The sequence below is a fragment of the Halopenitus sp. H-Gu1 genome, from assembly GCF_041821145.1.
Lineage (GTDB): Archaea > Halobacteriota > Halobacteria > Halobacteriales > Haloferacaceae > Halopenitus.
Window position 1 is genome coordinate 1 of sequence record NZ_JBGUBC010000020.1, and the last position, 50,069, is coordinate 50,069.

At 58.3% G+C, this 50,069-nt stretch carries 35 protein-coding genes and 1 pseudogene; 24 read left to right on the forward strand and 12 right to left on the reverse strand.

What is annotated here, in order from left to right; genetic code table 11:
• Nucleotides 1-1,926: helicase-related protein (locus tag ACERIT_RS12960; RefSeq protein ID WP_373675286.1), on the forward strand; the 1,926-nt coding region annotated here is incomplete at its 5' end.
• 178 nt (nucleotides 1,927-2,104) lie between these two features.
• Nucleotides 2,105-4,336, forward strand: coding sequence for a Piwi domain-containing protein (locus ACERIT_RS12965; RefSeq protein WP_373675287.1), 2,232 nt, complete (start codon nucleotides 2,105-2,107; stop codon nucleotides 4,334-4,336).
• A gap of 42 nt (nucleotides 4,337-4,378) precedes the next feature.
• Here the strand turns inward: ACERIT_RS12965 and ACERIT_RS12970 are convergent, their stop codons facing one another.
• The 7 genes from ACERIT_RS12970 to ACERIT_RS13000 all read right to left on the reverse strand — a co-directional run bounded on the left by ACERIT_RS12970 (nucleotide 4,379) and on the right by ACERIT_RS13000 (nucleotide 19,283).
• The gene (locus ACERIT_RS12970) at nucleotides 4,379-8,233 is read right to left on the reverse strand and encodes a UvrD-helicase domain-containing protein (RefSeq protein WP_373675288.1); all 3,855 of its coding nucleotides are present in this window, start codon (nucleotides 8,231-8,233) and stop codon (nucleotides 4,379-4,381) included.
• The gene (locus ACERIT_RS12975; RefSeq protein ID WP_373675289.1) at nucleotides 8,230-11,463 is read right to left on the reverse strand and encodes a PD-(D/E)XK nuclease family protein; all 3,234 of its coding nucleotides are present in this window, start codon (nucleotides 11,461-11,463) and stop codon (nucleotides 8,230-8,232) included. Before ACERIT_RS12975 ends, ACERIT_RS12970 begins: the two co-directional genes overlap by 4 nt.
• Before the next feature lie 127 nt (nucleotides 11,464-11,590).
• Nucleotides 11,591-13,252 carry a helicase HerA domain-containing protein gene (locus tag ACERIT_RS12980; RefSeq protein WP_373675290.1) on the reverse strand — a complete coding sequence of 554 codons (1,662 nt, stop codon included), beginning with the start codon at nucleotides 13,250-13,252 and terminating at the stop codon, nucleotides 11,591-11,593.
• A complete protein-coding gene (locus ACERIT_RS12985; protein ID WP_373675291.1) occupies nucleotides 13,249-13,920 on the reverse strand; it encodes a hypothetical protein in 672 nt (223 codons plus the stop codon). Before ACERIT_RS12985 ends, ACERIT_RS12980 begins: the two co-directional genes overlap by 4 nt.
• A 34-nt stretch (nucleotides 13,921-13,954) precedes the next feature.
• Nucleotides 13,955-15,187 (reverse strand): DNA double-strand break repair nuclease NurA, encoded by a 1,233-nt coding sequence (locus ACERIT_RS12990; RefSeq protein ID WP_373675292.1) that lies wholly within the window; start codon nucleotides 15,185-15,187, stop codon nucleotides 13,955-13,957.
• On the reverse strand, nucleotides 15,187-17,910 hold the full coding sequence (locus tag ACERIT_RS12995) for an AAA family ATPase (RefSeq protein WP_373675293.1): 2,724 nt from the start codon (nucleotides 17,908-17,910) through the stop codon (nucleotides 15,187-15,189). The genes ACERIT_RS12990 and ACERIT_RS12995 overlap by 1 nt, the downstream gene beginning before the upstream one ends.
• Nucleotides 17,907-19,283: an exonuclease SbcCD subunit D gene (locus ACERIT_RS13000; protein WP_373675294.1), complete on the reverse strand. Its 1,377-nt coding sequence runs from the start codon at nucleotides 19,281-19,283 to the stop codon at nucleotides 17,907-17,909. Before ACERIT_RS13000 ends, ACERIT_RS12995 begins: the two co-directional genes overlap by 4 nt.
• 441 nt (nucleotides 19,284-19,724) lie before the next feature.
• Here ACERIT_RS13000 and ACERIT_RS13005 point away from each other — a divergent pair, with 441 nt between their 5' ends.
• From ACERIT_RS13005 to ACERIT_RS13065, 13 genes are all read left to right on the forward strand, one after another.
• Nucleotides 19,725-21,089: a restriction endonuclease gene (locus ACERIT_RS13005; protein WP_373675295.1), complete on the forward strand. Its 1,365-nt coding sequence runs from the start codon at nucleotides 19,725-19,727 to the stop codon at nucleotides 21,087-21,089.
• A 528-nt stretch (nucleotides 21,090-21,617) separates the two neighbouring features.
• The gene (locus ACERIT_RS13010; protein WP_373675296.1) at nucleotides 21,618-22,151 is read left to right on the forward strand and encodes a hypothetical protein; all 534 of its coding nucleotides are present in this window, start codon (nucleotides 21,618-21,620) and stop codon (nucleotides 22,149-22,151) included.
• Complete coding sequence (locus ACERIT_RS13015) at nucleotides 22,151-24,433, forward strand: Eco57I restriction-modification methylase domain-containing protein (protein WP_373675297.1); 2,283 nt, start codon at nucleotides 22,151-22,153, stop codon at nucleotides 24,431-24,433. The genes ACERIT_RS13010 and ACERIT_RS13015 overlap by 1 nt, the downstream gene beginning before the upstream one ends.
• A gap of 75 nt (nucleotides 24,434-24,508) precedes the next feature.
• Complete coding sequence (locus tag ACERIT_RS13020; protein WP_373675298.1) at nucleotides 24,509-25,054, forward strand: winged helix-turn-helix domain-containing protein; 546 nt, start codon at nucleotides 24,509-24,511, stop codon at nucleotides 25,052-25,054.
• Between the two features lie 472 nt (nucleotides 25,055-25,526).
• Nucleotides 25,527-25,760 (forward strand): hypothetical protein, encoded by a 234-nt coding sequence (locus ACERIT_RS13025; RefSeq protein ID WP_373675299.1) that lies wholly within the window; start codon nucleotides 25,527-25,529, stop codon nucleotides 25,758-25,760.
• A 68-nt stretch (nucleotides 25,761-25,828) separates the two neighbouring features.
• A complete protein-coding gene (locus ACERIT_RS13030) occupies nucleotides 25,829-26,278 on the forward strand; it encodes a hypothetical protein (protein ID WP_373675300.1) in 450 nt (149 codons plus the stop codon).
• Complete coding sequence (locus tag ACERIT_RS13035) at nucleotides 26,262-26,717, forward strand: hypothetical protein (RefSeq protein ID WP_373675301.1); 456 nt, start codon at nucleotides 26,262-26,264, stop codon at nucleotides 26,715-26,717. Before ACERIT_RS13030 ends, ACERIT_RS13035 begins: the two co-directional genes overlap by 17 nt.
• Entirely contained in the window at nucleotides 26,714-27,832 is a 1,119-nt protein-coding gene (locus tag ACERIT_RS13040) for a tyrosine-type recombinase/integrase (protein ID WP_373675302.1), read from the forward strand. Before ACERIT_RS13035 ends, ACERIT_RS13040 begins: the two co-directional genes overlap by 4 nt.
• A gap of 240 nt (nucleotides 27,833-28,072) precedes the next feature.
• Nucleotides 28,073-28,624 (forward strand): hypothetical protein, encoded by a 552-nt coding sequence (locus ACERIT_RS13045; protein ID WP_373675303.1) that lies wholly within the window; start codon nucleotides 28,073-28,075, stop codon nucleotides 28,622-28,624.
• Nucleotides 28,625-28,831: 207 nt separating this feature from the next.
• Nucleotides 28,832-31,237 (forward strand): ATP-dependent DNA helicase, encoded by a 2,406-nt coding sequence (locus tag ACERIT_RS13050; protein WP_373675304.1) that lies wholly within the window; start codon nucleotides 28,832-28,834, stop codon nucleotides 31,235-31,237.
• Between the two features lie 248 nt (nucleotides 31,238-31,485).
• On the forward strand, nucleotides 31,486-31,989 hold the full coding sequence (locus tag ACERIT_RS13055; RefSeq protein WP_373675305.1) for a DUF4065 domain-containing protein: 504 nt from the start codon (nucleotides 31,486-31,488) through the stop codon (nucleotides 31,987-31,989).
• Nucleotides 31,989-32,468 carry a hypothetical protein gene (locus ACERIT_RS13060; protein ID WP_373675306.1) on the forward strand — a complete coding sequence of 160 codons (480 nt, stop codon included), beginning with the start codon at nucleotides 31,989-31,991 and terminating at the stop codon, nucleotides 32,466-32,468. Before ACERIT_RS13055 ends, ACERIT_RS13060 begins: the two co-directional genes overlap by 1 nt.
• Nucleotides 32,434-33,738 (forward strand): hypothetical protein, encoded by a 1,305-nt coding sequence (locus ACERIT_RS13065; protein WP_373675307.1) that lies wholly within the window; start codon nucleotides 32,434-32,436, stop codon nucleotides 33,736-33,738. The genes ACERIT_RS13060 and ACERIT_RS13065 overlap by 35 nt, the downstream gene beginning before the upstream one ends.
• Nucleotides 33,739-33,924: 186 nt before the next feature.
• Here the strand turns inward: ACERIT_RS13065 and ACERIT_RS13070 are convergent, their stop codons facing one another.
• Complete coding sequence (locus tag ACERIT_RS13070) at nucleotides 33,925-34,431, reverse strand: hypothetical protein (RefSeq protein WP_373675308.1); 507 nt, start codon at nucleotides 34,429-34,431, stop codon at nucleotides 33,925-33,927.
• 124 nt (nucleotides 34,432-34,555) lie between these two features.
• Here ACERIT_RS13070 and ACERIT_RS13075 point away from each other — a divergent pair.
• Nucleotides 34,556-36,103: pseudogene (locus tag ACERIT_RS13075) on the forward strand (ATP-dependent DNA helicase); the annotation flags it as partial.
• Here the strand turns inward: ACERIT_RS13075 and ACERIT_RS13080 are convergent.
• On the reverse strand, nucleotides 36,088-36,804 hold the full coding sequence (locus ACERIT_RS13080) for a 2,5-diamino-6-(ribosylamino)-4(3H)-pyrimidinone 5'-phosphate reductase (protein ID WP_373675309.1): 717 nt from the start codon (nucleotides 36,802-36,804) through the stop codon (nucleotides 36,088-36,090). The pseudogene ACERIT_RS13075 and the gene ACERIT_RS13080 sit on opposite strands and share 16 nt — an antisense overlap.
• Before the next feature lie 109 nt (nucleotides 36,805-36,913).
• Here ACERIT_RS13080 and ACERIT_RS13085 point away from each other — a divergent pair, with 109 nt between their 5' ends.
• The 6 genes from ACERIT_RS13085 (at nucleotide 36,914) to ACERIT_RS13110 (ending at nucleotide 45,730) form a co-directional block, all read left to right on the forward strand.
• The gene (locus ACERIT_RS13085; RefSeq protein WP_373675310.1) at nucleotides 36,914-38,284 is read left to right on the forward strand and encodes a Single-stranded DNA binding protein; all 1,371 of its coding nucleotides are present in this window, start codon (nucleotides 36,914-36,916) and stop codon (nucleotides 38,282-38,284) included.
• Nucleotides 38,281-40,077, forward strand: a complete 1,797-nt coding sequence (locus tag ACERIT_RS13090) for a hypothetical protein (protein WP_373675311.1) — start codon at nucleotides 38,281-38,283, stop codon at nucleotides 40,075-40,077. The genes ACERIT_RS13085 and ACERIT_RS13090 overlap by 4 nt, the downstream gene beginning before the upstream one ends.
• Before the next feature lie 11 nt (nucleotides 40,078-40,088).
• Nucleotides 40,089-40,850 carry a metallophosphoesterase gene (locus ACERIT_RS13095; protein WP_373675312.1) on the forward strand — a complete coding sequence of 254 codons (762 nt, stop codon included), beginning with the start codon at nucleotides 40,089-40,091 and terminating at the stop codon, nucleotides 40,848-40,850.
• Nucleotides 40,851-41,008: 158 nt separating this feature from the next.
• Nucleotides 41,009-43,924 (forward strand): DEAD/DEAH box helicase, encoded by a 2,916-nt coding sequence (locus tag ACERIT_RS13100; protein WP_373675320.1) that lies wholly within the window; start codon nucleotides 41,009-41,011, stop codon nucleotides 43,922-43,924.
• A 145-nt stretch (nucleotides 43,925-44,069) separates the two neighbouring features.
• Nucleotides 44,070-44,879, forward strand: coding sequence for a diadenylate cyclase (dacZ, locus tag ACERIT_RS13105; RefSeq protein WP_373675313.1), 810 nt, complete (start codon nucleotides 44,070-44,072; stop codon nucleotides 44,877-44,879).
• The gene (locus ACERIT_RS13110) at nucleotides 44,879-45,730 is read left to right on the forward strand and encodes a mechanosensitive ion channel family protein (RefSeq protein WP_373675314.1); all 852 of its coding nucleotides are present in this window, start codon (nucleotides 44,879-44,881) and stop codon (nucleotides 45,728-45,730) included. Before dacZ ends, ACERIT_RS13110 begins: the two co-directional genes overlap by 1 nt.
• Before the next feature lie 25 nt (nucleotides 45,731-45,755).
• Here the strand turns inward: ACERIT_RS13110 and ACERIT_RS13115 are convergent, their stop codons facing one another.
• Nucleotides 45,756-46,454, reverse strand: a complete 699-nt coding sequence (locus ACERIT_RS13115) for a DapH/DapD/GlmU-related protein (protein ID WP_373675315.1) — start codon at nucleotides 46,452-46,454, stop codon at nucleotides 45,756-45,758.
• 105 nt (nucleotides 46,455-46,559) lie between these two features.
• Between ACERIT_RS13115 and ACERIT_RS13120 the strand changes: the two genes are divergently transcribed.
• A complete protein-coding gene (locus ACERIT_RS13120) occupies nucleotides 46,560-47,567 on the forward strand; it encodes a hypothetical protein (protein WP_373675316.1) in 1,008 nt (335 codons plus the stop codon).
• A 109-nt stretch (nucleotides 47,568-47,676) separates the two neighbouring features.
• On the opposite strand, the gene ACERIT_RS13125 is transcribed toward ACERIT_RS13120, so the two are convergent.
• Complete coding sequence (locus tag ACERIT_RS13125; RefSeq protein ID WP_373675317.1) at nucleotides 47,677-48,849, reverse strand: anion permease; 1,173 nt, start codon at nucleotides 48,847-48,849, stop codon at nucleotides 47,677-47,679.
• Nucleotides 48,850-48,977: 128 nt separating this feature from the next.
• Here ACERIT_RS13125 and ACERIT_RS13130 point away from each other — a divergent pair, with 128 nt between their 5' ends.
• Nucleotides 48,978-49,397, forward strand: coding sequence for a universal stress protein (locus tag ACERIT_RS13130; protein WP_373675318.1), 420 nt, complete (start codon nucleotides 48,978-48,980; stop codon nucleotides 49,395-49,397).
• Between the two features lie 11 nt (nucleotides 49,398-49,408).
• On the opposite strand, the gene ACERIT_RS13135 is transcribed toward ACERIT_RS13130, so the two are convergent.
• Entirely contained in the window at nucleotides 49,409-50,014 is a 606-nt protein-coding gene (locus tag ACERIT_RS13135; protein WP_373675319.1) for a hypothetical protein, read from the reverse strand.
• Nucleotides 50,015-50,069: the final 55 nt, after the last annotated feature.

Consider the following 50,069-nt stretch of genomic DNA (forward strand, 5'->3'; position numbering starts at 1 on the left):
GATCAGTATGAGCGTCTCGAAGAGCTTTGTGATGCCTGTGATCTACCTGTTCACCGGTGGCATGGTGATGTCTCTTCGAATAAAAAGAGCAAAGCTCTCGACGAGCCAGGTGGGGTTCTTCTAATCACACCGGAGTCGGTGGAAGCGCTGTTTCTTCGTCGACCATCGGTGTTCCGTCAAGCGTTACAGAACGTCTCTTACGTCGTAGTTGATGAAGTACACGCGTTCATCGGAACACCTAGAGGGAAACAGGTACAGTCGCTTCTCCACCGTGTTGAGAGAGCCAAAGGGGAGTGGATCCCGCGCGTTGCGCTGTCTGCTACGATTGGAGATCATAAGATCACTGCAGAGTTCCTGCGTCCGAACGCAGGAGCTGAGGTTGAGATTATCGACCCAGATGGTGATCGACAGGAGATCCGGCTTCTGGTAAAAGGGTATGAGAACAAGAACACCGGAAGTAACGAAGAAGACGAGGAGGAGCCCTCAGGGACAGTTGTTGATATCGCTGAGCAGATATTCACAACCCTTCGTGGGCAGGACAATCTTGTCTTCGCAAATCGCCGAATGGATGTCGAACTCTACACTGATCTGCTAAAGCGAGTCTCAGAGGACAGGGGAGTTCCGAACGAGTTCTACGCACACCACGGGAGTCTGTCAAAAGAAATTCGGGAAGAAAGTGAACGACTGCTGAAAAAATCGGGGACTCCTGCAACGGTTATCTGTACCAGTACGCTCGAATTAGGGATCGATATTGGATGGATGGACAGTATCGGCCAAATCGGGTCGCCGCCGTCAGTTTCCAGTATGCGGCAACGATTAGGTCGATCTGGACGGGAAGATGACCCTGCAGTGTTGCGAGTTTATATCCAAGAGCCAGAGATTACTGATTCGACGCCACTTGAGGACACATTACGCCCTGAACTTGTTCAGACGATTGCGATGGTTGACTTGTTACTTGAGAAGTGGTACGAACCGCCGAATCTTGATGCGCTGGAACTCTCGACGTTTATTCAACAGCTTCTCTCGCTCGTCGCTGAGCATGGTGGAATCAAAACGGAGGCTGCCTACCGTATTTTGTGTCAAACGGGGCCGTTTGATACGATTACGATCCCGCAATTCAAATTGTTGCTACGGGGGCTCGCAGACGAGGAGTTACTCAGTCAAGCGGGGGATGGAGATCTTATAATGGGGCTGACTGGTGAGAAGGTTACTCGGCACTATGATTTCTATGCCGCGTTCTGGAGTCCGGATGAGTACCGTCTCGTCGCTAATGAGAAAACGATCGGGACTCTCCCTGTTACGAGTCCGTTGGTGGATGGTAAGTTGCTGATATTTGGGGGGCAGCGTTGGGAAGTCGAGTCGGTGGATCAAGAGAAGCAAATTGCATTCTTGAAATCAGCTCCTGGTGGAAAAGTCCCGAAATTTGGCGGTGAAGGAGCTCTCGTTCATACTCGCGTTCGTGAAGAGATGTTCAGTACATACACTAGTACAGTGGTGCCGAGGTATTTGGATACGGAGGCAGTGGATTTGCTTGAAGAAGGTCGGGTACACTTTGAACGGCTTGATTTAGAGAATCAAAATCTAATTCGGCAGGGGGCGCACACGATTTTGTTCGTTTGGGCTGGTGATCGCGTCATGAATACGATACATCTGCTTCTCGCAGAAAGAGGTTATAAAGCCTCAAAGGCGGGAATGACGTTACAGGTTCAAAACTGCCAGCCTGCGGAGGTGTTAGAGGAGCTTTGTGAAATAGCATCATTACAGCCTGCTGAACCAGCCGCGTTAGCGGAGAGCGTCGAGAATAAGATCGTCGATAAGCACGACCGGTACTTGCCAGAAGAACTTCTAAATTTGAATTATGCATCCAATCGGTTGGATATTGAAGGTGCGTTGAATCAGATCAACGCGATCGTGAGTAATAACTAATTTTTCTTGGTGTCACCGGCTTCGCACTGGTCGCATTGTAGAGTGAGGTGAACTCTTGATGCTTGATGAGTGGCTGAATATCGTGGTTACTCTGAGTTGATTCGCGCCTTGGATCTGTGTTTGTTATGGGGTGGTTTGACAGCAAAACGCTTTTTGTGAGCCGAGAGTGACCCCAACTATGTCTCCTGGGTCTGCTTCGGTGGGGGTTGACCGGCAAGCCGATATTGAATCTGGTACTTATCTTCTGCACGGGTATGGTACTAATCGGCTAGAAGAGATCCAAGTGACGCAGTATGATTTGAGGGTTGCTGGTGGTGTGGAGAATCATTGGGACAGGGATTCGTTCACATCCTCTGCTGCGTATTATTTTGATCGTCAACATGGGTCTCCGGTTGCGAGTTCAGGGGAGCTGAGCGTTATTTCGAAGACTGAACTGTCGAGACCAGTCTATGTTTGGGGTCGGAAAGTAAAGCCGGTGAACCCGACGAAAGTGACTCTTAACGCGGAGGATCCGGAGGATCGGGAGAAGCTCAAAGGATTCGTACAATCCTGTTTCAAGCGAGCGATTCCGAATGAGCGGTACACGTTTCAGTTTTTGAATGAAATTGTTCGTGATGAGCCGGCGTTTGCGGGTGATGAGTTTGCTGCTCACCCGAAGCACGACATCAAGATTCAGGTTACGGCTGGGGGGAGAGTTCTCGTTCACGTTGAGTCGGGGTTCTCGATTCGCAGTACATCGACTCTGGATGAATTGTATTCGAGTGGCGATAATCCGTACGGAAAGCGTGTGGCCCATGATCCGGAGCGGTATTATAATCAGGGACAGGGGTACCTTCGCGGGTGGAGTGAGTATCACTACACAGACCACATCTCTGGTGCGGGGTCCTCGATCGCAGAAATGCACGAAGGAAGTGTAGACGAAGAATGGCGACAGCGATTGATAGAGGAAGATCCGAAGCTGTTAGATGTGAAATATGGTGACAATGTTCGTCGGCAAGCACCGCATTTCCTTCGTCTTTCTCCGCGGACTGAGCAGGTCAAGGATCTAGAAATTGGTTTTTATAAGCGGTTTGATCGGAGGAGTGCGATGATGCCTGGAGAGCGGTATGAGCTCTCAACAGAGTTTTTGGGTGAGTTGAGTCGTTTGCCAGTTTTGGAGATGGATTTTGAACCCGGGCCGCGTAATGCTCCCTATCAGTTTCTACAGATGCGGGACGTGGATCGGTTGGTTTTCGGAAGTGAGCGACCGGCGCGTTCTCCCGGGAAGGGGCTTCGAAACCACGGCGTGTATGGGAGTCCATCTCGCTACCGGGTCGGTGTACTCATTCCAGAACAGTGGGAAGAATCGTTTGGAGAATTAACCGGGCTTGTTGCAAGAGGTCTCAAAGAGATCGGTGCGCCCGCTGGTGTGACCGGGTATAATTACGTGTTAGGTGACGTGTCGAACTATACGCCGGTCGTGCACGATGTCCACGATGAAACTGATGCGGTGATTGCGATTGTTCCGGATAAGGGTGCCTCAGAAGAGTTCGGAATAGATGATCCGCACAAGGAATTGAAGCGGACGTTATTACGGAAAGGGGTGCCGACGCAGATGATGCAGAGGTCTACTGTTGATGAACTGGTAGGCCAGCGGGCAAGCATCGGGAATGACAAAATGTTGAATGTTTTAAGTGCTGTCGTTGCGAAGGCGGGTGGGACCCCGTGGCAAATTGATTCGCTGCCAGGTGAGACGGATGCGTTTATGGGGCTCGACGTAACGTACGATTCGTCGTCAGGACAGCACTCAGGTGCGAGCGCCAGTGTCGTGTTTTCCGATGGGACAACGTTCGCGGCAGAATCGACGACGCAACAGGGAGGTGAGAAATTCGCTCCACGGCACGTTGAGCAGTTCGTCCGCGATTTAGTCTTCGACTTTGCGGCCGAACAAGGATACGAGATTGACCGTCTCTGTATTATGCGAGACGGGAAGATCTCGGAAGATATCGACGCAGTACGGGACGGATTAACCGAAGTGGATGCAGAAGTCGATATCGTTGGTGTTCGGAAAACAGGACAGCCGCGAATCGCATATTTCGATGGGACTCGGTTCCGTATCGCCGAGAAGGGCGTTGGATTCGTGGACGATGCGCGATCCCAAGCGATTGTGCATGCGTTCGGAAAACCAGAAATCCGGGATGACAACCCGGTAGGAACGCCTCGAACGTTCCGGTTGACCAAGGACTCTGGCCCGACGGACATCGTGACGCTGACTCGACAGGCGTACTGGTTATCAGAGATTCATTACGGGAGCCCGGTACGCAGTCCAAGACTCCCGGTTCCGATTAAGTACGCTGATATGGCTGCGGAGTACGTTCGGAAAGAGTTCGTCTCACCGGGAACCGTAATCAAAGGTCCCGCGTATCTCTAGTTTGAGAAGACGGTTGCAAATCGCTGATTCTCACTCGGCTGGTTACTCGATGGTGACTGGAGTTTCGTCAAGGAGCGTTTGGAGGCAATGGATGGTGTCGGTTACTGCGCTTGTGAGTTCGGGTGAGCGCCACGTATACGGCTCGTCGACGTCGGTGAAGTAGAGCGTCGCAGTAACGTCTCGTGTCGGGTCTTGTCGTGTAAGTGCGGCCGCGTAGGCGAAAAGCTGCGGGCGGTGATGTTCGGCTTGTGCCTGTAAGAACTCGTCAAGCGGCTGGGTCAAGGGTTTGTGGTCGGTTTTGTAATCGATGACGTGGAATGCGTCATCGGTGACGACGAGGTGGTCGATGAATCCACTGACGGTTCCAGTGTCGAGAGAGAATTCGATGTAGTACTCGTCGTGCGTGTGCTGGACGGTGGGGTCGGTGTGAAGGTCGTTGAGGTATTGGATCGCTGAGTCGGCGGCGGTCTCGATAGCGTCGTACGCTGGGTCAGGATACGTGGTATCGGTGAGTCCGGGCGTACGGTCGTGTTGTTCCTGGATCGCTTGCTCAATGACGAGACGACGGTCGCCGCGCGGCGGTCGGGTTTCGCAGAGGCGATGGACGGCGTGCCCGTAGATAGCGGCTGGGATGGCTCGGTCGTCCGTCTCGGGATACTCGTGTTCACTGGTGTCATCAGAGTCGTACGCCACGGCGGTGGCAGTGACTTGGTGGGTCTCATCGTGTCGCTGAAGTTCGACAGTACCGGCGGGAATGCGGCTCAGGTCGGACGCGGACAGGCTGAACTCCCAGGGTTGCTCGTACGCGTACGTGGAGCGCTGGGTTGACGCCGGGACGGGGTCGGGCTCGTGGTCGTACTGTTCGGAGTCCGGTGGGAGGCGAATGGTGATCGTGCCGTGTTCGGCGTTGCCGTCGATATCGTAGGGGAGTGTCGCGGAGAACACGCCATTCGTTTCGAGGGCCTCCCACGCTGCGACGGCGTCGTCGGTGCCGAAGAGTGCGGGTTGGATCCAATCACGGTAGGAGGACGGGTCGTCGGGGTCGGGCTGTTTGATACCGGTGTCGTGGTCGTCGTCCGCGGTGTGGCGGCCGGTAAGGATGAGGTGGTCTTCGGCGCGGGTGGCGGCGACGTAGAGGATGCGTTTTTCTTCGGCGCGTTCTTCGGCGCGGCGGCGGTCCCGGGCGACGTGCCGCATAAGCGTGGCGTTGGAGTCGGTACGGTCGTCGGTAGGGATGTTCAGACCGAGTATCGGGCGTCGCGCGCCGGTGATGGGAACGCGCTCGTACTCGATGCTACCGTTACTAATGCGGGCTTTGTCGTTGAATTCTTTCCCGAGGCCAGGTGCGATAACGACAGGGTATTCCTGGCCTTTCGCCTCGTGTACGGTCAGAATGCGAACGCCTGTCGAGTCGCTCGCGTCGTTGGCTTCGGGTTCTTTCTGACCCTGGTGGGCTTGATTTGTGAGACGCGCCGTGATGCGTTCGAGACTGGGGACGCCACTCGCGTCGAATTCGCGGAGTTTGTCGCGGAGCTTGTCGATGTTGGCGAGCGCGGTGGTACCGCGCTCGTCGGCGGCGATCGCAGCGAGGTATCCAGTTTCTTCGAGGATTCGATCAGTGAGGCTGACCCAACTGTCAACAGTCGCCCCAGGTGTGTCTTTGGTACCGGCGTACGCGCGCCAACGTTCGATATCTTCGACGACGGATTCAACGTCGGAATCGTCGCTTGTTTTCAGAGAGTCCCAGAGAGAGTCGTCGGGGGTGTGAGCGGCGGCGAGTTGCGTGTCGGTGAGTCCGCAAAGCGGTGAGCGCGCGGCGGCGTACAGTGCGGTGTCGTCAGTGGGATCGGCGAGGGCGTTTAACAGCGCGGTGAACGAACGGATTTCGGGTGTCTCAAAGAACCCTTCGCCTTTGATAACTGTGTACGGGATACTCGCGGCGCGGAGTCCGCGTTCGTAGTCTTTCAGGTCGCTTCGAGAGCGAATGAGGACAGCGATGTCCTCAGGTTTGAGGGGACGCGTTTCTGTTTCGGACGCTGCATCGTCATCGGTGACGTTGATGCCCTCGTTCAGAAGGGCGGCGATACGGTTAGCGATCGCTGTCGCTTCAATGTCGGCCGGTTCGGATTCGGGGAGGCTCGTGAGGTCGTGGGCATCGCCGAGATATCGTTCACGTAACTCGGTCTCGACGGGAATTGGAACGTACTCAATAATCGGGTCGAGTGCCGCAGGGGTGTCGCGCCCGGCGGTGAGCGGGCCGCTAACGGCTTCGTACGGTTCGTTGTCGCCGTACGAGAACACGCGGTCGAACAAACCGTTTATCGCGCGTAGCGTTTCGGGGAGGGTGCGAAAGTTCGTTGTGAGTCCCGGATCACACTCGGTCGATCCGTTCGCGGTGTTCGCGTCTTGCATCGCGGCGGCGGCAGTGCCGAACACCGTGACGTCGGCATCGCGGAAGCGGTAGATACTCTGTTTGACGTCGCCGACGACGCACACGTTATCGGCGTCGAACGGGTCTCGACCGCTCGTGAGCGCCCGGACGAGCTGCCACTGCCGCGTGTTCGTGTCTTGGAACTCGTCGACCATGACATACCACAGGTCTTCGCGGAGCCCGGTGACCGCGTCCTGATCGGTGTCGGCGAGGAACGTGAGTGCGTGCCCGATCAAATCGTTATAATCGAGCACACCTCGCTGTCGCTTACGGTCATCGTACGCGTCAAGTGCGGCTTCAGCGAGATCGGCCAGCGCGGTCAGGAGTTCGTGCGCCCCGCGGTCGGGGTCCAGTGATGCGTCCGTCGGTCTCGATTCGGGTTCTAGTGCGCCGAGGACGCCGTCAATAGCCTCGTGGAATCGCGTGGCTATCGGACCGTCACTCTCACGGAACGACTTGTTCCCGTAGTAAGTACCATCTCCGTACTGACTACCGTCGTCTTTGGTGAGCGCGTCACAGAGTTGCAGACACAGCGAGAGTTGCTGGATCGGCGTCGCGTTCTCAATATCCACGCTCGTGAGTTCGTCGTAGATGTCGAGGACATCGTACCCGACGCGTTTCATCGGGTTGACACCGAGTCGATCGGTGACTTCGTCGTCGCTGTACAGCGTACACAACGTGTCAAGATCGTCCCAGACGGTTTCGAGTAACCGTTTGGGATCAGCATCCAGCGGGTGGAGTTCGACGAGGTGTTCCTCGTACGCCTCCGGGTCTTCCAGTGCGCGGATCTCGCCGATCCATTCCCCAGTCATATCGTGTTCGGCGATGAGTCCGGTCAACACATCTACGAGCTTCGTTCGGTCGAACATTGGGGCGAGAACGCGCGTTTCCGAAGGTTCCGTTTCGACGAGTTCGGTGGCGACAGTCGTTCGGAGTCGGGCGGCGTCGTTGTTCTCTAGTACCTCGAAATCCGGATCCACGGCGGGGTGGGTAACGGCGTATTCTTCGAGGATGCGGCTACAGAACCCGTGGGTGGTATCGATATATCCGGATTCGACGCCGTCAGCGGCAGCACGCCAGAGGGCCCCTCGGTCAGGGTCATCGATCTCGTCGAGCCGGTCGCGGATCTTCTCGCGGATTGATCGTTTCAGATCTCTGGCGGCCCTCTCGGTGAACGTCGTGACGACGATTCGTTCGGGGAGTCGCCGGGCAGTTTCGGGATCGGTAATCCGGTCGATGTCGTCCGGAATTCGGTACTCCGGTTCGTCGCCACGAGCGGTGAGGCTGTCCGGTCCATCGAGGTGAGCGCGGAGAATCGTTAGGTACCGGTCGGTGAGCGTCGTCGTCTTTCCGGTGCCGGCTCCAGCCTCCACGATGACGTTCCGATCGATCGTTCGCGCGGCGCGTTGCTGTGGGCGGGTGAGCGGGAGTTCCTCGTCGGTATCTCCGCGCGCGTCGTCAGTCATTGTGTGCCCTCCGCGTCGAGTCCGGGTGCGTATTGTGGCGTGTTCGCGTCGGTGAGGTTGTCGTGGATGGCGTGTCGCCGGTGGTGTCTAACGTCGCACGCGTCGCGGTACGAACAGTACTCGCACCCGGCGGTGTCGGGATCGAGAACCGTCGGGTGGAATGACCCGTTCTCAACGGCGGTCGAAATACGGTCGATACGGTCCGGAACGGTTTCGTGGAGGAACTCGGAGAATTCCCCGCGCGTATCGAACGTTAGTGATCGGTAGCGTCGCAACGGTTCTGGATCATCCTTCCCCCAGTAGGCGTGTGCAGCGTCTTCCTCTCCGCCAATCGTCCCGTCGTGCGGGGAAATGGAACTGGTCGGACTTACTTGGTAGTAGGAGGCACCGATCGGGTCACCGTCGAGCGCGTTCTCGGCCATCAACAGGTACGCGGAGAGTTGGAACGCGTGCCCGTCGATCGTGTCGCGTTCACTCGGTGTACTACCGGTTTTGTAGTCCATTCCAACGAGCCCGCCGTCCGAGGTGATATCGAGCCGGTCGATCTTCCCGCGAATCGTAACGTCAGTTCCGGGAACTGGTACCGGGTCGTCCGAGATCACTTCAGGGCCGTTCTCCTCGGGAGTGAGGCCAACGTGCGCCTCGAAGTACGTCGGTGTCGCGTCACGCGGTGCGAGTTCGACTTCAGTGTCGAGGAACCGTTTGAACAACCCGGGCGCGGCGTCTGCGTCACCGTACCGATTCTCAGGGACATCGAGCCCGTTGAACAGCGCGGCGACCCACGTATCGTGGAACACGGTCTCGCGCGCGTCGAGTTCCGCAAGTCGGTCCGCAGCGACCTCGTACAGTACCGCTTCCGCGTCTTCGAGCGTGTCCTCCGTGACACCTTCGTGCCCGTGCGAACACCATTCGCGGTAAAATTGTTCGAAAACGTCGTGAACGTAGGTACCGGCGTTCATCGCGTTCAACTCCAGCGTAATTTCTTCGTCCGGCTCAATACCGAGGCCGTACTTGAGATAGTATTTGAACCCGCAGTCGGCGTACGTCTCCAAACGACTGGGACTGTACGAACTCTCTGCACCTTGAAGCGCGTCGACGACCTCCGGATCGACGTGTCCGTCGTAGTCGCCGACTTCGTCTTTCGCCCGCGCAGAGGCGACAGTGACTCCGGCGGCGAGTCGATCGGGTGCATTCGTTCCCTCGACAGCGACGTCGTACGTGTCGGCGTTCGACGCGATCTCGGGGGGCGCAAGTGCTCCCGTATCGATGGCCGTCGCAAGCGAGCGGTGGACATCCGCGTGTGTCGCCGGTTCCGCTCTCCCGTCAACCCTGTCTGCCTCCAGCCCGGTGACGCGTTCGAGCTCCAAAACCGGGTCAGCGAGGACGTACGGATCTCCGTTCGGATTACGCTCGGGAGCTGAGAACGTCACGTTCGCGTCAGAAGCAACGAACTGTGCGAACGCGTACCGTGTTCCAGCGATCGGATCCGCAGCCTCGAACTCAGGGTGTGCGTCGTTAATCGGTCGCGCGAACGCTAAGCGGCGCGGCGGTGATGGCGTGTGTTCGGTTGTCAATCCGGGAACGAACACGTACTCGATGGGGTTCGCCACCGCCTCCACTGGCGAGCACACACGCACGCTGTCTGTCCGTCGACCGATCGACGTTTCCACTGATACTTGTTCGAGCGCACGTCGCACCGCTTCGATGTCTGGCTCCTCACCGCTACCTTGCTCGGTCGCCTCCCGACGCGCGGTCAGCGACGCACAAACCTCGATCGCGTTTTCGATCGCCTGCTGTTCCCGTTCCCGGACGTGTCGTGAGAGCGAGACAGCCTCGGTGAGACGTATCCCATCGTCCGTAGTCGGTACATCGAGCACGTCGAACAACGCTTGCCGTTCGGCATCGACATCAAGGGCGTTTACAAAACGCTCACACGCCGTGACAACATCTCTAATCAGGGCCTCGGCGTCTGCATCCACGTGAGTCGTGAGAGTTGCTACCCGTGTGGATTCAAGCAAGTCAGCGTTCCGGAGCACAGCACGGATCGTTTCACAACGCTCGGGAGCGACGAGCGGGTTCGACAAGAGGCGGACGAGTGGTGCCTGTCGATTTGGTTCGCTACCGAGGTCGATCGCCGCCTCGAACAGTTTTCCAGTCGCCGTGGCGAAAAATGATCGTGACGAACGGATCGATACTGGAACGTCCGCGTCACGGAGCGCGTCTCCGAGACGGTCGTTGTACGTCCCGTCATCGAACGGGGCGACAGCAATCGTGCTCGGATCGACACCGGACCCGATCAGCGACCGCACCGATCGAGCGATCCCGCGGATTTCGTTCTGCACCGTCGCGTACGTCTCCAGTGAGACACTAGATCCAATACTAACGGGGTGACTGGCCCCGTCATCGTGCTGGTATAGGGACGCGGCTGCGATCTCTCTCGACGACGACTCCGCAGTAATCGATTCACCCCTCGTGAATCCGAGATCTTCGTACCACCGAGCGAGTCGACGAATAGCGTCATCCGCCCCAGCGACTTCGTCACGATCAGTCACGCGCGTCAGCACGACACTGGTGTCGAAAGTGTCAGCGAGTAGCCCTACGACATCTCGTTCCTGTGGAGACAGCGTCTGGAACGATCCGACGACCACTACGTCAGTCGTCGGGAGTTCGGATTCGAGGAGCGGTTTCCCGGCCTCAAGGACGTGACGGAACCGCTCGCTCCGGAACGTCTTCGTGTCCTCGAATCCGTCTGCTCGCACCTCTTGAATCAATTCAACGAACCGTGACAGTGACTGTCCGTGCTCGGGGATTCCTTCGCGGATTAGCCGCTGTTCTACTTCAGTACTCGTGATTGCGCCAGCGAATTCCAGTAGTGTCAGCAGCTCCTCGGTCTGTTCGATAAGCCCTACCGACGGGGCATCTTCACTGTACAACGGATGGTCCGAGTTGTCGATGCGATCGAGTGCCTCTTCGACAATCCATTGCCGTTCCGCGACGGAGACGTGCGTCGTCGGCCCCTCGTATGTGTCGCCCTCGTACAAGTCATCGACAAGCGTCCGAAATCGTTCACACCGAAGTTCGATAGGAGAACCGTACAGACCCCACTGGTCAGCAACGACCTCATCATCCACGGTCGGTGGTTGGATATACAGGACTGACTGCGGCGACTCCGAGGATCGATCACTAGCCCACTGAAGAGCGGCGGATCGACCACGAGAGGGTGTCGACATAGAAAACATCCGGCGCATCGTTATGCTGTTATCCTCACGCAACTACCACGTCAAACTTGCGTTGCACAAAACTGATCCAGATGCCTCGTACGCCTGCGCATACGTCTCTATCAATTCGGAGCCCTACTTATAGGGCCGTTTCGTCCACGTCTTCCTCCTCGTCGTCGTAGGCGTTGACGACGCTCCGATTCTGTTCTTCGTTGTGTGTATCCCAGCTTGTGCGCCACTCAGACGTTACATCGGGACTTTCTGCGCCGTGTTTGGTGTGGCGATACCGGATACGTGTCAATACCGGGGTGTTCATTGCGTCGCCGGAAATGACTGCTTGACCAGGGGTTAGTCCGGGAAGTTCGTCGAGAACGTCTTGGCCAGCGCTTTCGACGGACTGTTGGATGGCTTGCTGGTCGTTCGGGTTCTGGATCTGCATAATGATTTGAGTGCCGCACTGGGAGAGGACGTCGGCGTCGAGTTTCGATGGGCGTTGGGAGATGATACCGACGCCGAATCCGAACTTCCGGCCTTCGGAGAGGATCGTTCGGAGTATGCCGAGTGACCGTGCGCTTCCGTCTGGAGCGAAGCGGTGACCTTCTTCGAGTAGCGTAAACAGCGGGAAGTCAAGCCGATCGTCGTCCCCTCGCATCGCTTTCTCGCGTGCCTCGTACAGTTTCCTGAGAAGCGCGGCGGCGAGCATCTGCTGATCGTCTTTTGACAACTGATTGAGTTTGAGTACGGTCACCTGTCCCGGCGCGACGAGATCGGTTAGATCCTCGCGGGCGGCGCGAACGAACAGGTCTCGATCGAGTGCGCGCTGAATCCGCCACTCCAGTGCTTCCGCGGTATCACTCTTCTCGCCATCCTCCTCGTAGCATCTCTGGACGAGGTCGTGAGCGCTGATGTCGTTTGTTTCTTGCTGGAGTTTGCGCCAGGCCTTTTGCAGGACGTACTTCATTTTGTCACTCGGGCCGTCCAGAAGTGCGAGGAGGTCGCCGTAGTTGAGGTCAGGAATGGCGATGGAGATCTCGTCCGGTTGAACAATATTGACCTCCGGGGTGTAGTCGCCCTCGCTGAACACGTTGGAGTTCTTGGGTTTCCGCATATCGGCGAGCGTGTCATATTCGCCGTGCGGATCGAAGACGAGCATCGCGGCGCGGGAGGACGGCCGCATCATTTCTTCCATAATGACGCTAGCCGTGTAGGATTTCCCGCTACCTGTCGACGCGAGGATAGCGAGGTGGGTCGAGGCGAACTCGTCGATGGGGAGGAAAACGTTCGTATCGCGTGCCGGCCGGTTGAGCAGCCAGCCGACGTGGGCGACGCCGGCATCGCTTTTCCAGTCCGCGTTCGGGAGGACGCCTTCGAGGAAAGCGTTGTTGGCGAGGTGAACACGTGACCCGGCATCGGGGAGTGACCGCGGGTTCGTGAATGTCCCCATATCGTCGTCGAAGTACCCGATGATGCGTGCAGTCACGCGGTTGATTTCGACATCACCGGTAGGGACGCCGAGGGCGTCGGCGACTGCGTCGGAATCAACGCCCGGGTTGGCCAGAAAGTCACCAGGGAGACCGCGTTCCTGTTCGGTGTTCGTGACGCGGGCGAGAACGTCTTGGTGTTCGCCTTCGACGGTGGTATCGTATACGATGAACTCGCCCGTGCGGACATCGATGTCGTTCGGAGCGATGAACTGGAATTCGTCTGCGGAATCACCGGGTTGTTCAACAGTCCCAACAACCGTGTCCGATGCAGCAGGGGCGTCCCGATTCTTCGGCGGAACGGGGAGGTCATTGCTCATCGAACCACCCCGCGGTCGCTGCTCGTCTCCCAGCGGACTTTCTGCTCGATGACGTTCAGAAGTTCCTCGTCAGCGGAGCTACCGTCGCGGAGCCGGTCGAGGAGCGCGAGCGTCACCTCGGCTCCGAACCGGTCGGCCGTGGAGATTAGCCGGTCGTAGTACTGTACTCGAAGAGCACCCTCGGGGAAGTGGAACTGTTCAAAGCCTGCTCGCGGGAGCTTGAGGATCGAGTCGTCTATTTCGAGCGTCCACGGCGGCATTTCCTGGGTGACATCCGTAAAGTTCGACCCATCTGAGGTGGGTTCAAGGTTGGCGTATCCGAGGAATGCAACGCCGAGGAGCGTGCGTTTTTCATCGACGTATCCCGGGACGAACAGCTCCTGATCCGGGTTCGAGAGGCGCGGGCCAGCACGTCCTTGATCCGGGTCAACAAGCCGTGAATCGTAGACAACGCCAATGAGGGCATACTCGTCCCCGCGAATCGTCGTGGTCGAGTACACCGGCTGCCCGAACTCATAATCCTGCTTTTCGGGCGGTCGTTCGCGCTCGCGGTCGCGGTACACTTCGATAACGTAGTCCATTTGTGAGTGCGACTCGGCAACCGTGCCGAGCGTGAGATCGTTCCCGGAAATGGCTGGCGTGTCGTCGGTGGAATCTGAGTGTGTCATGGTGATGTGTTGATGGTGGTGGATGCGGCTTCGGTCAGCGGCGTCGCCGCTGTTTGCTCAGGGTCTTCGCGTCCCACTCGATGGGGAGCCCTTCTTCCTCGGCGAAGTTCTGGACGAGGGCGAGAAACCGGCGCTCCGCGTTGGAATCCAAGACGGCGTTTGCGTCCGCCTGCTGGATGATTTCCGGATAGCCGCGACCGACACCGGCTTCGGCCCGCACGACGTCAACGACGTAGTCGACGAGTCCTTCGCGGAGGATCCAGCCGGGGAATTCTAGATAATCCATCGCATTCCCGTCCGGGATGTCGAGGTATGTGAACAGGACATCAGTGGTGAACTCGTGAGTTGCGCCTTGGTAGCTGGCTTCCATCGCGTCGATGGTGCCATCTTGCCGGTGAATAAAGAGCTGAGACCGGTCGCCCCAGTTGGTCGTGAACGCGTCGAGGATGCGGGAATCCGCAACGAACGGTTCATCGCTTAGGCGGTCCCGGTACGTTCGACGAAGGAGTTTAGCGATGTTGGTTCGCGTGCTTCCGGCGGAGTACCCGACGACTGGGATACCGTAATGGTCGCTCGCTGCGAGTACGCGGGCCATTGTACGGCGGTACTGCTCGTCGCGCACGTCGGGCGCGTACGTGTTGGCGAACGTGGGAACGAGCGGCCCATCGTATAGAACGACCGGCGGCGGATCGAGTTCCGCAAAGCGCTCGATGCACTCGATCACTGTCTCTCCTTCGTCGCGGTAACGTTCGTGCCCGGGTGCTTGCCCGTCCGGGTACCGGAGCCCGTCTTCGCTGTCTGAGGATGTCGTGACTGCGATCGGCCCGAGGATCCGCGTGTTAACACCTTCATCGTAGTCGCCGTTCTCGTGGTGGTGGTTCGCCATCCACGCGACTTGCACGAGACCGAGCGGAACGGTGAACTCATTCGTCGGACCGAGTTCCGACCCGTCGGCCGCAACCGTCGTCACTCCTTTTAAGACGTCTTTCGCGTACTCGTTGACCTCCTCGTGATTGTCCCACGACGCCGATTGCTCGAACGGAACCACTGGGGTATCGTAGTCGTCCCACTCTCGGCTCGGGAGCGCACCAGGATAGCGGTCGGGACCGAGTTTTGAGCGGAGCGGATCTGCCTCGTAGTCTTCGAGCGCGTCCCGCAATGCGTCTTGATACTTCACCACGGTTTCGGACTCGTCCCGTGCGAACTCTCGAATCTCACCGGTGTGCTCACGGAGCCCATTGAGCGCACGGTCCGGATAGAACGGCATTACTCGGACACCACCTTGGTCATCTCCCGGTCCTCGTCTTTGGTCAGTTCGACTGTCCGCTCGGTCATCGATTCGAACGTTCGGTCGTGGCTCACGACAAAGAGCTGGTTCAACTCGTCAAGGTCTTCGAGTTGCGCGACGAGGTTCTGTTTCTTCTGTTGGTCAAGGTTCGCAGTCGGCTCGTCAAGGAACGCAACGCCGACGGACGCAAGCTGTTCGAGGACAGCGAGGCGTACGGACAGCGCTGCGGCCATCTTCTCGCCGCCCGAGAGCGTGTCGAAGGGTTTGTTCTGCCCGCGAACGCGAACGCGAAGGTTGTACGTCTTGTCCCAGACGAGCGTCTCGGTCGGATTCCCGCGGAGCTGCTGGTAGATCGTGTTCGCGCGATCACCGATCTCGCTCGTGACGAGGTCACGGAGATCCTCCGCCCCTTGCTGGAGACTGTTGCGAACCCACCGCGCGAACTCTTGGTCGCGCCGTACTTCCTCGATTTCGGCTTCTAGCGACTGTTTTCGCTCCCGTTTTTCTTTGAGGTCGTTGAGTCCATCGCGGGCGTCCTGCAAGTCGGACTCTCGGTCTTCCAGTTTACCTTCAGCCTTCGAACGATCGTCACGCAACTCTCGAAGGTTACTCTTGACCATGGTGAGACGATCGGGATCGAACTCTGACTGGAGGTCTTCGACTGTCTCTTCGATACCGTCGCGTTTCCCTCGAAGGGACTCCAATTTCTTGCGCTCTGCTTCGACTTCTTCCTCGCATTCAGGGAGTTCGGCCGCGTCGTCTTCTTTCCGGATATACGTCTCGTGGGCATCTGCAGTATCTTCGATAATCGCCTCTACATCGCTAATTTCAGTGTCGAGCCCATCGAACTCGGCGAGGTCGTTCTGAACGCGTTGGTGTGCGAGGAGATGCTCTCCTAAGGTGCGACGCGCATCCTGAAGAGTAGCTTTCGTTTCATCGACATCCGTGGCTTTCGCCTTCGCGGTGTGGTAATCATCGACGACGCCTTCCAGTTCGTCGCGTTCTGCTTTCTTCTCCGGAAGAGCGTCGAGAGTATCGGTGAGACTCTCACGCTCAGCTTCGAGTTCCTCTCGCTCTGTGCGGAGATCACTGATTTCCGTAGTGATACTGTCGAGTTGCTCCTCCAGTTGCGGGATCTGGTCGACCGCCTCCTTGGACTCCCTTGCGGACTCGATGTCCTCATCGAGAGCTGCGATCTCCGACTCGACTGCCGGAATTTCTGTGTCCGTGATTGCTCCGATGCGACCCTCGTTTTCTTCGATCACGCTCTCGCGGTGCTCGGCGGTAACCGGCTGATCGCAGGTTGGACACGCAACTTCCGATGCCTCGCCCAACTCGATCTCTCGGAGTTCCTCGTTTTGCTCACGGCACTTTTGACGTTCGTTTTCCAATGATTGCTTCTTAGCGACGAGATCCTGCCGTTGCTCCCGTAGTTTTGTGAGACGGTTGGCCTCTTCGCGGCAGCTCTTCGCGTCCTCGATTTCCCCACGGAGTTCCTCCACGTCGTTCTCTAATCGCCCGGTTTCCTCAGTGATGGCGTTGAGTCGCTCTCCGATCTCCTCAACACGTCCTTCTTTTTTATGCAAATCTTCGATTTCTGCTTTCAGCGCCTCGTACCGTTCCTTCTTCGGTTCCAGCTCTTCTACGCGGTCGTGTGCTGCTACTGCCTCGCGTTTGTCCTCCTTCAGCCGCGAGATCTTGTCGCGTACCCGGTCGATATCTCCGTTAAGTTTCGTGAGACGAGAATCGAGTTCGTCGCGCTTCTCACGTTTCTCCTCCAGTTCGCCGAGTCGCTCTTGAGCCTCCAGATGCTGTTCGTGGTCGTCCTTGACCTCTTCGAGGCGTTCCTTCGCTTTCCGCGCTTTCTCACGTCGATCCTTGGCGTTCGAAAGGGTCGTCTTCTGTGCGGGGATTTTGTCTTCTTTGAGCCGAGTCCGTTTCTGTCGAGCGTCTTCGAGATCAGTCTGCAGCGATTCGAGATCATCCTTCTCGTTTTCCAGACCGTCGATTTCGCCGGTCAGTGATTCGACTTTTTCTTGCAGTTCATCAACGCGGTCTTCGTAATTGGCTACGTCGCGTTTGGCCTCTGGAAGGTCTTCGAGTCGTTCTTCCAGACGTGTAATCTCGTCTTCTAATTCTCCTATCTCGCCCTCGAATTCGTCTTTCAGTCCACTAAGAGACGAGTACGCCTCACGGTATCTTTCGATATCGAATAGCGGATCGAACGTATCGATCCGATCAGCCTCGGACTGAGTGAAATCAGAAATGAAATCGGTTTGAGGAACGCCGACACTGCGTTCCCAGACGTTCGAGAGATCGTCGGCGGTATCGACGTTGAGTCGGTTACACAGCCAATCTTTAACTTCGCCGCCGGTGTCGAGGCCCAGGAGGTCGCCGTTCTCATCGAGGACATCGTACTTGGATCGCCCCGCCCAGCGTCGAACAGTATACGTCTGCTCGGTCTCTCGGACTGTGAACGTGACTTCGACGTGACCTGAGGATTCGCCATCCCGAACCAACCGGTCTTGGTTCTGGAAGGGATGCGTATCGAAGAGAGCGTACCCGACGGCCTCCTGAATCGTGCTCTTCCCGGAACCGTTGTCACCGAGAATCGCGGTGACACCGGGACCGATAGTGATCGTCGTCTCGTCCGCGTAACTCTTGATGTTCTCCAGCGTAACCTGATCGATTCGAATACTCATTCCGCCACCTCCTCGTCGTCTTCGGCACCTTGGCCATCCGGGAAGAGCTCACGACGCCGTTCTCGAAGAAATTCCGCGACCTCCACAGTGGACTGGTTATTTTTATTGACGAGCTTTTCCGTCCGATCCAGCGTATCCGCGACGGCGTCCGTTTCGCCACTATACCGGGATTCCCCGGCGAGAGTCGTGAACACGCGGTCCTGTAGCGCGTCCGTGTTGACCGTACCGTCGGGATTGAATGCCTCGTTCCGCTCAAGATCCCCGAGGAGTTCCTGCACGGCTTTCCGTTCGGTGTGGTTCGTCGGTTGCGTGTACAGGGCGTCGAGTTCCTCCTCGATGATGTCAGTCAGTGTCTCAACGTCGAACGTCGCGTGATCGAGCAAGAGTGTCCCTTCCAAACGGAGGTTGATGAGAGGACGGCGTCGCCCACCGGTACCGTCGCGGTAGATACTACGCCGGCAGGTGTCTTCGACATCAGTGCGTGCATTAGCCACCTCATCTTCAAACTCAGCGCGGAGGTCTTCGAACGTGCGGAACCCGGAGACATCGAAATTAAGCGTGACGTACGGGCGACGCTTCGACAAGTGGTGGTCAGCAGTCTCGGTCTGCGTATCGTATATATAATACCCGTGCTCGTCGCTCCACCGACCTTCCTTGATGTTGAACGCTTCGAGGCTCCCAGGGTTGTGAGCTACAGTCCCACTCTCGTACTGCTTATGAATGTGTCCGAGCGCGATGTAGTCAACGAGATCTTCGAGATCGGTGAGTGCAGAACGTGAGATGTTTGCGCCTAGATCTGGGACAGCGTCATCGACACCGAAGTGTGCGAGGAGAATCGTCACGTCAGGTTCAACCTCGGTATCGTTCACGGCTTGAATACCGTCTGTGACGGCGGGAAGGTCGCGTTCAATATACGCCCCACGGTACTGAAGACCGAAACACCTGACTAACTCTCCATCGCGTTTGAGATCAACGTATCCCCCGCCTCCCTTACGAGGATCGTCCGTATCGGTCGGAGCAAATGAAGCTCGGTCGGTGGTAAGATCACCAGAGAGGAGGGTGACGAGCCCGCGGTTATTCAGGTACTGGAGCCAGGTGAGTGAGCGCCTCCGACTCATATTCTCATCGTGATTTCCCGGCGAAACGATGACGGACATCTGCACGTCTTCGAGGATATTCTCCGTTTGCTGAAGGGTCTCAGGCCGAATGTCTCGTGAGTCGAATAAATCGCCGGGGATCAGTATCGCGTCGGCGTCGTGTTTGCGTGCCTGCGAGAGGAACTTTTGGAAAGAAAGTCGCGCATCGACCTCTCGCTGTGAGAGTCCGTACTGCCGGTGACCAAGGTGGATATCGGCCGCATGTGCCAAGCGCATAGCACTATTCACCCACCATCGAGGACCGTTTGCCGGCAAGTATCTTGGGTATAGTTGGCAGGTAATTGCGCATTAATGTTCTATCAAAGACGGATCACGTCCCGCTAAATAAAGCCCGGCCTACCGGAGTGAAAGTAGTCCGATTGCGGTGATGGTTCGTCGAGTACAAGTGGACGTTGAAGCCAGTCGGAACAGCACTCGTCGAGACCCTGCGGGAAAAAGCAGTGAACGTCAGATAGGGACCCAGTGACCGTAAAAAACTCTTCGCGCTGTTCCCAAAAATCGGGTTAGTCGACGGACTCGAAGACCAACTCGACGAACACTGGTCGCTTTGGAGTCTTGCAGAGATAGATGATCTCCTCACACCGTCCCGAAAGGAGGGACTCGCCAGCGTTGAGGGAACGTATATACGACGGGGAAGAGACACGTCGGGTATATTCGATGCCAGTCTTGGATGAGCTCTCCGGGTTCGAGTTTGAGGACGTTATGGAGGACGTCTTCCGGAAACTTGGGTACGAGAATGTCCGGCAAGCCGAACGGACCGCTGACGAAGGGCGCGACATCCTTATGGAGGAAGTCGTCGATGGGACCCGTCGAGGGATCGTCGTCGAGTGTAAGCACACAGGGACGGTGGGGCGGCCGGTTGTGCAGAAACTCCACTCGGCGATTGCGACGTTCGAGTTCGATGGACCGAAACGCGGGATGGTCGTGACGACTGGGCGGTTCACCAACCCGGCGATCGAGTATGCCCAGCGACTCCAGCAGAACGATGATCCGTTCCCGATCGAACTTCTTGACGGTACGGATCTCCGTGAGATCGCTGACGAAATCGGTCTTGATCTGTATAATGGTCGGATCGAAATTCTGTGTGAGGAGACGCTCCGGCCGTTCGATCCCGCCGGCAGCGTCGACGCTCAGGTTCGGGAGGCGTTCCGCGATATCGACAACTTCGATGAGCGTGACCTCCCGGAGCCGTTCTCGCAGGCTGACTTCGAACCGGTCGTCTTGATCACCGCGCGGACGAACGCAGTCTTCGAGACCTCCGTTGGTGTCGTCCACCGCATCAACGAATTGAACCAGTTCGTCGCGCACGCCGAACACGGGCAGCCTGACGTCCTCGACGATCGGGTCGCGTCGCTCGTCGCAGACAATCTTCACAGTACCATCGAATTCGACGAGGACCGCTTCGCGGACGATGTCGATGAGATCTCCGTCAAGCGCTTCGGTCAGACCGAAACCGAGTACAAGGAGTGGGCTGTGGATCGACTCCAGGAGTACCACACGACGACGGTTCGATACACCGGCGATAACAACGTCACGTACACCAAGACGTGTGAACCGAATCTCTCAGACATTTCGGTTCAGTCGATTGAGCCAGTGTATCTCCCCGACATTCGCCAGACGACTCAGCTGCAGGACTACACCTACCCGTACGAGTACTACGCTGCCGGCCCCTCCCGAGTTACCCTAGAGGACGACATCCATCGGTGTGTACACTGTGAGACCTCAGGCACTGGTCATGAATACACGTACTGCGAGAACTGTGGCAGCATCAACTGCAGCAGTCACATCAAAACCGAGCGCCTCGAAGGGACGCCCGTCTGTACCGGCTGTGCGGTCACCGAACGGTTCGCGCTCAAGACGAAGTACTTCTACGACGAAGGCAACCTCGAATCCTTCCGGGAGGAATACGAGCAAATGGCGTTCCACGAGAAAGCGATGGAAAACAAACCGCTAATGGGAGGGAGCGTCCTCGTCGCTCTGTTGCTTATCTTTGGTGCGCTAATCGCATTCGGCATCGTGTGACTGAGGTGCGGATTGGCTACAAACACGAGCATCGCTCAGATGGAGTCCGCGAAGAAGAGGTCAGGTTGAAGATTCTGTGAGAGTATATTCAATTTCCGGCTTGCCAGCTGAATGGATTATTAGGAAGTCCCCGGTTGCGGAGCTATCCTACTGTCCAGTTCCTCCTTTCGCAGGGGGGATTGCGCTACTCCACTTAACATCAAGTACAAGATTCGGAGTCCTTGAGCAGGACGACGTCGGTACTGACATCATCAAGAGCGATGATATTGCACAGTTCCTCGGTGCCGTTTTCCTGGTGAGAGTCGGTTTTATGACTCCAATATTTCACCGTTGGATCCCCGGATGAAGGCGAAGAGTCAATATTCCGAGTTCTTGTTTGAATGGATTTTTAGGAAGCCTGTAACTGCGCTGGCGATCCCGGTCTCTAAATCAGTCTCAAATATCTTAATAAGGCTTTAGAGAGTCTGAGTCGCCGGTTTTCCCACACTGACATTTAAATATGGGTCATTCATAGACCGGTTGCCGAAAATGCCCTCGGAAAGAGACAGCACACATTCCTGTCCGAGGAAGGTGTCCCTAGAAAGGAGTACAGTCCAGCGTCTTTGGGAGCGTCGTCATCCAGAAGAGCAAACAATTGAGGAGATCATCACGCGACTGCTAACCGAATGCGAAACTCGCCGACCATTAGATGAGTTCCTCGAACAGTACATCCAGGCACGAGGCGAGACGAATGTCCTAGAGATTACGATTGAGACACACGATTTCCGGTTCGGTGATCTCTGGATCAAGTCGTACGCGAGTATTGAAGACGAGTTGCCAGAGGTTGTACTCGACACAGATGTCGTCTGCATTGAGGGGCATCCGTATGAACTTCGCTTCGAGGAATTACATGCGACCGATATTGACCTCAGCCACCGGAAGCTGTACGTTTCAGATAGAATCCTAGGCGAGGATAGTCTCGATCTTGATGCTGGAATCGCAGCTATCCAGGATCACGTCCGTAAGTTGATCGAAGACGAGTCATACATCAGCCAAGTCGAATCAAGGTTCGAGACATCCTAATGACGACCGATCTCAAAGATACGAATCTCCTCCGCCGCCAACCTGGAGATTCTGATTCGCGTGCGCCGTGCGTCGAGAGCCAATCGATCATCGGGATAGATGATGTCGCCGTCGAGTCACCTATCATCCTTGAACAGCCTCAAGTCCCGTCAAAAGATGAAGCGAGCGCCATCCCCGACCAGACGTGTTCCATCGTCGACGAAGAGATCATCAGGACCGTCACGACGACAGCCGACACGATAGCACCTGTCCTCGCTGACTTACCTTGCTCTCTTCGGAAACGAACCGAGGCCTGGTGTGAACTTCACGGATTCAATACCGACGATGGGCTTCCAGAGACGACTCTCGCCCGACAGGCGGTCTACTACATCTTGCTGAAAATCACGCTCTACGAGTGGTATCATCAATTCGGGCCGCTTCCAGAACTTCCTGAGAATACACGTGACGGACTCCGCGCTGCCCGTACGCAGATAGATAATCCGGCGTTCGCAGAGTGCGTTCTTGACGAGGTCATTTGGCTCGCCGGAGAGAGTGCGGTTGAAGGTGTCGTCGAGACACGTGATCGATTACTGGAGTCTACTCAACCTGCGGAGGACATCGGGGCGCTCTATGAAGCAATCCTATCCAAGGAGGAACGTCGGCCTCTCGGTCAGGTTCGAACGCCTCCCAGGGTGGGGAAGACGATGCGTACGTGGGCAGCCAGCGGTGACGACGTCATCCTTGACCCTGGGCTGGGGGCAGGCGGACTTTCAACTCCGTTCCATCCACGCTGGGAGCTCAACACCGATCCCGATCATATCAACGGAGTTGATCGCAGTCCTCTGTCTCTCCTGATGGGTTCAACAGCGTTGACACTCGCGCGGCAGTCTCACGATCCGTACACCGCTGATTTCCTCTCCCTCTCACCTAGAGATTTGTCGAGGGACGTGGATGCGGTCGTCTGTAACCCACCGTACACCCGGCACCACGCCCTCCCGTCGGATTATAAGGAATCAATTAACGCGCAAGCAGAACAGGAGACCGGACTTGAAATCAGTACAGCGACTCCGCTGTACGCTTACTTCATATACCACGCCAGGCAGGTCCTCACGAGGGGTGACCGAGCTGCGTTTCTGATACCGCCGAATTTCCTTGCTGCTGACTACGGTGACGCGCTGAAGCGGTTCATACTGGCTGAATTTGATATCAAGGCACTGCTTCTGCTTGATCCAGATGACGGTCCGGTGTTTGACGGGGCACTCACAACCGCCCTCATCGCGTTCCTCGAAGTGCCTGATGAATCGGACGTGTCCGACACGAGGTTTGTCCACGTTGACGGCCAGCTGGACGAGATTTCGATACAGGAGATTATACGCGACGGACAGCAGGGCCAGCGAGACTGGGGATTCGTAAACTGTGTTCCCCAGGAAAGCCTCACAGCTGCGGAGAACTGGAAGCCGCTCTTCGAACCACTCAGTCTCGACACGAGTATGCTCACGCCGTTTTCGGAGATTGCAGAGATTCACCGCGGGATCATGACCGGCGAAAACGACTTTTTCACATTCACGCAGACCGACATCGACAAGGTCGGGATTGAAGAACGATATCTCTCGAAGATCGTTCCGAGTCCAAGGATCGTCCGCGGATTCGATTTCCGCCACGACGACTGGGAACGTCACCAAGACCATGAGGAGGCCGTGTGGCTACTCTATCATCTCGACGCTGTTGACGGCGTCCCACAAACAGTCGACGCTGCCGAAACCGGCTACTCCGCAGAAGACACACTCGCACCAGAGGCAGCCCCGTCACCAGCCCTCGTCGAGTACTTACAGACAGGGTTGGTTGCGCACCCGACCTTAACCAGTCGAAACACTATCCGGACACGGTCGCCGTGGTACCGAGTTGATCGACGAGAGCCTCCCCAGATTCTCATTCCGTACATGTACCGGTCCGGATTCCGCGCCCTCCTGAACGAAACCGACGCCCGGTACGTGAATAACTACACCGGGATCTACCCTGACACCTCGATCAGCCGAACACAAGTGAAGGCGCTGCTGGCTTACCTGAATAGTTCGATGGCAGACGAGGTGGTCCGTCGAGATGCTCGCCCCTACGCAGGGATGGACAAACTCGAACCCGGTGATCTCGCGGACGTTCCAGTACTTGATCCGCGCTCGATCACTGAGGAGACGGTCACAGCTCTCGCCAACCAATTCGATGAACTGCGACAGACCGCGCGTCAGAACGGCTCCCGCACAACAGTCATCAATCGTATTGATGCCATACTCGAACAGGAACTGTGATGGTGACTGTAGCGGAGACTGCGCAATAATTTGCGGGGAAGTAGAATTATTACGCTCAATCGGGTATGATAGCGTATGCCGCCCGGAAACGCGTCCGGCGACGAGCCCGAGTGGGTGGCGACGTGGAAGGATCACGCGTCGGCGTTCGATCGAGTAAAGTCAGTCACACTGACGCTCTCGGAGTCCCGACCCGCCTCCTGGATCGCTGAAGAGGCGGCTGTCACCCCGAACACGGCGCGGGACCATCTGCGCCGACTCATCGATCTCGGTGTCGTGGTGGCGATCGAGCAGGACGGACCCCGTCACTACTATCCGGATCCGCTGTACACGCGACTTCGAGACGTCCGGGAGTTACTCGAAGACACGACAAAACGGGAACTCTCGGAGCAGGCAGCGGCGTTGAAAGAAGACATCTCAGAATGGAAAGCCGGGTATGACGCTGACTCCCCGGACGCACTCCGTGAACGAACTGTCGCGGAAGACGTCCCGGCTGAACAAGCTCACGAACTCACGCGGGTAGCGAGCGACTGGGAACTCGCTCGGTATCGACTCTCGCTCGTGCAGGACGCGATCGAGAACCACGACAGGTGGACGTCTGACCCGTCGTCGTTCACTATATGATCGGTGACCGGGACGCTTCGAAGAACCAGCCCGAGACTGGCGTGACTCGATTGACGCGCTCGCCGATCGACTAGATGATTCCGTTCGAACAATCGAGAATTTATTGGTTTTGTATATTTTGAATTCGGAAATAGATTGAGAAGTTGGTGAAGGTACTCCACTGTTTGTTTTAGCCGATCCGGTCGCTTAGACGGTTGAAAACCAACATCTCAGACGATCTGAGGGATATGTCGGATGACTGGTTTCTCATCCGCGATTGCTACACAAAAGACTCAGACATATATTCGATGGATCTCTTCGGAGGATATTTGATTATAAATTAAAAGACTTGGAGAAGAAGTCCCTTTTATTCGGATCAACTTCTATTCAAGCAATCTTTTATTACGGACCAGAACGCAAGAGGCGTCGACAGATGGGTGATCGGGCGTCTTCGACTACCGAGCCGATCTACCAAGATCAGAAATCCAGAAACATGGCAACCCACATTGATGCATTCATCGACGATAGTTCGGACTCGTCGGGTGAGATTCTGACGGCGAAGATCACTCGGACAGAAAAACACGGGGCGATCGGCGTTCCCGTGTTCTTTTCAGCGGAGGAACTGGAACGACAGGGAATTGATCCGAATGAATTCGATCGCATTGCGGTCCGAGTTGAGGACGGATTCATTCTGTTCGATCCCACGGAGTCAGAAGTGAGTGAGTAACGGCGAAATGAACGACGCATCAGGTGGCCACGATGCGAGTCAAAAGAGGATCAAGGTAGTCACGACCGATGCCAGGGAATAGTTCTGAAACACAGCCGACGATGACGTATCCATCAAAGGATCAGCACGCCCGGTGGAAAGAGGAAGCCGAGAGGATGGATATGTCTCTTTCAGAGTTCATTCAAGCGATGACTGAGGCCGGGCTGAAGAAATTCGAGGTCAACGTTGAACCCGATGAGTCCGTTGGTGAGTTGCGCCGCCAGCGAAACGATTTGAAACGCGAATTAGATCGTGCTCGGGAACGGGTTGGGAAGTTAGAAGAGCAGTTGCAAACGAGAGAGCGCGAAGCGATTCAAGCGTTCGTTGCGAAGCATCCTGGCACCGGACTTGACGACATTATTCAAGAGATAATCGAAACGACATCCGACCGAGTCCCACGGCAAGTCGAGGAAATGGTGGCCGTTGGAGAACTTCAATACGAAGATGGGGAGTACTATTTGAATGCCGAAATCGAGTAACCCGCTTCGTCGCATTGGTGTTTACAAGACTCTCGACCAGGTACCGGACCACTCTCGACTGTATAATTACGCCGCCACCTACGAAAGCCGAGATGTGTGGGCGGAGTACGTTGATCAGGAACTCTCAGGGGCCGCGGAAACGGTCCAGTACGAAACAGAGCTCGTAGAGACCTCGTGGAAGGATCATATGCGACAGCGCGGTCGGCATCCCGCACTTGCACGTCCCGACGATGTTGAGCTGTGGTTTGCCGAGTTAACCGATCGAATGCAGACGAAACGGGCATACAATCCGTACTGGGTTCGGTTGGAGGATTTCTATACGTACCTACTGTGGCACACGGAGCACCCTCATTCGTATCATCCGCCACGGATGGCCGCTGGAAAGGACGGTGCGACGAGCCGAGTATGGGAGTTCAAAATCGGTGAGCGTTCGATATGAGCAAGGAAAACCAGTCGGTGAACGACCAGCGACGACGGATCGGCGATGAATTTGACCGAGCGGTCGATCCCCTGAAGCAATACGATGAGAATTTCACCCAGATGCAGGAAGACGGTGTTGACCCGTTCGAGATGTTTCTGGACGATATCGTGCGAGATAGTCACCGGATGCGGAGTACTGTCGGCGAATACGAGCGAGCGATACGGCACTTCAAAGAGTACGTGACCAAACAAGGACGGCACCCGGCGTGCGCCAACGACACGCTTGTTCTCGAATTCGCCGAGTATGAGTTTCAAGACCAGGATAACGGGAAAGACACTGTCAAGACAAAATTAAACTACGTGAACCAGGCGTACTCGTACTTTCAAAGGGAGAACGTGTTCCCGCACAGTCCGGATTACAGCCCTATTGACAGCGCTTGGGAGAAGATTTCGTGGCCCGATGAGGAAGAGAAGGATTACCCGAAAGTCACGCGGGCAGAAATGCGGGACGCGTTAGACGACATTACGCACATGTTCAAGCTCGCTGTGATACTGATGGGCCTCAAATTGGGAATGCGGCAAGGCGAAATCCGGAACGTGAAGCTGAAAGATTTCCACATCAATAACACTGAATTGCTGAACAATTTCCCTGAATTAGGGAGTCACCGTCGTCTCGACGGGCGGAAAAACGCTATTTTCATCCCATCGAGATATAATCGCCCAGGGAACAAATCGAGGAACCCACGAATTCTGCCTCTGGATGATGAGATGCGGCGCGTGTTGACGCAGTACCTGTTGATCCGCCCTGACTGCGGTGAACCGTGGGTGTTTCTTTCACAGACCCATCACGAGCGAATCCGGGATAAAGACGGGATCAACAGGCACTGGAGGGAACAAATCCGCCCGCACATTTCGGCCGAAGAGTACGAAAAGGAACTGACGAGTCACTTCGGCCGGCACTGGTTCTCCACGTTCTGGAAGATGGAGAACCCGATCGGCAAAGAATACGCGCAGTATATGCGTGGAGATAAGATTGGTGACGGACGGGAAGGCGACACGATCGACGAGTACCTGCACGCGTACTATCCGGATATCGAAGATCAGTACCGCAACGAGATCTACAAACTTCTCTAGGAGTGAGGCTCTGTTGAAACCCTATATCTGACCACGATGCCGAAGGACACAGCCGGTTGATGGAGCCTGTGAACGGGCCGACGGTGAAAGGCTGGAAAAGATTCAAGTCACATTATTGTGACTACCAGGCAATGGCACCAAAGTCGCCGGGGTGTACCCCGACCTACGCTCTCGTTGGTACACTGTCCGGACCTTAGGGTCTTGCTCCGGCTTGGCCTCCGGTGTCTGGAGACAAATATGATGGGTGGCGAACACCAGACCTTCCAGAAGGTCGCACAATCAGTCGATGACTGGATCCCCAAACGAGCCTACCGGACGGAGAAGAAGTTCCAGAACGATCTTCAGCAGTTTCTGGATGAACGGTTGAACTCCAGTGGGGGCGGTGGATTTCTCGGCGGGTTCGGGGAAGGTTCTGGCGAGACGTACGTTGTCTCGAAGGAACGTGGCAACGCCAATGCCGATGTCGTTGTGAACGATGTCGTCGGTATTGAATTGAAACGAGACCTAACGAATAGCCAGACGAAGATGCTGAGGGGTCAAATCGAAGCATACCGAGATAATTATCCGTATGTTATCGCGTGTACCTGCGGCGTAAAGGACGTAGATGGATGGCGGGAACTCCAAAGTAAGTATGATCAACAAGGAGGTATGGGAATGGGCGGTGGTCTCGGTGGCCAGCGGGGACAAGTAACATTCATCTGGAAGCGGAAAGAGAATTTTGGCAATTCCAGTGGAGAAGGGCCGGGAGGAGGCGGTTTGGGATCTGGAGGCGGCGGCCTCTTCGGCTTGTGAACAAGTGGGCGAATTAGTTTTGCCAGAATAACGAAGAATCAAGCGTTTCTTGCAGGCTCTGTACTAACCGTATCCGAGTTAGATGTGGCACTTTCCAAGGGCCTCAACAGAGCCAGGATAGAGACCGACGTCCAGGGAGACGTCTTCGAGAACAACCGTTGATTGGCAACGGTTTTTAGCCTATCAAGGCGCACGTACTACTATCCCGTGTCTGAGAGCTCTGAGGTGACGTGGCAACCCTATTTCGGCTTTAGCGATGCGTACGAGAACCAAGACGATGTTATCGAGCAGATCATCGATACCGCGCAGGACTCTGGATACCTGGCGATGGAAGGCCCGTGCGGAACCGGGAAAACGATGGCCTCGCTAACTGCGGCTAGTTATCTCATTCGGGAGACGGACAAATTCGAAAACGCCATCGTCGTCACCCCGGTGAAACAACAGCGGCAACAGTTCGTTGAGGATTTACGAGTCATCAACAGCAGGGTGGATGATCCGTTGGCCGGCGTCGCGCTCGTCGGGAAACGCGATCTGTGCCCGTACGGCCGTGAAGACGTGTTTCCTGCTGGGAGTAGTGTGCAGGAACGGTGCGAGGATCTCAGAGAGGCAACGGCGGACCTCGTCAACGAGGATAGTGACCTCAATGTTGAACAGCAGTTCGAAACAGGCGATGCGTCGACGCCGCCAGCTGCGATTCCAGAGGAGGAGAAATGGTGGGATCCAGCGAAAGGCCGAGTGCTCGTCGAAAACGCACAGCGAGACCCGCTCGACGAGGACGCTGAACCGCTTCACACCGCTGGCCGGACCGCGCCGTACCCTCGGGCCCAACCAACCACGACGCCGGAAATGACGGAGTCGGGGAATCGCCAGTTGTACTGTCCGTTCGAGGCGGACTGGTACGGTCGTGACAAAGGCTCACCGGTAACGTTCGAATCGGGTGTCAACCACGTTGTGACGACCGAGGAACTCCTTCCGGACGCCGTCGATATCGGCACCTGCCCGCACCGCGCAATGACGGTACTGATGCAGAACGCGGACATCGTGATCGGGAATTACAACCACCTCTTCGACGCCGCCAGTCGCCACCTCACCGCGCCGATCCTCGACAAGCGAACGCTCGTCATCATCGACGAGGCTCACCGGATGGAAGAACGCGTCCGGGACCTCCTTACGGACACGATCGGGTACTACACGGTTAAACGCGCGAAAAACGATCTCGAACAGCTCCTCCGGCCGGCGCGGCAAGGACCGCAGAATAAACGCCAAGTCGAAACGCGACTGGCGGTGAACGACGTCCCGTTCGAAGCTGTCGAGACGGCCGAAAAGTTCTACGACGACGTGATGGGGTGGTTCGAGACGCGTGTCGACGACGAACTCCAAGACAGATTTGAACACTACGGGTCTGGATTATCGTGGAACGCGCTGCCGGACGAAGACATCGAGATCCCACTCCGTGACCCGGACGAACCCGAACCGGACGAGTTCACCCGCTGGGCTGAACAGGCAACCCACGGCGGGGACACGTTCCGGATGCTGAGCAAGGTTGGCCTCGCAGTCGAAGACGCATTAGAACAGATGGACTCTGAACGAGACTGCGTCTGTACTGCCATCGGCGCACTGTTCGGGCAATGGTGGGAGCGAGATCACGTCGAGTACTTCCGCGAGATCGAACTGGAGTATTCGGAGAAAGACGACCGGGACGTGGACAAGCCGTGGATGAATTACTACAACGCGTCGCTGGTGATGTACAATTGTATGCCGTCGCAGAAAATCAAGGATATCCTTGATGAGTTTGGCGGCGGTGTATTGATGAGTGCGACGCTCGAACCTCTCTCGATCTTCGAGGAAGTAACCGGTTTGAAAGAGTTAGCGACTGACGACGAAGAACCGCGCGTCGTTTCTTCCCGCACGTACGATCTGACTTTTCCCGAGGAGAACCGCGCCAGTTGGATCGTCGACGTCGAGGCGTTCAAGAAGCGAAATCGAGGCGACCCTGCGCTTGAAAATACAAATGGGACACGGGAGCGGTACGCCTACGTCGCACGAGAAATCGCCCGAAGCCACGGCAACGTCCTTCTCGCATGGCCGAATTATTCCGAAGCCGAATGGGCTGGGAATCGCCTCCGAGAGGAGATCGACAAACCGGTGCTGCTTGACCAGTCTTCGAGCCACGAGGAGACACGGGCACTGAAACGTGAATTCGTCCACGGCGAACCGAAAGTCCTCGTGACGAGCACCCGCGGTACATTGACTGAAGGTGTCGATTACGAAGGCGACGAGCTGCACACGTGCGCCGTGTTCGGCATCCCGCTAGTGAACATCGGGTCGCCCAGAGTCCAGGCCGTCCAACATGCGTACGGTGACCGGTTCGGAGCAGAGAACTCGTTCACATACGCCCTCACGATTCCAGCCGTTCGGCAGGTGCGACAAGCGCTCGGTCGAGTCATCCGTGGCCCAGGCGAACGAGGTGTCCGAATTGTGGTCGGCGAACGATTCGTCCCAAACGCCCTACACTCGGTATACGAGTACCTCCCAGTGAATGAGCGAGAGGAGTTCGTACGGATGAAGCCAGATTTCTTACACTCCCAATTCGAACAATTCTGGGACATCTAAATATGTGTGTTTCAATAAGCGGAGAACCCAATCTTTGAGCATCGATTTAGATACGAAGGTGACAAAGCCGATTTTAAGGTGTTGGTTTCAACAGTAGTATTGGTGATTCTATTGATACATAGGTGTGCAAATCTATCGGCGGTTTCAGTACCTATACTGAAAAACGGAATCATGTATAGTTGGGATAGGCGAATAGTAACTCTCATTCGACACCAGTTTCATATATTCTACCAGCGAGGAATCTGGTGATGGCGCGAATTGATGAGATCGACCGACGAACAGATGTCGTCTTTATTTTGTTCTACTTTGCCGAAGAGATCCGAGGGGTGACTAAACTTCAAAAGCTCCTCTTCCTCATTGAACAAGAGACGGAGTTCTTCGAAGAGTACAAAGACGATGTCGCTTTCAATTTTGCGCCGTACAAGATGGGGCCGTTCTCCGATGAGGTATATTCGGAACTAGAGTTTCTCCTCCAACTCAACGCGATCGAGTCAAAGTCCATTCAGCCGGAGGCTTCGGAACCCTCACCCTCACTGAAGGACAAACGATTCATCATCACCCCCAAAGGCGAGAAGATCGCTAAAACGTTGGTTGAACTACTGGAGCCGTCATATCAAGTGGAAATTGAAGAACTTGTAGAGAAGTACAACTCCATGTACCTTCGTGATCTTCTTCGATACGTGTATTCTACTTACCCCGACTACGCTGTAGAGTCCGAGATTCAAGACAAAATCTTCTCGGAGGCACACTAATGTCCAGTACAGAAATCATCCAGAAACATACGGAACGGTGGACGGCATCGCAACAAGATAGGACACGTCAATATGTACCTGAGAAGTATCAGCTTGGAATTCTAGTAGACTTTTTGGACGAGCTGGGTGTCCGATATGCGACTGAGAAGTCGATTTTTTCCTACCCAATTGACCTGCTCTGTGTGAACAGAGACGAGACGATGGCCATCGAGATGAAATCTCGAAATATTGGAAAAGGGATTGACCAAGCTCTCCGTAACTCGGACTACGTGGACTACTCGTTCCTAGCAATCTGGGAGGAGGATCTAAGTGATAGCCTTATCAAGCGTGTCTCTGATCTCCCGATTGGGCTGATGGCGATCGATGGATCTGTCAACATCGTCTCAGGACCGCAAAAGTCAGGGCAACAATTATACTCGAACGCCCGAGTGGTAGAGTTAGTGGGTGGGAATGTTCGAAAACACGATACGATACAATAATAACAACAACAAACACCCTGTCGAAACTCTCACTGAGGACTTCGACTCAATTCTCTACGAATCTCATCTTGCAGCCTACAATCAACGGGCAGTCCGCCATCAAATCACACAGCTCTCGCAGGATGATATCTCGTATTATATCGATCCAGACCTTGCCGTATTCGAACGTGGGAACAACTTCCGGAATGACGAAGGGATGCTCGGTAACTGGATACGAGCCTACGTCAATGCGTTAGGTGAGCCTCTGAAGACGATCCTCGCTGAAGACGGCAACCTGAAACCAGACCGGTTGACCGATAAAGAGATCACTCAGATTGCAACGGCTGTCGTTAACTTTCAAGAAGGCTACAGTGACATTGGCCCAGACGCTGACCTACGCAAATACAGTATCGGCGATGTTGAGCCAGCAGTTCCGAACCCCAAACGTATCGTCCCGTGGTACAACAAAATCCGATCCCCCAATCAGCTCACTACGACGAGGAAGATCCTCGAAGCATCTCAACAAGCAGCAGAACTAAAACTCAAACCGTGTCTCTATATCGAGAAAGATGTTATCGCAAATCAGTCAGCCGCGACTAAAATGATCAACCTCCTTTCTTCGGTCGATGTGGATGAATGCTTCCTCATCATCGAAAACCTCGATAAAAACGAGACGGATGGAGACGAGTACATCGCAGTAATTGACTTCGTGTATAATCTCAGCGCAGCAAATATCGCCCCACACTTCCTGTATGGAGATTATTTCTCTCATCTGCTCTATTACTTCGGCCTTGAAGGGACGACGTATGGAACGCTGTATGCGGAAGAGCGCGAAGAAGCCCTGAAGAGTCACGGAGGTGGTGGAATGAGTAAACGCTTCTACTTCAATACCATCCGGGAATTCCTCTCTATTCCTGGCGCAGCCGACATCGGGAAGCAACTGGGAGTGCCGGTTTGTGACTGTTCCGTCTGTCAACGGCATTTCAAAGACTGGGATGACTTCCTTGAGACGTTGGGCGACGGAGATGCCGACTTGGACGAAGAGTCAGGAGATGATTCCCCCAATAATGCACTAAACATCGCGCAGAAGCACTATTTGGAGATGCGATGGAGGCATACGATGGAAGTACAGGAAAACTCTCTCGAAGAAATCAGGGAAATTCTTGTCAAAAATCTGGAACGGTCTTCGTCTGTCTTTAAGAGTTCTCGTCAGATTAGTAGCCGGAAAAATCTTAAATACATATCAAAGTGGTTATATTCGACGGAAGAGAGGAAAGGGCTAGCTAAGTAGTACTGACCATTCGACGACCGTCCCGGGAGGAGCTTACTAACGGGCGGTGACACGGTTTGTAATCCAGCCCAACGGCGAATTTAGAGACTAGAGATCGTGCAGTAAGCGTGTTATACGTACCTTTCTGTCTACAAGCATTCGACCCGTTTTATGTGTCCTACTAGACACAAAAAGCAAAATAGAACGCTACGATGCAGGACCAGAGATGCCCTCATCTTCGTCGTCTGGTTCTACTGTTATCGAGACGTCGATGTCTTCGGCAGGGTCGAGCCCCTCTGCGAATACAGCTGCCATCCTAATACTCAACTCAAGCCCTGCTGGTTGGAACGCTTCGTAGAAGAATGCCGCCACCCGGGCCCAGAGGACAAAATCATCTGTCGCCTCCTCTGTAGGGTTATCATCAAAAATCTCTTTCTGGAAGAAGAGCCCTGAAACGGGTCCCTTGTCAAACCAGTCCCAGCGTTGGAGAATTGCGAGGTCGGTGAGTGATTTCTTCACGCCTTCTTCGAGATACCACTGGTAGGGTTCTACTGGTGGGTCTTGCTCACCGTTCATTGAATCGAGAATCGTTTGGACATCGAACCCGTCCAAGAAACCACGCAACTCATCTTGCGCTACTTCCCGAACCTCCTCTTCGCTCGGGTCATCGAGGATCGGGAATCCACAATTCCCGCAGTAATTCGCTTCGGGCATCGAGACTTCTTCTCGGCAGCGAATACAGGACGCCATACCTCTCCTTATTCGACAGAGTCCATAAACTGAGGTTCCGCTGGAAAGAGGTTGCTACCAAAAATCTACTAGTAGATCGCAGTCACGCTACCACGCATTCGATCCGACGACGACGGGCACGTTTACGGGCGCGCTTCTCGATGACTCAACGTTCGTCGTCTGCGATGAGGCCCACATGCTCGAACCCCGGGTCCGAGATCTCGTGAGCGACGCCGTCGCCGATCGAAGCCTTCGAGACGCGATCGCCGAACTCACTCGGGTCGTTCAGCCGGTCCGGTTCGACGAGGAGGGGAACCACACTGACGACGCTGCGCTGGTCCGCGGTGAGCTCGTCGAAAGCGACGTCTCGATCGAGGAGGTCGAACTGGTTCGGGAGTTCTACGAGGATCTGCGCGGCGAACTCGATCGGCGCGTCACCGCGCATCTCGACCGGGATCGCCCGGATTGGCGGGCGGATCCGGCCCGACTCGAGGACGCGGAGATCCCGCTTCGTGACCCGGAGACGCCGGGCGTCGACGCGATCACGGAGTGGGCGAACGAGCAGGGCTACGATGACCGCGTGTGGGCACGTGCGCCGGCAGTCGGCGCGGTCGTCGAGCGAGTGCTCCACGAACTCGAGGGCGAGGACGCAACGCGCGCCGCGCCGAGCGTCGGCCGAACGCTCAACGCCTGGTACCGTGAGGATCACGAGACGTTCTTCCGCGCGATCGAACTGGAGCGAACCTGGGACGAGACCGAGCCCCCCGACAGCTGGCGGCGCGCGTACAACGCGCGCTACGGGCTGTTCAACTGCCTGCCGAGCCGGGCGATCGGCGAGCGACTCGGCGAGTTCGGCGGCGGCGTGTTGATGAGCGCGACCCTGGAGCCGATGGACGTCTTCCGGGAGGTGACCGGACTTCAACACCTCGCCGAATCCGGCCGTCCCGTCCTCGAGCGCACACACGGACTCTCGTTCCCGGCGGAGAACCGCGAGAGTCTCGCGGTCGACGCCCCGAAGTTCACCCACGGCAACCGTGGGTCGCCCGGCGAGGAAACGGAGACGCGGCTGGCCCACCTCGATGCGACGATCGCGGTCGCTCGGCGGCCCGGAAACGTTCTCGTAGGGATGCCAAACTACGCCGAGGCGAACTGGATGGCCGGCGAGCTTTCCGAACGGCTCGAAAAGCCGGTCCTGCTCGATGAGTCCTCCGGCGACCGAGTCACCGAATCGCTCAAGGACGATTTCTTCGCCGGCGACGGGAAAGTGCTCGTCACGAGCCTTCGGGGGACGCTCACCGAGGGCGTCGACTACCGTGGTGACCGACTCCACGCGGCGGTCGTCTGTGGCGTTCCGATCATCAACACTGAACGGCCACGAACACGGGCAGTCGTCGCCGCCTACGACCGGCGGTTCGGTGACGGTTTCGAGACCGCACTCACCGTTCCCGCCGTCCGAAAGGCCAGGCAGGCCACCGGTCGAGTCATCCGTGGAACCGACGACCGAGGCGTCCGGGTCCTGCTCGATGCACGCTACGCCCGCGATACCTGGGACGGGGTGAGGGAGTACCTCCCCGAACACGAACGCGAGGAGTTTCAGCCCGTAAGTACCGATATGCTCGAATTCGCGCTCGACCGATTCGATCACTCGACGTCATAAGAGAGGACGATTCCGTCGTCGAGTTGCTCGCTTCCGACAAACTCGAGTGAGGGGAACTCGTCGGTGAATCCTTCGCCGTCGACGAGTGTGGGCGCGTCCCGCCCGCCGATCACGAGCGATCCGACGTAGACCGACAGCTCGTCGACCAGGTCCGCCTCGAAAAACGAGAAGATCACTTCGCCGCCTCCCTCGATCATCAGCCGGTCGATGCCTCGATCCGACAGGGCGTCTAGCCCCGCGACCAGATCGACCTGGCCACCACGATCGATATGACAATCGTCGTCGGACGCGCCGTCATCCGATCGACGATCGCCTCCCGCGAGGATCACTTCGGCACCGGCCGAGTCCAGTTGCTCGCGGCGGTCCTCGGAGAGTGTCTCGCCGGCAAGCAGATACGTCGTCGCCTCGTCGTCGAGGACTCGCGCGTCGGTCGGGGTGCGTCCGGTCGAGTCGACGACGACGCGAGCAGGAGTTCCCGGGCGGCCGTTTCGCAACCGCTGGACGCGACGGTCCTCCTCGTCGATCGTGAGCTGTGGATCGTCGGCGAGCACGGTGCCGACGCCGACAAGCACCGCGTCCGCGGCCGCGCGAATCCGGTCGACGCGATCGAAGTCCTCGGGTCCGGAGATCCGAAGCTGCTCGCGCCGGCGCGTCGCGAGCTTTCCGTCGACGCTCTGGGCGGCGTTGACGACGACGTGCATACACCGGCCTCTCACCGTGGAAGGATGGACGTTACGGTCGATCGCCGTCCACGAGCGGGCGGTGTGTCGCGAGCAACCCTTTTGTGCGGTGACGCCGAATCCTGCCCCGATGGACGTAGACAAGCATGCCGAGGAGCTCGCCTCCACTCTCGGCGTTGATAAAACGGAGGTCAAAGCCGATCTCGAGAACCTACTCGAATACAGCGTCCCGATCGACGAGGCCAAACAGAGCGTCCGGCGCAAACACGACGGCGGTGGAGATGGCTCCTCGCCGACGCCGGAGTCCGTCGATATCGCGGAGATAACGACCGACCACGGAAACATTACCGTCACCGCACGAGTACTCACCGTGGGAACTCGCACGATCCGGTATCAGGGTGACGACATCACGATCCGTGAGGGACAACTCGCGGACTCGACGGGGACGATCTCCTATACCGCCTGGCGGGACTTCGGATTCGAGCCGGGAGACTCGCTGACGATCGGCAACGCCGGCGTCCGCGAGTGGGAGGGCGACCCCGAACTCAATCTCGGCGACTCGACGACGGTCGCCATGGCCGACGAGCCGGTCGAGACCGACGCACGGATCGGTGGCGATCGCCAGTTGATCGACCTCGATCCGGGCGATCGTGGTCGAACCATCGAGGTTCGCGTCCTCGAAGTCGACTCGAAAACGATCTCGGGACGGGACGGCGAGACGCCGATCCTGGAGGGCGTCGTCGGCGACGAGACCGCACGGCTACCCTTCACGGACTGGGATCCCCGCGCCGCGATCGAGGAGGGCGCGGATCTCCGGATCGAGGACGTCTACATCCGTGAGTTCCGCGGGGTGCCGTCGATCAACCTCACCGAGTTCTCCCAGGTACAGCCGCTTGCGGATCCGGTCCACGTAACCGACGAGGCACCCCGGCTGTCTATCGCCGAAGCAGTCGACGCCGGCGGCATGTTCGACGTCGAACTCGTCGGAACCGTCCTCGATCTCAGAGATGGGTCGGGGTTCATAGAGCGGTGCCCCGACTGTGGTCGCGTGCTTCAAAGTGGCCAATGTCGAAGCCACGGCGAGGTCGAGGGCGACGACGACCTTCGCACGAAGGCCATCCTCGACGACGGAACCGCGACGGTGACGGCGATCCTCGACCGCGATCTGACGGCCGAAATCTACGGCGGCGGGCTCGATGCCGCCCGTGAGGCGGCCCGCGATGCGATGGACCGGGAAGTCGTTTCGGAGGCGATCGCCGACGAACTCGTCGGTCGGGCCTTCCGCGTTCGGGGGAGTCTGTCCGTTGACGATTACGGTGCGAACCTCGATGCCACGACATTCGATCCCGCCGACGAGGATCCGGCGTCGATCGCGAGTGAGGTCCTCGCGGATCTCCGCGAACGGACGGCCGCGGCCGACGGTGGAGTCAGTTCCGGATCGGAAGCCGACGACGGAATCGATCCGAATGCCGCCGACGGATACTCCGAGGAGGAACCATGAGCGAGTCGATGGGAACGGCGGGCACTCGGGAGGTCGCCTTTCGGGTGTTCGCAAGCGAGTTCGACGACGCAACGCTGTCGTACTCACAAAGCGACGAGGAACGAGCGCCGAACTACGTTCTCACCCCACTCGGGGCGCGGATCAACCGGCTGTTTGCGGTGGGTGTATTGACCGAGGTCGAACGCGTGAACGAGGACACACGACGCGGTCGCGTGGTCGATCCGACCGGTGCGTTCGTCACCTACGCTGGCCAGTACCAACCGGACGAGCAGGCGTTCCTCGAGCGCGCGGATCCGCCGTCGTTCGTCGCGTTGACCGGGAAGGCACGCACGTTCCAGCCTGAGGATTCGGATCGCGTGTTCACCTCGGTCCGTCCGGAGAGTCTCAATGCGGTCGACGCCGACACGCGCGACCGGTGGGTCGTTCGGGCCGCCGAGACCACGCTCTCGCGGCTCGCAGTCTTCGCCGCGGCCCTTGAGTCCGATCGTCGCGGCGAGGATCTCCGGGCTGCACTCGAGGCCGGCGGGGCCGCCGAGGCACTCGCCGAGGGGATCCCACGCGCGATCGACCACTACGGGACGTCCACAGCCTACCTTGAGGCGACCCGGCGGATGGTCATCGACGCGCTGGAACTGGTCGCGGGCGATCGAGACGACGTTCGGACTCCGGACATCGATCCCTCCGAGGATGCGCCCACGGAGATCGGTCCGCTCCCGGAGACGGACGTGACGATCGCGGTTCCCGGCGCCGACGATTCCGGTGCGGATAGTGAGACGATCGAGGCAGATGCTCCGGACGCCGGAACCCCGACGACCGCCGCAGCTGTCGGAGACGAGGATGGAGCCGCCTCCGACGATCCAGACGCCGATGACACCGGCCGGGATTCGGTTGAAGGGGAGGATTCGGAGCCGGCGACAGCGGAATCTGCGGATCGGTCAACGGAGCCGTTGGCAGACTCGTCCGCATCTGTGGGCGGAGCAGACACGTCAGCCGGCGGCGACGATGACGACGCCGATCACGAGGACGCGGAGGGGAAAGCCGACGAGGAGAAAGCCAGCGAAATAACAGCTGGCGAGGAGACTGGTGGTCTCGGGGACTTCGCCGATCCATCCTCCTCGTCGGAATCGGCGGATTCAGTGGATTCGGCGGAGTCGGCGGATTCAGTGGATTCGGCGGAGTCGGCGGATTCAGTGGATTCGGCGGAGTCGGCGGATTCGACGGACTCCCCCGATTCGGCGGAGCGAACGGTCGAGTTTGACGAATCGGAAGCCACCGACGAGTCGACAGGATCCGAGGACCTGTACGAGCTTGACGAGGAGGAGCGGTCGGCGGTCACCGAGGAGTATGGAACCGACTTCTCGACGGGAACGGAGGTCGACGATCCGGGCGAGGCGGATATCGACGTCCCGACTGCCGACGAACTCGCCGAGACGGGCGTGCAGAATCCGGATGCCGACGGTTCGGGACCGACCGATGATCTCGACGTGGGATCGGCCGACTCCGATGTGGACGTCTCAGGAGAATCACCCGAGAGCCCGGACGCGGATCCGGCCACAGGGGCGGCGCAGACGGAATCGGATTCGGTCACATCGGAGGACGTGGATCTCACCGGGGAGGCGATCGCCGCGATGGAGGAACTTGATGAGGGCGACGGTGCCGCTCGTGGGACCGTGATCGAAACGGTGGTCGATCGGGTGGATGCCGATCCGGACGCCGTCCAGGAGGCGATCGACGACGCGTTGATGAGCGGCAAGTGTTATGAGCCGACCGATGACCGACTGAAGGCGATCTGATCGGCCCCCCGATGGCCCTCGTCGACCCCGTCGCGAACGCACCAGCCGCGGTCGTCGATCTGCCGGGTGAGCGTGCGCTTGTGATCGCCGATTACCACGCCGGAATCGAGGTCGGTCTCCGGTACGAGCGGGGCGTCGAACTGGAGAGTGCGGCCGACGAACGCCGCGAGCGCGTGCTCGAACTGGTGGCGCGCACGGATGCGGATCGGGTGATCGTGCTCGGCGATCTCGCCCACCGTATCCCCTCACCCGAGGGAGAAGAGCACGCGGAGATCGACGCGTTTCTGGACGCGGTCGCGGCGCGGGTCCCGGTGACACTCGTGACGGGCAACCACGACGCCGGCGTCACCGACGCGTTCACGGAGCGACTGGAGGTCGTTCCGCCGGAGGGGGGCCGGATCGGTCCGATCGGATTCCTTCACGGCCATACCTGGCCCAACCCGTCGGTGCTTTCCGCCGACGTCGTCTGTATGGGCCATGAACACCCGCAGGTTCGGTTGTCGGATTCGGTCGGTGGGAGTCGAAGCGAGCGGGCCTGGCTCCGCGGGTCGCTCCGCGTCGAGCCGTTCCGCGCGAACCTCGGCGAATCGATCGCGGACCGGTGGACCGATCCGGATCTCGTCGTGTTTCCCGCGTTCAATGACCGATCCGGCGGGACGTGGATCAACGTCGAGGGAGAGTCATTCCTCTCCCCGTTTCTTCCTGACGCGATCCAGGACGGGGAGGCCTACCTCCTCGACGGAACGCGTCTGGGCGCGTACCGGTCGGTGTGATCCGCCGGGGCGACGCGCTTAATCGGGTCGATCCCCAAAAGCGACTGATGCAGGAGGGCACGTCCGCGAACGGCGATCCGAACGCGGATCACGCCTCGGAGGACGATTCCACGGGAGACACGGCTCCGGAAGACGAGCGATCGGCGGACTCCGCCGGGATGGATGCCTTCACCCGGCTCGGATCGACGGTCCGGGAGGCGCTCTCGGAACGGGGCTTCACGCGACCGACCGAACCACAACGGAAGGCGATCCCCCCGCTCGCCGAGGGTCGAAACGCGCTGGTGCTTGCGCCGACGGGGACCGGGAAGACGGAGACGGCCATGTTGCCCGTCTTCGACCATCTCCTTGGGGCCCGCGAGGCCGACGACGAGCCCCCGCGATCGGGGATATCGGCGCTGTACATCACGCCGCTTCGAGCGCTCAACCGGGACATGATGGATCGCCTGGAGTGGTGGGGCGACCGACTCGGTCTCGAGATCGCGGTTCGACACGGCGATACGACCCAGTACGAACGCTCCAAACAGGCCGACGATCCTCCGGACGTTCTCATCACGACCCCGGAGAGCCTACAGGCCATTTTGACGGGATCGAAGATGCGGACGGCGCTTTCGGACGTCGCTCACGTGATCGTCGACGAGGTCCACGAGATCGCCTCGGCGAAACGCGGCGCACAGCTCACCGTCGGCCTCGAACGGCTTCGTGAGCTCGCCGGGCCCTCCCAGCGAATCGGGCTGTCTGCCACGGTCGGCTCTCCCGAGGAGGTCGGCCGGTTCCTCGTCGGCCGCGGTGATCCCGATCCGTCCATGCCGAACGATCGGGCGTTCGAGGTCGTCGAGGTCGACGTCGGAACGCGGGTGGACGTCACCGTTCACCGCCCCGACGTAACCGACGCTGACTCCCGGCTCGCGGGCACGTTGGCGACCACGGCGGAGATCGCAAGCCACGTTCGCACGATCCGCGAGATCGTCGCCGAGAACCACTCGACGCTCATATTCGTCAATACCCGACAGACCGCCGAGGCGCTCGGGTCGCGGTTCAAGGCACTCTCGCCGGAGGTGGAGGACGGGACGGGGGCAACCGCCGAGGCCGGTGGCAATTCGATCGACGTCGAAGTCCATCACGGATCGCTTTCGAGCGACGTCCGCGTCGACGTTGAGGACCGATTCAAGGCGGGCGACCTCGACGCGTTGATCTGCACCTCCTCGATGGAACTGGGGATCGACGTCGGCCGCGTCGACCACGTGATCCAGTACGGGAGCCCCCGCGAGGTCGCCAGGTTGCTCCAGCGCGTCGGGCGCGCCGGGCACCGAAGCGACCTCGTCTCGCGAGGGACGGTGGTAACAAGCGATCCCGACGACACCCTGGAGGCGATGGCGATCGCCCGCCGCGGGAAGACCGGGCAGGTCGAACCGGCGAACGTCCACCACGGAAGCCTCGATACGGCCGCAAACCAGATCGTTGGGATCACGATGGATCTCGGAGAGGTCCACGCTCGCAAGGCCTACCGGATCCTCACGCATGCGTATCCGTTCCGAGATCTGGCGGAAGAGCAGTTTCGCGAGATCGTTCGCGAACTCGACGGGAACCACGTCATATGGCTCGCGGAGGAGTCCGATGCGATCGAGCGTTCGGGTGGCACCTGGCAGTACTTCTATGCCAACCTCTCGATGATCCCCGACGAGGCCACCTTCGAGGTTCACGACCTCTCCTCGCGGACGCAGATCGGGACCCTCGATGAACGATTCGTGCTCGATTTCGCGGGTCCCGGCGAGACGTTCGTCCAACGCGGGGAGATGTGGCGGATCGTCGACGTCGACGAGGACGAAGAGCGCGTGAACGTCTCGCCGGTCGAGGATCCCGGCGGCGAGGTTCCGGCGTGGGTCGGCTCGGAGATCCCGGTGCCGCGTCCTGTCGCAAACGAGGTCGGCCACCTTCGCGGAGAGATCGCGAGTCGGCTCTCCGATGATGCTCCACCAACGGCAGTTGCACGGGGGCTTACCGAGCGGTATCCAGCTGACGCGTCGACGATCGAACGCGCGATCGAGCCGATCGTAGACCACGTTGAAACGGGACACACCGTTCCGACCGATGACCGGATCGTCGTGGAAGGCGCGGGTCGATCGATCGTCGTCAACGCCGCGTTCGGCCACCGGGTGAACGAGACGCTCGCCAGGCTACTCGCGGCGCTCGTCGGCCAGCGAACCGGGTCGTCGGTCGGCATGGACGTCGACCCCTATCGGATCGAACTGGAGGTCCCTCAGTCGATCGACCCGGGAACCGTCCTCGAGATCCTCGAGTCGACTGACCCGGCGCATCTGGAGACATATCTCGAACTCGCGTTGAAGAACGCCGACACGCTCGCGTTTACCCTCGCGCAGGTGGCCACGAAGTTCGGCACCCTCAAACGCTATCGGGAGGGGAAGGGGCGGTTCGGCGGCGACCGGTTGTTGGCTGCCTTAGAGGACACTCCCGTCCACGAGGAGGCACTTCGGGAGGTGTTTCACACGGATCTTGCGGTCCCCGAGACGGCCGATCTTCTCGAACGGATCCAAACCGGAGCAGTGGACCTCCTGGCAGCCCGCGAACGGACGCCGATCGGATCGGCGGGTGACTCCTCGGGGCGGGAGTTCCTCGTCCCGGAAAACGCGGATGCGAGCGTCATCGAGACGATCCGCGAGCGGATCGAGGAGGACCGAGTGCTCCTCTGTTGTCTCCACTGTCACGACTGGACGCGCCGGACCGTGGTTCGACGCGTCGACGATCAGCCGGCCTGTCCGGAGTGTGGGTCGACGCGGATCGCCGCGTTGAATCCCTGGGACGAGGAGACGGTGCGCGCGGTTCGCGCCGACGAGAAGGACGACGAACAAGAGCGGCTCACGAAGCGGGCCTACCGGTCGGCGAGTCTCGTCCAGGCCCACGGGAGGCGGGCCGTAGTCGCGATGGCCGCCCGCGGGGTCGGACCGGAGAACGCGGCCCGAATCATCTCGAAGCTCCGCGAGGACGAGGAGGCGTTCTATCGCGACCTCCTGAAACAGGAGCGCCAGTACGCCCGGACTCAGTCGTTTTGGGACTGATCGGGATCGTTTGGGAGGATCGTTGGAAGTGATCCATCGGAACGATAACCATCGACCCGAGAAATCCCGTAAAACGTTGATCTCATCGGAGACACGGGTGACGCCTGCACAACTCCTTTATACGCTGGCTCGGTCGGTGTAGATAATGACTACGCTAACCGACCTCCTCGGAGATATCGTCGCCGACGTCGACGACGTGTTTTTGTTCTCCCCCAGCGGCTCGTTTCACGATCGATTCGTCGAAGCGGACGTGGACGTCGTCGTCGTTGCGACCGAAAACACGATCGATGCCGATCGGTTCGTCGAGTTGCCCCTCGAATTCGACAACGTCCGCGACCGGATCCGGTTCGGCATCGAAGGGGCGGTAGATCGGGGTGTCGTCGAGGAGGGCGACACCATCGCCTGCTCGGTCGGGGTCTTCGACGACGATCCGGACTCGCTCGTTCGAGTGCGAGTCACCGAGGACATGGGTTCGGGCATCTATGACCTCTTCGTCGATTCGCGAGCGGAACCGGGCGTCATCCGGGATGTCTTCGAGGTGGCGATCGAACTCGGCAAGAAGGGGCAAAAGGGCAAGCCGGTCGGCGCGCTCTTCGTGGTCGGCGACGCCGGAAAGGTGATGAACAAGTCCCGGCCGCTCAGCTACAATCCCTTCGAGAAGAGCCACGTTCACGTCGGCGATCCGATCGTGAACGTGATGTTAAAGGAATTCTCGCGGCTCGACGGCGCGTTCGTCATCTCCGATTCCGGGAAGATCGTCTCGGCGTACCGCTATCTCGAGCCGGCCGCCGAGGGCGTCGACATTCCGAAGGGACTCGGCGCACGCCACATGGCCGCGGGGGCGATCACGCGCGATACGAACGCGACCGCGATCGTGCTCTCGGAATCCGACGGGCTGGTTCGTGCGTTCAAGGGGGGGCGCCTGGTCCTTGAGCTCGATCCGGAGGCTTACTGATGGCTCGAATCGAATTCGGTGGTCACGGTCGACTTTTCGAGGGCCTCGGATCGGCAAGCGATCCGACGCTCGCCCAGAGTACAGCCGCCGAGGCGATCGGGATCGTTCCTCCCCGCATCTGGCTCGCGCTGGTACTCGTTGTATTCGGTGTCATCGCGGGGTACGTGGTTCAGATCGTCAATCGACGCCTCCTCGAACGAGCCGGAGTGCCCGAGGCGATCGAGGGGACTGCCTTCGAGCGCACCACCCGTGAGTTCGGGCTGTCGACGGTCACTATCATCGCGAAGCTGTCGAACTACTTCATCGTCGGCATCGCCGTGCTCATGGCCCTGTCAGTCGCCGAGATCCAGTACGTCGAGCTGTTCTGGGTGGATGTTGCCACGTTCGTTCCCCGGCTCTTCGTTGCGCTCATCGTGCTCGTCGTCGGCATCGTCGCTGGCGATAAACTCGAGTTGTACGTCGCGGAGCGACTGAAGGGAATAAAGCTCCCGGAGACGGGCATCATCCCGACGATCGCGAAATATAGCGTCGTCTACGTCGCGATCCTGATCGCACTCGGACAGATCGGCGTCGCGACGCTCGCGTTGATCGTTCTGCTTGCAGCGTATGCGTTCGCACTCGTCGTTCTGACGGCGATCGCGACCAAGGACCTGCTTGCGGCCGCCGCTGCCGGCGTCTTCTTGCTTTTGTCCCAGCCGTACGGGATCGGCGACGAGATAAAAGTCGCCGGCCGCCGTGGGATCGTCCAGGAAATCGATCTGTTCGTGACCCACATCGATACCGACGGCGAAGAACACATCCTTCCCAACCACGCCGTGTTCCGCGAGGGGATCGTTCGGATCCGCGAGTGAACGGGCGTGGGTCGGTGACGGTGGGTCACTCGCCCGCCGATCGATCCTCGTCTATCCCTCCGCGCGGAGACCGATCTTCATCCTGCCCTCCGCGCGGAGACCGATCGGAGTCCGCCCGCGAGACGATCTCCGCCGGTACGCCGGCGACGGTCGTCCCCGGCGGCACGTCCTCGACGACGAGTGAGTTCGCGGCGACCTGTGCGTCCTCGCCGACTGTCACTCCGGGTAACACGATCGCGCCGGCGCCGATCATCGCCCGCTGCCCGATCACGATATCCCCGAGTCGGTACTCATCCTGGAGGAACTCGTGGCAAAGCAGCGTGGCGTCGTAGCCGATGATCGCGTCATCCTCGACGGTGATCCGCGCGGGCCAGAAGACGTCCGGTGTCGACTCGAGTCCCCACGAGACGCCCTGCCCAACCGAGATCCCGATCCGACGGAACAGCCAGTTCTTGAGCCGGAGGCTTGGTGAAACCCGACACAGGAGAATGACGAGATAATTGCGAATCACTGCAAGCGGCGATCGCTTCTCGGGCCAGGCCCAAAGCGAATTCCGCGGACCGGAGACGCCGATCCGCGTGAGTCGCTCGTGTCGACGTTCGACTGCCGGATCGCTACGGTCGCCATCGCGTTGGTCGCTTCCCTCCTGGCGGGTGTCCTCGCCGGTATCCTGATCCTCGCGTGTATCGGGATCGTCAGGCGGGGCGTGGCCGTCGTCGTTCACGTCGACCGATCGGCGTTGCGCCGGCTTAAAGACTCGCGCTCGAACGTCGAACCGACGGTTCGATCCCGCCAGAAGTTCTATATCGTTCGTGGATCTCGTTTCGATATGGCCCTCCACGCCGTAGACGACATCGATGACGCGTACGAAGCGACACGTTCGTTCCTGGTTCCGATCCAGGCTCGTCGGTGGCTCAAACTCGCCCTCGTGGCGTTCTTCATCGGCGGCGGCATGAACGTTCCAACCGCGCAGTTCAACACCTCGAGCGGAACCGGACCCACGGGGACGCCGCCGGCCGAGATCCCGCCGATGCTATCGGACAACCTCGTTCCGATCATCGCGATCGTTGGCGTCACCATCCTCGTGCTCGTGTTGGCGTTCGGACTGATCGGGGCGATCATGGAGTTCGTGTTCATCGAATCGCTGCGACGCGAAGCCGTCTCTATCAGGGAGTACTGGAGCGATCGATGGCCACAGGGGCTTCGACTCTTCGGATTTCGGATCCTCATCGGGCTTCCCGTGTTGGGGTTCATTCTCGGCTGGATGGCGCTTTTTTTCGCGCCGATGGTTCTCGGTGTCGGTGAACCGCTCATATCGGTCGCGGTTCTGTTCGTCGGCTTCGCGTTTCTGTTCGTGATCGGACTCCTGTTCGGGTTGGTGAACGGGTTTACGACCGTCTTCGTCGTTCCGATCATGATTCAGCAAGACTCCGGCGTCGTGGCCGGCTGGCGGCGACTCTGGGAGTCGATCAAAACCGACTGGAAGCAGTATCTCGTCTATGCCGTTCTCGCGGTCGTGTTGAACATGGTGACCGGCTTGATCGCCATGTTTGCTACGGGAATGGTCGCGCTCGTTCTGCTCGTTCCACTTGCCCTTCTGGCCGGGATCATCCACCTCACTGTCTCGGTGGGATCGACGATCGGGATGGCGATCCTCGCCGTGTTCGTCCTCCTGTTCGTCCTCGTCATGATGGTCGTGTGGGCGTTGGTCCAGGTGCCCATCCTCGCGTATCTCAGATATTACGCGCTGCTCGTACTCGGCGACATCGACGAATCGTTGGATCTCATCCCCGAGCAACGATCGGCCATCCGATCGTCGGATCCCTCCCACGGCTAACGCCGTGGGCTTCCTCCTTGCATCTCTGTGAAAGACGGACGAGAAGACCGATCGGAATTCCGGTCGACCCCATCAAGAGGACACGTGCCCCGGACGTTACGCAACGCAATCAGGTTCCCGGAACGGGCACGACGACGAAGAACCCGTAGGAAAGAGCCAACGACACCGTCGGTCCGACGATCCACATCGACACGTACTTTGCGATCGCCAGGGGATTGAACAGGTCGCCCACTTCGAGGACCTCCTGGGGTTCCGGTTCCCCGATATCAGGGGCTGGAACGTCCGGGTCCGCGGTCAAAGCCCCCGTCTCGATCTCCACATCAGCCTCGCCACGGACGGCATCGCGTGCAGAAATCGGTCGAGTGGCTCGCCCCCAGCCGAGACCAACGATCGTCATTACCATCGCCATCACGAGACTGATCGGAATCCCGGCATACGAAAGCGTAGTCGTGATCGTCGCGGCGGTGGCCATAACGAGAAGCGCCGCAAGGAGTGGAATATCCGTGAGTTCGGTTCCGACGGATTCCATCGTTCGCCGAGCGATCGTGAACCCACCAATTCCGATGGCGACCGTCGCGATAAAGATCGCGCTGTTCGTTCCGATCGCCGCACTACTCACCAGCGGCGCAACCGCGTTCGGCACGTTGCTCGCGCCCGCGCTGAACGCCATGTAGCAACCGATGATCAGGACAACGATCGTGCCAAGGAGTTCATTGCGCGTCGTGTTCGGGCCAATCACCGGCGTCGGGACCGTCCCAGTCCGATCGAGCGCGATCAGCGCCCCGTCCGTCGAGACGATATCGAACCGCTCGTTGAGCGCCGGGTAAAGATACCGACCGAGGATACCGCCGATCCAGAAGCCGATGACGGGCGTGACGATCCACCAGGCGACGATCCGGCCGATCGTATCGAAATTGAGCGTGCCGGTCGCAAGTCCGAGTCCCGCGATCGACCCCACGGTCGTCATCGACGTGGGCACCGGCACGCCGAACACGTTAGCGATGAGAATTCCGAACCCGATGAAGAAGAGAACGGCGACCCCGGCCTCCAGCGAGATCGGGATCGCGATGATGTCGCCCGCGAGCGTGTCCATGACGTTCCGCCCGACCGTCCATCCCCCTAAAAAGACGAAGAACGTCATGAGACCGGCCGCAAGCGCCTTTGAGACGATACCAGCACCGACCGACGGTCCCCACGCGATCCCGGTGGATGACCCCCCGATATTGAACCCAACGAAAACCGACGCAACGATACCGACTAACAAGATTACCCCAAGAGACATACGGTGGATCTTTTGGTGAAGAACACAAGAACATTCCGAACAGATACGTCTCACCGGAGGCTGAAGACGACGGTCTAAGCTCCGAAAGGCGGATCAACTATTTACAGTCGTCCACCGATGATCGATATATGATCGATCGCATTCTCGTTCCAATGGACGATTCCGAGATGGCACAGAAAGCACTACGGTACGCACTCGAAGCCTACCAGGACGCCGACATAACGGTGTTACACGTCGTCGGCAAAATGTCACCGATGATGGGGGAGATCGTCGGACTCGCGCTCGAAGAGGACTTCCAGACCGCAGCCGAGGAACGAGCCGACGATATCTTCACTACCGCTCGGGAGATCGCTGCGGAGTACAACGCCGAGATCGACACGACGGTCGCGATCGGCCATCCGGCACGGACGATCGTCAAGAAGTCGGAGGCGTTTGATACGGTCGTGTTAGGGAGCCACAGTGGCTCGATCGCGGATCGACTGTTCGTCGGGAACGTTGCCGAAGACGTGTTCCGTCGGGCCCCGGTGCCGGTCACGGTCGTCCGCTGAGATCACTCGGATCAACGGCCCTCTGAGTCAGTTTCCGAGTCATCCTCACCGGTCTCATCGTCCCCGGCGTCCTCGTCGGCACTCTCGTCGATCGTTTCGATCTTCTCTTTGGTCTCGCCGATGGCTTCTTCGAGTTCGCCTTTCGTCTTGTCGATGGTCTCCTCGACCTCGTCTTTGCGGGGCCGCCGCTCGACGCGCTCGTTTACTTCCTCGACCTTTTCGGTGACTCGACTGACTTCATCGCTAACCGTTTCCTCGACGGATTCAGCGACCGTCTCACCGACCTGCTTTTCCACGGACTCAGCGACCGTCTCGCCGACTTCCTTCTCGACGGATTCAGCGACCGTCTCGCCGACCTGTTTTTCGACGGAGTCGGAGACCTCTTTGGTGACTTTTTCGGTCACCGTTTCCTCGACGGCCTCGACGACTTCGGCGGTCATCCACTGGGGGTCGAGTCGGGACATCTTCCACCCAACGTGAATCCCATATCCGAGAAACACACCGATGCCGAACGTGATTCCGGTACGGATTCCGACGACGATCATAAGACCGATCGCAACCACGAACAATACACCATAGGAGAGATCAACGAGAGCGTCGATGCGATATGGATCCATAGTTGTTAGTTCCGTGCGACGTTGTTTTTACTTACCGAAACGCTGCCCTATCACG

What these genes read in the sequence shown, in the direction of transcription:
- ACERIT_RS13095 (WP_373675312.1), top strand. Translation starts at nt 40,089, where the DNA reads ATGGCCCTCGTCGACCCCGTCGCGAACGCACCAGCCGCGGTCGTCGAT.
- ACERIT_RS13090 (WP_373675311.1), top strand. Translation starts at nt 38,281, where the DNA reads ATGAGCGAGTCGATGGGAACGGCGGGCACTCGGGAGGTCGCCTTTCGG.
- ACERIT_RS13100 (WP_373675320.1), top strand. Translation starts at nt 41,009, where the DNA reads ATGGATGCCTTCACCCGGCTCGGATCGACGGTCCGGGAGGCGCTCTCG.
- ACERIT_RS12980 (WP_373675290.1), bottom strand. Translation starts at nt 13,252, where the DNA reads ATGAGCAATGACCTCCCCGTTCCGCCGAAGAATCGGGACGCCCCTGCT.
- ACERIT_RS13020 (WP_373675298.1), top strand. Translation starts at nt 24,509, where the DNA reads ATGCCGCCCGGAAACGCGTCCGGCGACGAGCCCGAGTGGGTGGCGACG.
- ACERIT_RS13000 (WP_373675294.1), bottom strand. Translation starts at nt 19,283, where the DNA reads ATGCGCTTGGCACATGCGGCCGATATCCACCTTGGTCACCGGCAGTAC.
- ACERIT_RS13070 (WP_373675308.1), bottom strand. Translation starts at nt 34,431, where the DNA reads ATGCCCGAAGCGAATTACTGCGGGAATTGTGGATTCCCGATCCTCGAT.
- ACERIT_RS13135 (WP_373675319.1), bottom strand. Translation starts at nt 50,014, where the DNA reads ATGGATCCATATCGCATCGACGCTCTCGTTGATCTCTCCTATGGTGTA.
- ACERIT_RS12995 (WP_373675293.1), bottom strand. Translation starts at nt 17,910, where the DNA reads ATGAGTATTCGAATCGATCAGGTTACGCTGGAGAACATCAAGAGTTAC.
- dacZ (WP_373675313.1), top strand. Translation starts at nt 44,070, where the DNA reads ATGACTACGCTAACCGACCTCCTCGGAGATATCGTCGCCGACGTCGAC.
- ACERIT_RS13130 (WP_373675318.1), top strand. Translation starts at nt 48,978, where the DNA reads ATGATCGATCGCATTCTCGTTCCAATGGACGATTCCGAGATGGCACAG.
- ACERIT_RS13005 (WP_373675295.1), top strand. Translation starts at nt 19,725, where the DNA reads ATGCCAGTCTTGGATGAGCTCTCCGGGTTCGAGTTTGAGGACGTTATG.
- ACERIT_RS13015 (WP_373675297.1), top strand. Translation starts at nt 22,151, where the DNA reads ATGACGACCGATCTCAAAGATACGAATCTCCTCCGCCGCCAACCTGGA.
- ACERIT_RS12990 (WP_373675292.1), bottom strand. Translation starts at nt 15,187, where the DNA reads ATGCCGTTCTATCCGGACCGTGCGCTCAATGGGCTCCGTGAGCACACC.
- ACERIT_RS12965 (WP_373675287.1), top strand. Translation starts at nt 2,105, where the DNA reads ATGTCTCCTGGGTCTGCTTCGGTGGGGGTTGACCGGCAAGCCGATATT.
- ACERIT_RS13010 (WP_373675296.1), top strand. Translation starts at nt 21,618, where the DNA reads ATGCCCTCGGAAAGAGACAGCACACATTCCTGTCCGAGGAAGGTGTCC.
- ACERIT_RS13045 (WP_373675303.1), top strand. Translation starts at nt 28,073, where the DNA reads ATGGGTGGCGAACACCAGACCTTCCAGAAGGTCGCACAATCAGTCGAT.
- ACERIT_RS13025 (WP_373675299.1), top strand. Translation starts at nt 25,527, where the DNA reads ATGGCAACCCACATTGATGCATTCATCGACGATAGTTCGGACTCGTCG.
- ACERIT_RS12975 (WP_373675289.1), bottom strand. Translation starts at nt 11,463, where the DNA reads ATGTCGACACCCTCTCGTGGTCGATCCGCCGCTCTTCAGTGGGCTAGT.
- ACERIT_RS12970 (WP_373675288.1), bottom strand. Translation starts at nt 8,233, where the DNA reads ATGACTGACGACGCGCGCGGAGATACCGACGAGGAACTCCCGCTCACC.
- ACERIT_RS13055 (WP_373675305.1), top strand. Translation starts at nt 31,486, where the DNA reads ATGGCGCGAATTGATGAGATCGACCGACGAACAGATGTCGTCTTTATT.
- ACERIT_RS13120 (WP_373675316.1), top strand. Translation starts at nt 46,560, where the DNA reads ATGGCCCTCCACGCCGTAGACGACATCGATGACGCGTACGAAGCGACA.
- ACERIT_RS12985 (WP_373675291.1), bottom strand. Translation starts at nt 13,920, where the DNA reads ATGACACACTCAGATTCCACCGACGACACGCCAGCCATTTCCGGGAAC.
- ACERIT_RS13080 (WP_373675309.1), bottom strand. Translation starts at nt 36,804, where the DNA reads ATGCACGTCGTCGTCAACGCCGCCCAGAGCGTCGACGGAAAGCTCGCG.
- ACERIT_RS13110 (WP_373675314.1), top strand. Translation starts at nt 44,879, where the DNA reads ATGGCTCGAATCGAATTCGGTGGTCACGGTCGACTTTTCGAGGGCCTC.
- ACERIT_RS13040 (WP_373675302.1), top strand. Translation starts at nt 26,714, where the DNA reads ATGAGCAAGGAAAACCAGTCGGTGAACGACCAGCGACGACGGATCGGC.
- ACERIT_RS13030 (WP_373675300.1), top strand. Translation starts at nt 25,829, where the DNA reads ATGCCAGGGAATAGTTCTGAAACACAGCCGACGATGACGTATCCATCA.
- ACERIT_RS13085 (WP_373675310.1), top strand. Translation starts at nt 36,914, where the DNA reads ATGGACGTAGACAAGCATGCCGAGGAGCTCGCCTCCACTCTCGGCGTT.
- ACERIT_RS13035 (WP_373675301.1), top strand. Translation starts at nt 26,262, where the DNA reads ATGCCGAAATCGAGTAACCCGCTTCGTCGCATTGGTGTTTACAAGACT.
- ACERIT_RS13125 (WP_373675317.1), bottom strand. Translation starts at nt 48,849, where the DNA reads ATGTCTCTTGGGGTAATCTTGTTAGTCGGTATCGTTGCGTCGGTTTTC.
- ACERIT_RS13060 (WP_373675306.1), top strand. Translation starts at nt 31,989, where the DNA reads ATGTCCAGTACAGAAATCATCCAGAAACATACGGAACGGTGGACGGCA.